We start from the raw sequence: 55,881 nt of genomic DNA, 5'->3' as shown, positions 1-55,881 counted from the left end.
CGCGCATCACCGTGGCGGCGGGCGGCCCGCCGGCGCCCTTCTTCCGGTCCGCGCCGGGCGTCGAGCGGATCATCGTCGTCAACAAGGGCAAATGGGCGTCGCACTGGGTCCGGCTGTGGGCCGAGGTGGTGAAACAGCCGTGGGACGTGGTCATCGACACGCGCGGCTCGATGCTGGGCTGGCTGGTGCGGGCGGGGACGCGGCGCATCTATAATCGCGGCTGGGAGACGGGCGTGCCCAAGGTCGAGGTGGTGTCGCGCCTGATGCGCGCCCCGCGGGCGCTGGAGCCTGAGCTGTACATCGACGACCGCGCCCGGGCCGAGGCGGCGGCCGTGATCGACCCGCAGCTGGCGGGCGGCGCGGGGCCTGGCCCGATCCTGGCGCTGGCGCCCATCGCCCACCAGAAGGGCAAGAGCTGGCCGCGCGACCGCTGGGCCGCCCTGGTCGAGCGATTGAAGGCCGAGCCGCGCTTTGACGGCTGGCGCTTCATGCTGGTCGGCGGGCCGGGCGATCAGCCGCCGGCGGCGCCCGCCCTGGCCGCCGCCGGACCGCGCGGGATCGATTTCGTGGGCAAGGGCGACATCCTGGCCTCTGCCGCCGCGATCTCGCGCGCGACCCTGTTCGTGGGCAACGATTCCGGCCTGATGCACACGGCCGCCGCCGCCGGCACGCCGACGCTGGGCCTGTTCGGTCCAACCGAATGGTGGCTGTACGGACCGCGCGGAATGAAGACCCGGACGGTGGCCAGCAACGAGACGCGCGGTCAGTTCGCCCCGATCGAGGATCTGACGGTGGACGCCGTTTTCGCCGCCACGCTGGCTCTGCACGACGCCTATGCCAAGGGCGCGGCATGAGCGACGCGCCACAGGTCCTGTTCATCAGCGCCGACCGCATCGGCGACGCGGTGATGTCCAGCGGCGCGATCCGCGAGATCGGCCGCCAGCTGCCGGGGGCCGAAATCACGGTCGCCGTCGGCCCGACCGCCGCCGCCCTGTTCCGCGCGGCGCCCGGCGTGGTGAAGGTCATTCCGTGGAAGAAGCAGAAACTGTCCGGCCACTGGCGCGCCCTGTGGCGTCAGGCGGTGGGCGTGCGCTGGGCCATGGTGGCGGACGTGCGCGGCTCGGCCATGTCGCTGTTCCTGCGCGCGGGGCAGCGGCGTCTCTACAGCCGGGCGCTGGAGAAGGGCGATCCCAAGGTCGTCACCTTCTCGCGCATGATGAAGGCCAACGGGACGATGGAGCCCGAAATCTTCCTGGACGACGCGGCCCGGACGCAGGCGTCTGCGCTGATCGGCGCGGACCCGGCGCCGATCCTGGCCATGGCGCCCATCTCGACAGCAGCAGATCGTAGCTGGCCGGCGGACCGCTGGGCCGCGCTGGTCGAGCGGCTGAAGGCCGAACCGCGCTTTGACGGGTGGCGTTTCATGATGGTGGGCGGGCCGGGTGATCACGAGGCGGCGGCCCCGGCGCTGGCGGCGGCAGGGCCGCGCGGCATCGACGCAGTGGGCACGGGCGACATCCTGGCCTCGGCGGCGGCGATCGGCCGGGCGACGCTGTTCGTCGGCAACGATTCCGGCCTGATGCACGTGGCTGCGGCGACGGGGGCGCCGACGCTGGGCCTGTTCGGTCCCAGCGAGTGGTGGCACAAGGCGCCATGGGGGCCGAAGGGGCGGGTGCTGGCCGCCGCGCCGGTGCGGGGCGACTTCGCGCCGATCACCGCCCTGTCGGTCGAGCGTGTGTTCGAGGAGACTCTGGCGCTGCAAGCGGCCTTCGCGCCGGCCCCTGATGCGGTCAAACCTTGAAGCGAAAGGCTTTCGCGGTCATATAGGCGTCCAGCAGGGGAACGCGACCGCGTGTCGCGCGTCTTCCCCTGCGAAGATTCAGACGCTTTCGACCACATAAGGAAACGACGCCCATTCGCCGTCCCATGCAAACGCCGCCCGTGAAGGACGGGCCGCGTATGAACCAGGAAATCCGCGCCCCCCGCGTTCTTCTGATCGATCAGAACGGCGAGAAGCAGGGCGTCATGCCGACTTCTGCTGCGCTGGAAGCCGCCGAGGAAGCCGGTCTGGATCTCGTCGAAATCGTCGCCACGTCCGATCCGCCCGTGGCCAAGATCCTCGACTACGGCAAATTCCGTTTCCAGGAGCAGAAGAAGAAGGCCGAGGCCCGCAAGCGCCAGAAGGTCGTCGAGCTCAAGGAAATCAAGCTGCGGCCGAACATCGACACCCACGACTATGACGTGAAGGCCAAGTCGATGCATCGCTTCTTCGAGGAGGGCGACAAGGTCAAGGTGACCCTGCGTTTCCGCGGTCGCGAAATGGCGCACCCGGAACTGGGCATGAAGCTGCTCAACAAGGTCCAGGCCGACTTCGACGAGGTCGCCAAGGTCGAATACGCCCCGCGTATGGAAGGCCGCCAGATGATCATGATCCTGGCTCCGCGCTGAGGCGCCGGCTCAGCAGAACTTCAGAACGCCCCGGCTTCGCGCCGGGGCGTTTTGCGTTTCAGGCCCGTCCCCCAGAATGACCACTTGAGATTGCGCGACGGCCGTATGATCATGGCTGTAAATTTCTCTGAGACGGGGGGTCTCTCTTAAATGTCACGTTCCACGATCCGCGCGGGCCTTGTGGCCGCCGCGCTGGCCTTGTCTGGCCTGGCCATCCTGCCTGCATCGGCAGCCCTGGCCCAGGCGAGCGCCGCACCGGCGCCGCTGTCGGTTTACGGCGCCCTGCCGTCGCTTGAGCTGGTGGAGCTGTCGCCGTCAGGAAAGCGCCTGGCCTTCATTACGGTGGCGGACGAGGATCGCACCCTGGTCTTGCTTGATGTCGAAAGCCGGGCCCAGATCGGGGGTGCGTCGGTCGGCCGCGCCAAGGTTAGGGACTTGGACTGGATCGGCGAAGATCGTGTGCTTGTCACGACGTCTTCGTCAGAAGCTCTGCCGGAGATCGGCTTGATCGAAACCGAATGGTTCGCGGCCCAGATCTACAACCCGGCCGAAAACAAGATCTATCAGGTGTTCGAAGGCACCCGTGGGGTGCTGCCGTATCTGTTCGACAACATCACCGTGCTGGACGTGGACGGGACGCCGCAGGTCTTCGTCCGAGGCTATGCCCGCGCCAATCCGGAGCGGATGGACCTGTTCCGGATCGAGCCCGAGACGGGGCGTGGCCGGCTGCATGAAGTCATGGGCCGACAGGTCACTGACTATGTGCTGGACGCGACCGGCCAGTCGGTCGCGCAGAGCGAATATGATCGAGCGTCCAAAGTCTGGAAGCTGATGGTGCGCCAGGGCGGTTCGTTCAAGGAGATCTGGCGGACCACCGCGCCGCTGGACAGGCCCTATCTGGTAGGGCTGGGGATGCAGGGGGATAGCGTCATCGTGGGCGCGCGTCGCCCCGACATGAGCCAGCCGGGGCGTGAGGACGCCGAGTATTTCGACGTGAATTTCGCCACCGGCGCCTGGCGTCCGGTCCGCTTCGAGTTCAGGCCGGAGGCGATGATGTTCCATCCGGTGACCCGGCGGTTCATCGGGGCGGCCCGCTCGACCGACAACGGTCGGCAGATCGTCCTGACCGACCCGAACGCGGGCAATCTGTGGGCGCGCGTGCAGCAGGCCTTCACCGGCAAGGCGCCGGACCTGGTGAACTGGAGCAACGACCTGCAGAAGGCGGTGGTCTACACCGCCAGTGCGTCGGATCCGGGAACCTATTATGTCCTGAACTTCGCCAATGGATCGGCGGCGCGGATCGGCAGCGCCTATGATCTGCGACCCGAACAGGTCGCCGCAGTGCGATCGGTGGAATATCCGGCAGCCGACGGGCTGAAGATCCATGGCTATCTGACCCTGCCGCCGGGCGTCGAAAATCCGCGCGGCCTGCCGTTGGTCGTCATGCCTCACGGCGGACCCGAAGCGCACGACACCATGACCTTCGACTTCCAGGCACAGGCGGTGGCGTCACGCGGCTATGCGGTGCTGCAGCCGAATTTCCGGGGCTCCACGGGATATGGCGACGCGTTCCGCGAGGCCGGCTACGGCGAATGGGGCCGCAAGATGCAGACGGACCTGTCCGACGGCGTGCGTTACCTGTCGGAGCAGGGGATCGTCGACCCGAAACGGGTCTGCATCGTCGGCGGAAGCTATGGCGGGTACGCCGCGCTGGCCGGCGTGACGCTGGACCCCGGGGTCTATCGTTGCGCCGTGTCCTGGGCTGGGGTCACAGACCTGCGCCGCATGCTTCGCGACGAGGCGCGCGACACCGGCTACAACGACAACCCCGCCCTACGCTATTGGAGCCGCTTCATGGGCGCCGACGGATTCGGCGACAACTCCCTGGACGACCGGTCGCCTGCCTTCCTGGCGGCGCGGGCCGACGCCCCAATTCTGCTGCTGCATGGCCGTGACGACCACGTCGTGCCCATCGTCCAGAGCCGGGTCATGGCCGACGCCCTGCGCAAGGCCGGAAAGCCGTACGAGTTCATCGAGATGAACGGCGAGGATCACTGGCTTTCGCGATCCGACACGCGCGAGCAGGTGTTGACCGAAATGCTGCGCTTCCTTCAGACGCACAACCCCCCGAACTGACCGACCTTGCGCCAGGCGCGGCTTTCGCTTAAAAGCCGCGCCTTCGCGTACCGAACCGCCGGGCGAACAGGCATGCCTGGGCGGTTCTTAATCAGGGAGACCACCCCTCGGGCTCAAGCAGCTTGAAGAGCGGTCGCCCACTCAAAGACAGAGAGTGAAAATGCCGAAACTGAAGACGAAGTCGGGCGCCAAGAAGCGCTTCAAATTCACGGCCACTGGCAAGGTTAAGGCCGGCGTTGCGGGCAAGCGTCACCGCTTGATCAGCCACAACTCGAAATACATCCGCCAGAACCGCGGCACCTCGGTCATGGCCGACGCCGACGCCAAGAAGATCAAATCCTACATGCCGTACGCCTGATCGGCGCACGCAGACAGATCTTCTCCACCGCATTGAATTTGAACTGAGCCTCTCAAGCAGTGAGCCGCCGCGCGGCGAACGCCAGAGGTCACCCGAAGGAAAAACATCATGGCTCGCGTGAAACGGGGCGTTACGTCCCACGCCAAGCACAAGAAGGTTCTGAAGCAGGCCAAGGGCTTCTACGGCCGCCGCAAGAACACCATCCGCACCGCCAAGGCCGCCGTCGATCGCGCCGGCCAGTACGCTTACCGCGACCGTCGCAACAAGAAGCGCAACTTCCGCGCCCTGTGGATCCAGCGCATCAACGCCGCGGCCCGCGCCGAAGGCTTCACCTATTCGCAGTTCATCCACGGCCTGGACAAGGCCGGCATCGAACTGGACCGCAAGGTCCTGGCCGACATCGCGGCCGACGAAGCCGGCTTCAAGGCCGTCGCCGACAAGGTTCGCGCGGCCCTGGCCTAAGTCTTTCCCGCACGGGATCGAGCAAAAGCCCTCCGGCCCGCGCCGGGGGGCTTTTTGCTTTGGACCGCAACCGCTAGACGGACCCTTATGACCGACCTTTCCCAACTGGAACTGGACCTCATCAACGCCATCGGCTCGGCCGAGACGGTGTCGGCGATCGAGGAGATCCGCGTCTCGGCGCTCGGCAAGACCGGCGTCATCTCCGGCCTGCTGAAGGGGATGGGCGCGATGAGCCCGGACGAGCGGCGCGAAAACGGGCCGGTCATCAATGGCCTGCGCGACCGCGTATCCGCCGCCGTCGCCGACCGCAAGGCGCTGCTGGAAGCCGCCGAGCTGGACGCGAAATTGCTGGCTGAACGGGTCGATCTGACCCTGCCGTCGCGTCCGCGTCGCAGGGGGGGCGTGCACCCGACCATGCAGGTGATGGACGAGGTCACCCACATCTTCGCCGAAATGGGTTTCGCCGTGGCCGAGGGCCCGGACATCGAGGACGACTTCCACAATTTCACCGCCCTGAACTTCCCGCCCAAACACCCGGCGCGGGAGATGCACGACACCTTCTTCCTGCAGCCCGACCCGGAGACGGGCGAGCGCAAGGTGCTGCGCACCCACACCAGCCCGGTGCAGGTGCGGACGATGCAGACGACAGGCGACAAGCCCGAGGCCCCGTGGATCGCCACGGGTCAGGAGCCGCCGATCCGCATCATCGCGCCGGGCCGCACCTTCCGTAAGGATTCCGACGCCACCCACACGCCGATGTTCCATCAGGTCGAGGGTCTGGTGATCGACCGCGACATCCACATGGGCCATCTGAAGTGGACGCTGGAGACCTTCCTGGCGCGCTTCTTCGAGATGGACAGCATCGACGCGCGCTTCCGTCCGCACCACTTCCCCTTCACCGAGCCGTCGGCGGAAATGGACATCCGCTGCGACCGATCGGGCGGCGAGCTGAAGCTGAACCAGGGCGACAGCTGGATGGAGATCCTGGGCTGCGGCATGGTGCATCCGAACGTGCTGCGCAGCTGCGGTCTGGACCCGGCCGAATGGCAGGGCTTCGCCTTCGGCATGGGCGTCGACCGCCTGGCCATGCTGAAATACGGCATCACCGACCTGCGCCCCATGTTCGAGGCGGACGTGCGGTGGATGAAGAACTACGGCTTCTCGGCCTTCACGGCGCCGAACGCCGCCAGCGGCCTGAGCTGAGGACACGACGATGAAATTCACCCTGTCCTGGCTCAAGAACCATCTCGAGACCGACGCTGACGTTCACGCCATCGCCGAGGCCATGACCATGGCCGGGCTGGAGGTCGAGCATGTCTCGGACCCGACCGCCAAGCTGGCGCCGTTCACGGTGGCCAAGATCGTCTCGGCCGAGCGCCATCCGAACGCCGACCGGCTGCAGGTCTGCCAGGTCGAGACGGTGGACGGCATGAAGGAGATCGTCTGCGGCGCGCCGAATGCGCGCCCGGGCCTGACCACCATCTACGCCCCCATCGGCGCTTACGTGCCCGGCCTGGGCGTGACCCTGGTCGAGAAGCCGGTGCGCGGCGTGGTGTCGAACGGCATGCTGTGTTCGGCCTCCGAGCTGGAGCTGGCCGACGACAGCGACGGCATTCAGGAACTGCCCGACACGCTGGCGGTCGGGACCCCCGCGGCGGCGGTGTTCGGGGCCGAGCCGGTGATCGATTTCGAGGTGACGCCGAACCGGCCCGACTGGCTGGGCGTGGCGGGCATCGCGCGCGACCTGGCGGCGGCGGGTGTCGGCACGCTGAAGACCTATGACATCGCGCCGGTGCGCGGCGGATTCCCGTCGCCGATAGCGGTGCGGATCGAGGCGCCCGAGATGTGCCCGGTCTTCGCCGGTCGCCTGATCCGGGGCGTGAAGAATGGGCCGTCGCCCGACTGGCTGCAGCGCCGCCTGACGGCCATCGGCCTGCGCTCGATCAACCGGCTGGTCGATGTGACCAACCTGATCGCCTATGATCAGGCGCGGCCGCTGCACGTCTATGACGCGGCCAAGCTGGTCGGGGCCGAGATCGTCGTGCGCGGCGGCCAGATCGCCAGCGATACCGGCGAGCACGAGCATCTGATCGCGCTGGACGGCAAGACCTATCAGGTCGATCCGGCCATGTGCGTGATCGCCGACGCGGCGGGCGAACGGCCCATCGGCCTGGGCGGCGTCATGGGCGGCGAGAGCACCGGCTGTTCGGATCAGACGGTCGACGTCTTCCTGGAATCCGCCTGGTTCGACCCCATCGTCACGGCCCAGACCGGGCGGACCCTGACCATCAGCTCCGACGCCCAGTACCGGTTCGCGCGTGGCGTGGACACGGCCTCGGTCGTGCCGGGGCTGGAGCTGGCGACGCGCCTGATCCTGGACCTGTGCGGCGGCGAACCGTCGGACATCGTGGCCGCCGGTCAGACGCCCGCCCTGCCGCAGCCGCTGGATTTCGATCCGGCCTATGTCGCGCGCCTGTCGGGCCTGACGCTGGGCGACGACCGCATCGCCGACATCCTGAAGGCGCTGGGCTTTGACATCGCTCCCGGTTCGCCGTGGCGGGTCACGCCGCCATCGTGGCGCCGTGATGTCGATGGCCCCGCCGATCTGGTGGAAGAGGTCGCGCGCATCGCCGGCTACGGCGCCCTGCCGTCGACGCCGTTGCCGCAGGTCGCCCGACCCGCGCGTGGCGTGCTGAGCCCGCGCCAGACCCGCATCCGCATCGCCCGCCGGGCGCTGGCGGCCATGGGCTATGGCGAGGCCGTCACCTGGTCCTTCACCAGCCGCAAGATCGCCGAGGCTTTCGGCGGCGGGTCGGAGCGACTGGTGCTGCAAAACCCGATCGCGTCGGAACTGGACTGCATGCGTCCGTCAGTGCTGCCGAACCTGATCCAGGCGGCGGCGCGCAACGCCGCGCGCGGCCACGCCGACGCGGCCCTGTTCGAGATCGGTCCGATCTATCTGGGCGACCGCCCCGGCGACCAGAAGACGGTCATCGCCGGTCTGATCGCGCCCCACGCCGCCCGCCACTGGAGCGGCCAGCCGGAACAGGCGCTGTATGCGCTCAAGGGCGACCTGATGGCCCTGCTGGAAGAGCTGGGCGCGCCGGTCGCGTCCCTGCAGCTGGTCGAGGGACAGAATCGCGACTGGTGGCGGCCGGGTCAATCGGCCCGCCTGCAGCTGGGCCCCAAGGTGGTGGTGGCCGAGTTCGGCGCCCTGCATCCGCGCACGCTGAAGGCGCTGGGCGCCGATGCGCCGATGGTCGCCTTCGAGGTCATGCTGGACGCAGTGCCCGAGCCGCGCGTCGCCCGGGGCAAGGCGCGCCCGGCGGCCGATCTGCCGCCGCTGCAACCCCTGACCCGCGACTTCGCCTTCCTGGTCGATGGCGACCGCCCGGCGGGCGATCTGGTCAAGGCCGTGGTTGGGGCGGACAAGGCGTTGATCGCCGACGTGCGCGTGTTCGACGTCTATCGCGGCCAGGGCGTGCCCGAGGGACAGAAGTCCGTCGCGCTGGAGGTCGTGATCCAGCCGCGCGAAGCCACCCTGACCGACACCGAGATCGAGGCCCTGACCGGCAAGATCACCGCTGCCGCCGCCAGGGCCGGCGCCGAACTGAGGGCCTGATCGATGACCAAGAAACCCTGGGCCGAGACGACGTTCGAGCGGAACCTGTTCCGCGCGCGCTGGCTGATGGCGCCCTTCTATCTGGGTCTGGTGGCGGCGCTGTTCATGCTGCTGACCGTCTTCGTGCGCGAACTGTTCTATTATGTGCCGCAGGCCTTCGTGATCGGCGAAGGGCACATGAATTCGGACGGCGCCATCCTGGCTATCCTCAGCCTGGTGGACCTGTCGCTGGCGGGCAATCTGCTGTTGATCGTCCTGTATTCCGGCTACGAGAATTTCGTCTCCAAACTGGATCTGGACGAGGACCATGTAGACCGGCCGCCGTGGATGGGCACGGTCGACTTCTCGGGCCTGAAGATGAAGCTGATCGCCTCCATCGTGGCGATCTCGGCCATCTATCTGCTGAAAAGCTTCATGAACATCGGCAAGCCGGGCCATCCGCTGGACGAGGCGGGGCTGATGTGGGCGGTGATCATCCACCTGACCTTCGTCGCCTCGGGCGTGCTGCTGGCCGTGATGGACTGGGTCGCCAGCAAGACCGACAAGCATTGATCTTAGGGGGCCTACCGCCCTTCGGGCTGCTTGAGGCCGGAGGCTTGGCCTACCGCCCTTCGGGCTGCTTGAGGCCGGTTCAGGGCCTACCGCGCTTTGCGCTACTTGAGGCGGGCGGCAGTGAGCGAGGCCCGGCTGTAAGCTCCGGTTAACCTTACAGCCCCAAGGCTGCCGCAAAGCGCGGCGACGGTGCGCGGCAGGGCCCGCGATGAGTCGGGCGCGTCGAAATCGACCGGAGCCATCGACATGCATCGCCGCCACCTTCTCGCCTCCGGCCTGGCCGTCGCCTCGACCTCGGCCCTGGGCGCCTGCGCCACGCGCCAGCCGGCCGACCCCAACTATCCGATCCGGTCCGACAACACGGCCCCCGCCTATACGTTCGACGAACTGGTCGCGGCCGGATCGCGCGAACTGGGCATCGCCTCGGAAGCCATCGGCGGCGCCATCGAACGCGTCTTCTCCGATCAGGGCGACCGCCCCACCGCCTATATCGCGGGCGAGGAAGCGTCCGGCGCGGCTGTCGCCGGCCTGCGCTATGGGCGCGGCGCGCTGCACATGAAGGACCTGTCCGCCTCGCAGGAGGTGTTCTGGCAGGGCGCCTCGATCGGCTGGGACTGGGGCGGCAACGCCAGCCGGGTCTTCACCCTGGTCTACGGCCTGTTCCACCCCGACATGATCTATCGCCGCTACCCCGGCGTGGAAGGCTCGGCCTATCTGATCGCCGGTCTGGGCGTGAACTATCAGCGCGCCGACGGCATCGTCCTGGCCCCCATCCGCACCGGCGTCGGCCTGCGCCTGGGCGCCAATGTCGGCACCATGAGCTACAGCCGCCAGCGCAACATCCTGCCTTTCTAGGCAGGAAGAGGCGCTAACGCGAGCGACGCGGTCGCTCGCTGCTTGAGCGCTTCACGGGCGCGCTGTGCGTTCAGGCCGGGTTTTGCACCAGCCGAAGCAAGGTCCCGTCGGGGTCGATCAGGCCGCCGATGCGCAGGCCGGACGGCGTCAGCGTTGGGCGGTGCAGGCGGGGCGGCTGGGCCGCGCCTTCCCTGATCCCGGCGGCCTCGCAGGCGGTGTAGAAGGCGTCCAGGTCATCCAGCCGCAGGCAGCAGCCGAACGAGCTGGTGGCCGGATCCAGGTCGGGAAAGGGAAAGAACTCCAGCGCCAGCCCGCCGCGCTTCAGGATCATCCAGCCGTGGTCACGCCAGGTCCGCTCGAACCCCAGCGCCGCATAGAAGGCCTCGGTCCGGTCGAAATCCCGGGACGGCAGGTTGGGCGTGGCGTGGTCGGTCATCGGCGGTCTCCGCTCAGGTCCGGGCGTCCATGATCGCCTCCAGCCCCTCGCGGTAGCCGGGATAGCGCGGGCGCCAGCCCAGTTCGGCCTTGGCGCGGGCGTTCGAGAGGCGTTTGGAGTCGCGATAGAAGCGGCGCATGGCGTCGGACACCGACGGCTCGTCCAGATCGATCTCTGCCGGGCGCGGCAGACCCAGGCGCGCGGCGGCCCATTCGATGACGGCGTCGGCCGGGGCGGGTTCGTCGTCGGCCAGGGTGTAGGCCCGGCCCGGATGCGGGCGCGCCATGGAGGCGAAGAAACCGGCCACGGCGTCGTCGACGTGGATGCGGTTGAACACCTGGCCCGGCTTGCGCACGATCCGCGCCGTGCCGTCCCACAGGCGCTCCAGCGCCGAGCGGCCGGGGCCATAGAGGGCGGGCAGGCGGAACAGCTGGACCGTCAGACCCATGCCGCGCCCGGCGTCCAGCCAGTCCTGCTCAGCCTTGACCCGGCGCGCGCCCTCCAACGTCGCGGCGTTCAGGGCGTCATCCTCGAAGGCCCAGCCGCCGTCGCGGTCGCCGTAGACGGCGGTGGACGAGACATAGCCGATCCAGTCGGGCCAGACGTCGCCGCCCAGCGCCGGCAGGAGGGCCCGCGCGCCGGGGCAGCCGTTGGCGTCCGGCGGGGCGGTGACCAGGATGGCCGTGGCGGCGGCGACGGCGGCCTTGAGCGCGGTCGTATCGGCGGGATCGACGGCGCCGAAGCCCTCGGCGATCAACGCCGCCCGGCGTTCGGCGTCGCGCGAGGTCAGCACGGCGCGTCCGCCCCGACGCACGGCATCGCGGGCCGCCGCCCGCCCCAACCAGCCGCCGCCGAACACCAGCAGGGCGGGGCGGCGCGCGAGGTCGGTCATCGTGTCTGCGGGAGCGGGGATGTCGGGCAAGACCTCAGGCGGCTCCGGCTTGTGGGGCGGCCTTCACCGCGGCCTGCGATTGCAGCGCCTCGGCCCGCTCGCCGTTCCAGCTGGAGACGCAGGGGATCTTGGACCGGTCGGCGCGGTCGGCGTAGCGACGGGCGATGTCGGTGACGTCGGCCATCAGGCCCTCGGCCAAGGTGATCGGCTTCAGACCCAGCTCGCGGAACTGGTCGTTGGCGACGACCAGGTCGTTCTCGTCCGCCTCCTGACGCGGATTGGCGACGTTGTGGACCTCGGCTCCCGTCATGGCGGCGACCATGGCGGCCAGGTCGCGGACGCGGCGGCTCTCGGTCATCTGGTTCAGGATCTTGACCCGGTCGCCCGATTTCGGCGGGTTGTTCAGCGCCAGCTCGACACAGCGCACCGTGTCCTGAATGTGGATGAAGGCCCGCGTCTGGCCGCCCGAGCCATGCACCGTCAGCGGATAGCCAAGCGCGCCCTGCATCAGGAAGCGGTTCAGGACGGTGCCGTAGTCGCCGTCATAGTCGAAGCGGTTGATCAGTCGCTCGTCCTGACGGGTCTCTTCGGTCTGGGCGCCCCAGACGATGCCCTGGTGCAGGTCGGTGATCCGCAGGCCGTCGTTCCTGGCGTAGAACTGGAACAGCAGGGCGTCCTGGGTCTTGGTCATGTGATAGATCGACCCCGGGTTCGGCGGGAACAGGATCTCCTGCTCGGTCGGACCGAAGTCGGTGTCCACCGTGACCTTCAGATAGCCCTCGGGGATGCGCAGGCCAGCGGTCGTATAGCCATAGACGCCCATGGTCCCCAGGTGCGCCAGATGCACGTCCCGCCCGCTCTCGACGATGGCGGCGAGCAGGTGGTTGGTGGCGTTCAGATTGTTGTCGACGGTGTACAGCTTGTGCCGCGCCGACTTCATCGAATAGGGAGCGGCCCGCTGTTCGGCGAAGTGGACGACGCTGTCCGGCGCCCAATCGCGGATCAGGGCGACCAGGCGGTCGAATTCCTTGCCGACCGTGATGTTCTGGAATTCGATAGTCTTGCCGCTGATCTCATTCCACGCGGCGATGCGCTCGCCCATGGTGCGGATGGGAGTCAGGGACTGGACCTCCAGCTCGTTGTCGATGTTGCGGCGGCTGAGGTTGTCGACGATCAGCACGTCCCAGCCGCGCGCCGACAGGTGCAGGGCCGTGGGCCAGCCGCAGAAGCCGTCGCCGCCCAGAATCATCACGCGCATGGTCGAACCTTCGTATTCGTCTGTGGCTTCTTGCTAACCGATGGCGAGAAGGGACGAAAGCGTGGTGGTGAGGCGTGTCGTTCCAGATCCCGACCAAAAAACAGGGTCTGAACCGTCTGAAAAGTCTGAAATTGGAGAACCATGACGCGCAGGTTAGCGGTCGGCTGCGTCGAACGCGGGCGCAGGCGTCAGGGCAGGGCCATCAGCACCAGCGGCCAGGGGCGTCCGGCGTCGTCGGTCTCGGCTCGGCCGACGGCGACGAAACCCATGCGTTCGTAGAAGGCGCGGGCGCCCGGGTTGCCCTCGTTGACCTTCAACCGCGCGGCGCCGTGGGCGAGGGCGTACAGGGTCAGGGCGCGGCCATAACCCCGGCGGTGCGCGTCCGGATCGACGAACAGGGCCGCCAGCTCGTCGCCGTCCAGCCCCAGGAAGCCGACTGGCCGCCCCTCGGCCTCCAGCGTCCACAGGCCCTGGCCGCTTGCCAGATAAGCCGCCACGTCCGGTTCGATGCCGTCGATCTCCGCGGGGGACAGGAAATGGTGCGTCGCCTCGACCGCGCGGCGCCAGACGCCCAGCAGGGCGGGCGCGTCGGCGGGTGCGATGGGCCGGATCATGACTAAAGCAGCGCCTCGATCGCCTTGCGGGCGGCGTCGCCCAGGTCGGGGCGCTTCAGCGCCAGGGCGACGTTGGCGCGCAGCAGGCCGATCTTGTCGCCGCAGTCGTGGGTCACGCCCTCGTATTCATAGGCGGTGAAGCTCTGGCTCTGCATCAGCCGGGCCATGGCGTCGGTCAGCTGGATCTCGCCGCCGGCGCCGCGTTCCTGCGTCTCCAGCAGATCGAAGATTTCCGGCTGCAGGATGTAGCGGCCCGAGATCGACATGTTCGACGGGGCCGTGCCCTGGGCGGGCTTTTCGACCATCCCCTTCATGGCGAAGCGGCGGCCGTCCTGCGACGAGGGGTCGATGATGCCGTATTTGTGGGTGTCGGCCTCGGGCACGGCCTCGACGCCGATGACGTTGCCGCCGACCTCGGCATAGATGTCGGCCAGCTGTTTCAGGGCGCCCGGCTGCGAATCCACGATCACGTCGGGCAGGATGACGGCGAACGGCTCGTGGCCGATGATGTCGCGGGCGCACCAGACGGCGTGGCCCAGCCCCTTGGGCTGCATCTGGCGGGTGAAGCTCATCTCGCCGGCCTGGGCCAGTTCGGCGTTCATGATCTGCAGGATCTCGGTCTTGCCCTTGGCCGCCAGCTGGGCCTCCAGCTCGATCTGGTGATCGAAATAGTCCTCGATCGCCTGTTTGGCGCGGCCGGTGACGAAGACGATGTGCTCGATCCCCGCCTCGCGCGCCTCTTCGACGATGTAGGACAGGATCGGCCGGTCGACGACGTTCAGCAGTTCCTTCGGCGTGGTCTTGGTGCCGGGCAGCACGCGCGTGCCCAGACCGGCGACAGGCAGGACCGCCTTGCGAAGGCGGGCGGGGGAATGAGACATCGGTCGTCCTGAACAGCCAAGGTTATGCGTCATAGCGCAAACGCAAGAGCCGACCAACGCGCTCACGCCGCAGGAGTTTCGCTCGATCTCTTCCTTCTCCCCTTGTGGGAGAAGGTGGGCGCCGAAGGCGCTCGGATGAGGGGTCTCGCCACCGCCAGACGGAAGCCCATCTCAAACGTCTCGCAACCCCTCATCCGTCTTGCTTCGCAAGCCACCTTCTCCCGCAAGGGGAGAAGGGTTCAGATCACTCCACCGTCACCGACTTGGCCAAGTTGCGGGGCTGGTCGACGTCGGTGCCTTTTTGCACGGCGGTGTAATAGGCCAGCAGCTGCACCGGCACGGCATAGACCAGCGGCGCGATCAGCGGGTGGCAGTCGGGGGCGTCGACGCGGCGGATGCCCGCGCCGTGCGGGGCCGGGGCCTTGGCCGGGGCGATCATGATCACCGGGCCGCCGCGCGCGGCGACCTCCTGCAGGTTCGAGGCGGTCTTTTCATAGACGTCGTCGAGGGGGGCGAGCGCGATGGTCGGCGTCTCCTCGTCGATCAGGGCGATGGGACCGTGCTTCAGTTCACCGGCGGCATAGCCCTCGGCGTGGATATAGCTGATCTCCTTCAGCTTCAGCGCGCCTTCCATGGCCAGGGGGAACATGGCGCCCCGGCCCAGGAACAGCACGTCGGTCGCCCTGGCCAGGTCATGGGCCACGGCCTTGATCTGGACGTCCATCTGCACCGCCTCGGCGATCAGGCGCGGGGCCTCGAACAGGGCCTTGACCAGTTCGGCTTCGCGCACCGCGTCGATCCGGCCGCGCGCGACGCCCGCCGCGACGGCCAGCGCCAGCAGGGCCGAGACCTGGGCGGTGAAGGCCTTGGTCGAGGCGACGCCGATTTCCGGGCCGGCATGGGTCGGCCACAGGATTTCGGCCTCGCGCGCCATGGAGGACGAGTGGACGTTGACCACGGCGGCGGTTTTCAGGCCCTGCGCCTTGCACCAGGTCAGGCTGGCCAGGGTGTCGGCGGTCTCGCCCGACTGGCTGACGGCCACGGCGATGGTGCCCGGCGTCAGGGCGGGGGAGCGATAGCGGAACTCGGACGCGATCTCGACGTCGCAGGGCAGGCCGGCCAGTTTTTCAAACGCGTATTTGCCGATCTGACCGGCGTAGAAGGCGGTGCCGCAGGCGACGATCTGCAACCGGTCCACGGCGGCGAAATCGACGGCCTGGACCTTGGCCTTGCCGGTCACCAGGTCGAGGTATTCGGACAGGGTGTGCTGGACGCTGTCGGGCTGTTCATGGATTTCCTTCTCCATGAAGTGGCGATAGGCGCCCTTTTCGACCATGGCCGACGAGGCCGAGACCTGGACGATCTCGCGCTCCACGGCGGCGCCCGAGGCGTCGAACATGCGCGCGCCCGAGCGCGTCATGGCGACATAGTCGCCTTCTTCCAGATAGCTGATCTTCTGCGTGAAGGGGCCGACCGCCAGGGCGTCAGAGCCCAGATACATCTCGCCCTCGCCCCAGCCGACGACCAGCGGGCTGCCGCGCCGGGCGCCCAGGATCAGCTCGTCCTCGCCCTCGATCAGCACCGCCAGGGCATAGGCGCCGGTCAGCCGGTCCAGCGTGGCCTTGAAAGCGGCCAGAGGCTCGGCGCCATTGGCCAGGTTGTGGTCCAGCAGATGGGCCACGACCTCGGTGTCGGTCTGGCTTTCGAATACGCGGCCCTCGGCCTGCAGTTCTGCCTTCAGTTCGGCGAAATTCTCGATGATGCCGTTGTGGACCAGGCAGACCCGGCCCGCCTTGTGCGGGTGGGCGTTGGGCACGGACGGCGCGCCGTGGGTGGCCCAGCGGGTGTGGCCGATGGCGATGGTCGACGACAGGGGTTCGGCCGCCAGCACGGCCTCCAGCTCGCGGATCTTGCCCTTGGCGCGGCGGCGTTCGATGGCGCCGCCGACGATGGCGGCGACCCCGGCGGAATCGTAGCCGCGGTATTCCAGCCGCTTCAGGCTGTCGATGACGCGGGGAACGGCCGGGCCCGTGCCGGTGACGCCGATGATGCCGCACATGATGGTCGCTCCACGCTTTCGATCGGGACGGCGTCGCTTTGCGCGACGACGCCGGACAGTTTAAGCCGGTCCGTTCCGCCCGGTTCGCATCTAGGGGATGATTGGACCGGCGCCATCCAAAAAAGGGTTTCGGAAGGTTTCTTTCGGCCCCGAAACGCAAGGGACGACGCCGTGGGCGAAAGAAAATACTTCGGCACCGACGGCATTCGCGGCCGCGCCAACACCCATCCGATGACGGCCGAGGTCGCCCTGCGCGTCGGCCTGGCGGCGGGCAAGCTGTTCCGCACCGACGACGACCGTCGCCATCTGGTCGTGATCGGCAAGGACACCCGGCTGTCGGGCTATACGATCGAGCCGGCGCTGGTCGCGGGCCTGGCCAGTGTGGGCATGGATGTGCGCACTTTCGGGCCGTTGCCGACGCCGGGCGTGGCGATGATGACCCGCTCGATGCGCGCGGATCTGGGGATCATGATCTCGGCCTCGCACAACGACTACGCCGACAACGGGATCAAGCTGTTCGGGCCGGACGGCTACAAGCTGTCGGACGAGATTGAGCTGAAGATCGAGGCGATGATGGACGAGGGGCTGGGCGACGGCCTGGCGCCGTCGGACCGTCTGGGCCGGGTCAAGCGCATCGACGACGCCCCGCCGCGTTATATCGAGATCGCCAAGTCCGCCTTCCCCAAGCGGCTCAGCCTCAAGGGCCTGCGCATCGCCGTCGACTGCGCCAACGGCGCCGGCTATCGCGTGGCCCCGACGACCCTGTACGAACTGGGGGCTGAGGTGTTCCCCGTAGGGGTCGAGCCGAACGGCCTGAACATCAACGCGGACTGCGGATCGACCCATCCGGGCACGGTGTCCGAGGCGGTGAAACGCTATCGCTGCGACATCGGCATCGCCCTGGACGGCGACGCCGACCGGGTCATCATCTGCGACGAGAAGGGCAATGTGGTCGATGGCGATCAGATCATGGCTCTGGTCGGGCTGGACTGGGCCAAGCGCGGGCGGCTGGCGGGCGGCGGCGTGGTCGCCACTGTCATGTCCAACCTGGGGCTGGAGCGGCGTCTGAAGGCCGAGGGCCTGACGCTGGAGCGGACCAAGGTCGGCGACCGCTATGTCATGGAGCGGATGCAGTCGGGCGGTTTCAACATCGGCGGCGAGCAGTCGGGCCACATCATCCTGAAGGACCACGCCACCACGGGCGATGGCCTTATGGCGGCGTTGCAGGTGCTGGCCGTCCTGGTCGAAAGCGGCCGCCCGATGAGCGAGCTGGCCCGCCAGTTCGAGCCCGTGCCGCAACTGCTCCAGAACGTCCGCTACTCCGCCGGAAAGCCGCTGGACGACGCCGGGGTCAAGGCCGCGATCGCCGAGGCCGAGGGTGCGCTGAACGGCGCCGGCCGCCTGCTGGTGCGGCCGTCCGGCACGGAAAAGCTGATCCGCGTCATGGCCGAGGGCGACGACGAGGCGCTGGTCAAGCGCGTCGTCGCCGATGTGGCCGCGGCGGTGAAGGCGGCGGGCTGATCGCCCGCCGCATCCGGCCTTAGATCGCGGCCAGGGCCTGTTGCAGGTCGGCCCACAGATCCTCGACATTCTCGATGCCGACCGACAGCCGCACCAGGTTGTCGCCGATGCCGCTGCGCTGCTTGGCCTCGGCCGTATAGTCCGAGTGGGTCATGCTGGACGGGTGCGAGGCCAGGCTCTCGGCGCCGCCCAGGCTGACGGCCAGCTTGAACAGGGTCAGGGCGTTCAGCATGCGGAAAGCCTCGGCCTCGCCGCCCGGCAGGCGCAGGGCGAAGGTCGAGCCCATGCCCCGGCACTGGCTGTCGAAGATGGCCTGCTGCTCGGGCGAGGCGTCCGGGCCGCCGGCGGTCAGCACCTCGTTCACGCGCGGATCGGCGCGCAGGCGCTCGGCCAGAACCATGGCGTTCTGCTGCGCCCGCTCCATGCGGATGTGCAGCGTCTCCAGACTGCGCAGCAGCAGCCAGGCGGTGTGCGGGTCGGTGGTCGTGCCGCAGATGGTCCGCATCTCGCCCACCCGCGCCATGATGTCGGCGCCGCCCATGCAGCCGCCCGCGATCAGGTCCGAATGGCCGCCGACGTATTTGGTCAGAGAATACAGCACCAGGTCCGCGCCCAGCTCCAGCGGGCTCTGCCACAGCGGTCCCAGGAAGGTGTTGTCGACGGCGACGATCGGGCGCTCGGCCTGGTCGATGGCTTTCGCCCCCGCCACGGCGCGGGCGATGTCGACCAGTTGATTGGTCGGATTGGCGGGGGTCTCCAGATAGACGGCGGCCAGACGCCCGCCGGTCGCCCTCGCCTGACGGGCCGCGTCGATCATGGCGGCGTCCAGCGCGTCGGCGCCCTCGGTCGCGGGGATGCTGATCGCCTTGACGCCATAGCGGGGCAGGATGCGGTCGAACAGATATTCGGTCCCGCCGTATGCGGGGGCCGTGTACAGGATCACGTCGCCCGGCCGCACCAGCGCCAGCATGGCGGTCGAGATGGCGGCCATGCCGCTGGAGAAGACCAGCGCCTTGTCCGCCTTGTCCCAGACGGCCAGACGATCTTCCAGAATCTCGAGGTTCGGGTTGTTGATCCGCGAATAGATCAGGCCCAGCGCCTCGTCCGGGTCGCGCTGGCGCAGGCCGTAGGCGACCTCGAAGAAGCGCTTGCCGTCCTCGGCCGACTTGAAGACGAAGGTGGACGCCTGGAACAGCGGGGCCTTGATCGCGCCTTCCGACAGGGCCGGGTCATAGCCATAGCCCATCATCAGGGTTTCGGGCGCGAGCGTGCGGTCGCCCAGCACGCGGGTGCGGTGACGGTTCATTGTTTTGTTTCCTCTCCGTCAGGCGTGATAGCCGACCCCGGAAGGACGCGCCAGCGAACGCCAGAATCGCGCATTGCCCGGCGTGGGAGAACTTTTCACCGTCGAGCGATCAGGGCGTCAGCGCCTGAACCACGTCCTCGATCCGCTTGCGGATGTCGGGGACGGCGATGGTCTCCCAGAAAGCGGCGCGCGCGGGCGGCCCCAGCACGAACAGGGCCGGATCGGGCGCGCCGTCGGCGTTCAGGACGCGGCCGGTCGCATCGAGATCAAGGCCGAGACGCAGGGGATCCAGCCGCGCGCGACCATCGGCGATCAGCGGCCCGGTCAGGGGATCGCGGGCGGCGTCGTGGCCGGGACCGGTGCAGTCCAGCAGCCAGGCGGCGCGCAGCGGCGGCTGGGCGGCGCCGGCGCGCGGGGTCCAGTCGACGATCACGCCCGCCGCGTCGGCCGTCACGCAGCGCACACGGCCCGCATGGACGATCAGGCGACCGTCCTGTTTCAGCTGATCCAGCGCCTGGGCGATACGGTCGGCGATGCGGTGGCGGTGCACGTCCCACCACGGGCGCAGATGACGCACCAGTCGGGCGCGCTGGCCGCTGTCGGTCTCGCGCCACAGGTCGGCGGTGATCGGGCGATAGGCGTCCATCACCTCGCGCCAGCCGGTTTCGGCGGCCAGACGGCGGGCGGCGGCCAGACGGCGGGACGCCGGGCCGGTGGTCGCCTCGGGCGGCAGGGTCGCGGGATGATCCGGGTGCTGACGATGGGCGCGGGGCAGCAGGCCACGACGCGACAGGGCCAATGCCCGGCCGCGCCAGCCGCGCGCGGTCAACGCCTGCGCCATGTCGACCATGGTCAGGCCCGTGCCGACGATCAGCACGTCGTCGTCCATGCCGATCCGTTCCAGCGCGCCGGGCGCCCAGGGATCGGGAATGATGCGCTCGCCGGCGCCCGGTTCGGCGGTCTTCGGCGCCGGATTGCCGGTGGCCAGGACGACGGCGCGGCCCGCGATGCGGCGGCCGTCGGCCAGACGCACGCCGTGCGCCTTGATGGTCGCGACCTGACCCACGACCCGTTCGATCAGGCCGGGATGGGCCGCCTCGGCGCCCGCCAGCCGGTCCTGCACATAGCGGCCATAGATCTGGCGCGGGGCGAAATCCTCGGGGTCGGCCAGGTCGGGGTGGTGGACCGTCAGCCAGTCGACGAAGTCATTGGGCCGCCCTTCGATAGCGCTCATCCGGTTCGAACGAACGTTCAGCAGATGGCCCGCGAACGGCGTGGAATAGGCGACGCCCAGACCGAAATCATCGGTGCGGCCGATCAGGACGGAGGGCAGGCCCGCCTCGGCCAGCCGCGCCGCCAGCATGGATCCGGAAAAACCGGCCCCGACAATGACGATGGGCTCTCGCGAAGACTCGACCATGGCCGTTCCTCGCCCGAAGACCGCGCCGGGTCAAATGCCGTCAGATCTCCTGGTTGAACGCGCCGACCTCGGGGTGGGCGGCGAGGCGGGGCTTCACCTCCTCGCGGAACAGGGCGCGCATGTCGTCTTCCGAACGCATGCTTTCGACCACCACCACCAGTTCGGGCTTGTTCGACGAGGCGCGGACCAGCACCCAGCTTCCGTCTTCCAGATGCACGCGCACGCCGTTGACAGTGATCGCCTCGACGATCCTGCGACCCAGAATCGAGCCGCCGGACGCGGCCAGGTCCTCGTATTCCTTCACGATCTTCGCCAGCACGTCGTATTTCAGCTCGTCGTCGCAGTGGGGCGACATGGTCAGGCTGGTCCAGGCGTCGGGCAGGGCGGCCTTCAGCTCGCTGAGGCTCTTGCCCGGATTGCGGTCCAGCATGGCCAGCACGGCGCCGGCCGCGACCAGTCCGTCGTCATAGCCATGGCCCAGGTCGCCGGCCATGAAGAAGTGGCCCGACTTCTCGAACCCGGCCAGGGCGCCGATCTCGGCGGTCTTGCGCTTGATATAGGAGTGGCCGGTCTTCCAGTAGACGGTGGTCGCGCCGTTCGCCTTCAGCACCTCGTCGGTCTTGTACAGGCCGGTCGACTTCACATCGACGACGAAGGTCGCGTTGGGATGGCTGGCCGACAGGTCGCGGGCCAGCATCAGGCCGATCTTGTCGGCGAAAATCTCCTCGCCCGTGTTGTCGACCACCCCGCAGCGGTCGCCGTCGCCGTCAAAGCCCAGGGCCAGGTCGGCGCCGGTCTCGCGCACCTTGGCCGCCATCTGCACCAGCATGGCGTGATCTTCCGGGTTCGGATTGTATTTGGGGAAGGTGAAGTCCAGCTCGGTGTCCATCTCGATCACCTCGGCGCCCATGGCCCGCAGCGCGGCGGGGGCGAAGGCGCCGGCGGTGCCGTTGCCGCAGGCGGCGACGACCCGTAGCGGACGGGACAGCTTCACCTTGGACGCCACATCGGCGATGTAGCGGTCGCGGAAGCCCTCGATCCGCTCCAGACGGCCGCCGGGGCGGCTCACGCCCTGGTCGCCCAGCACGATCTCCTTCAGGCGGCCGATCTCGTCGGGACCGAAAGTCAGGGGTGGGTTGGCGCCCATCTTGACCCCGGTCCAGCCGTTCTCGTTATGGCTGGCGGTGACCATGGCGACGCAGGGAGCGTCCAGCGCAAACTGGGCGTAATAGGCCATCGGCGACAGGGCCAGGCCGACGTCCAGAACCTCCATCCCGCCTTCCAGCAGGCCCAGGATCAGGGCGTGTTTCACGGTCATCGAATAGGACCGGTAGTCGTGGCCGACGACGATGCGCGGGGTCTGGCCGATCTCGTGGACATAGGTCGCCAGACCCAGGCCCAGCGCCTGAATGCCCAGCAGGTTGATTTCCTTCTCCAGGATCCAGCGCGCGTCATATTCGCGGAAGCCGGTCGGCTTCACGAGCGGGAGGGTCTCGTACTCCGCCGTATTGGGGCGGATGTCCGTGCGCGGCGTCGTCATGAGGCGTCCTGAACGTGCTTAGGGCCAGACCAGGGCCAGCGCCGTCATCGCCACAAAGGCGATCAGGGCCAGCGAAAAGAAGAGGCGGTCCGACATGAGAAGGGGAGTCTATCCGGGTGGGCCGGGACCGACAACCAACGCCTGAACGCCGTTATGGGTGCGGGTGTTGAACCGGGCGAATCTTGACCGACCCCGACGGCGCGGCCTACCCCGTAACTTACGTAACCGGAGACTTCGATGCCGCGCCTGATCCTGCTTCGCCATGGCCAGAGCCAGTGGAACCTCGAGAACCGCTTCACCGGCTGGGTCGATGTGGACCTGACGGCCGAGGGCGAGGCCCAGGCCCGGCGCGGCGGCGAACTGATCGCGGCGGCGGGTTTCCATCCGGCGGTGATGTTCACCTCGGTCCTGACGCGGGCGCAGCGCACGGGCGCGCTGGCGCTGGACGCTGCGGGCCTGAAAGATGTGCCGGTGGTCGAGGACTGGCGCCTGAACGAGCGGCACTATGGCGGCCTGACCGGGCTGGACAAGGCCGAGACGGCGGCGAAACACGGCGAGGATCAGGTCAAGGTCTGGCGCCGCAGCTATGACGTGCCGCCGCCGCCGCTGGCCGCCGGTGGCGAGTTCGATTTCCACGCCGACCCCCGCTACGCCGGCAAGGCGATCCCGGACACCGAAAGCCTGAAGACCACGCTGGACCGGGTGCTGCCCTATTGGGACGAGGCGATCGCGCCGCGCCTGAAGGCGGGGCAGGATGTGCTGATCGCGGCCCACGGCAATTCGCTGCGGGCCATCGTCAAACACCTGTTCGCCGTGCCGGACGACCAGATCGTCGGCGTCGAGATCCCGACCGGCAATCCGCTGGAGATCGATCTGGACGCCGCACTGAAGCCGGTCGCGGCGAAATATCTGGACGAGGGGCGGGCCCAGCCCCTGCCGGCGATCCGATGAGCAACTATTCCGACGACGACCGCCGCTTCATGGCCCGCGCGGTCGAACTGGCGCTGGCCCGGATGGGCGAGACCTGGCCCAATCCGGCGGTCGGCTGCGTGATCGCCAAGGACGGCGTGCTGCTGGCCGAGGCCGCGACCGCGCCGGGCGGGCGCCCCCACGCCGAAGAACAGGCCGTTCCGGCGGCCGGCGAAGCTGCGCGTGGCGCCACCGCCTATGTCACGCTGGAGCCGTGCGGCGCCCGGTCGTCGGGCCGCAAATCCTGCGCCCATTTCCTGGGCGAGGCAGGGATCAGCCGGGTGGTGATCGCAGCGCTGGACCCGTCGCCCTTCGCCTCGGGCCGGGGCACCGAGCGGTTGCGCCAGTCGGGACTGCAGGTCGAGACGGGCCTGCTGGGCGACGAGGCCGCCGTCCTGTGCGAGGGCTTCCTGCACAGGCTGGAGACCGGCCGTCCCATGGTGCGGATCAGCGAGGACGGCGCCGGGTTCGACGCCCGCTTCGTCGCCTCGCCCAAGGCCGATCTGGTGACCGAGCTGAAACGTCTGGGCGAGGCCGGCTACACCCGCGTCTGGACCCCGGCGGGCGATCTGGCGGATGCGCTGGCCGAGCAGGGGCTTTTGAGTCTTTAGGGCGCTAACGCTCGCGACGCGGTCGCTCGCTGCCTGAGCGCGCCTGCTCCTCCCTGTCTGTGGGGAGGGGGCCGTGGCCTCGCCTCCCGAAACGCCTGTTTTTTAAAACCATTCTTAATCCGGCATGGTTAAGGCTGGCCCGATGAGCGCCGAACCCGCAGCCGTCGAACGCAAGCGCCTGACGCAGGCCGAGCTGGACGCCATCTGCGCCCGGCACGACCGGCTGTGGCAGGCCAAGCCGGGGGGCGCGCGGGCGGTTTTCGCGTGGATGGACCTGACCGGCCTGGACCTGCGCGGCCGCAACCTGACCGACGCCGATTTTTCCGCCGCCTGCATGATCGGCTGCGACCTGAGCCGGGCCAAGCTGGACAACGCCGCCTTCTTCGGCGCGGACATGCAGGACATCATTCTGGTCGAGGCCAGCCTGCGCCGGGCGGACCTGCGCGGCGCCTGCCTGCGCGGCGCGGATCTGTCGGGCGCCGACCTGTTCGAGGCCGACCTGCGCGAGGGGGCCATCGCCGCCGCCGACCGCAAGATCGGCTTCCGTCTGGTCGAGGCCCAGAACCGCGACGCGACCGAGGCGCGCGGCGCCTCCCTCGTCGGGGCCAATCTGGAACGGTCGAAACTGACCGGCGTGATCGCCCAGGCCGCCGATTTCACCGATGCGGTGATGCGCGACTGCAAACTGGTGCGCGCCAACCTGAAACAGGCCAGTTTCCGCGGCGCGGACCTGGCCGGGGCCGACTTGTCCGGGGCTGATCTGTCCGGCGCCGACCTGCGCGACGCGGTGCTGGTGGGGGTCAAGGCCGCCATGTGGCGGACCGACGGGGCCAGGATGGAGGGCGCCCTGACCGACGACCGGCCCGCCGGCTCGCCCGTTGAACGGATGCCCGCTGCCGAGATGCTGCGTGAACACGCCCTGTGGTGCGAGACGGGCGGGGCCAAGGGCCAGCCCTCGGTGTTCGACAAGGTCGACCTGCGCCCGCTGAAATCGATCACCGGACTGAACCTGACGGCCCTGTCGGCCAAGGGCGCGGTCTTCTATGGCCTGGATATGCAGGGGGTGCAGTTGCAGGGCGCCCAGCTTCAGGGGGCGGACCTGCGCTCGGCCAATCTGCGGCGTGCCGACCTGCGCGGGGCGCGACTGACCGGGGCGCGACTGAACGGCGCCGATCTGCGCGAGGCGCAACTGGGGCCGCTGATGCTGGGGCCGGATCGTCTGTTGCCGGCGGATCTGTCGGACGCCTGCCTTCGTGCAGCGGACCTGTCGGGGGCGGATCTGCGTCGGGCGTCGTTCCGGGGCGCCGATCTGGCGCGCACCCTGCTGCACGGGGCCCAGACCAAGCTGACCGACCTGTCCGGCGCCAACCTGACCGCGATCAAGGGTCTGGACGCGCAGGGCGGCTGGGTCCGCGAGGCGACCCAGGGCTGACACGAAAAAGGGGCGGCGCGAACGCCGCCCCAGTCGATCGGGGATGGAGGACCTTGAAGGTCGGGGGAGGGCTTACGCCGCCTTTCTGGTCTTGGGGGCAGGCTTGCTGTCGACCTGGCCTTCGATCAGCGGCTGGCCGGCGCCGATCTCGATCCGGCGCGGCTTCAGCGCCTCGGGCAGTTCACGCTTCAGGTCGATGGTCAGCAGGCCGTTCGACAGGTCCGCCTTTTCGACCACGACATAGTCGGCCAGCTGGAACCGGCGCTCGAAATCGCGCTCGGCCAGGCCGCGGTGCAGGAAGGTGCGGGCTGCTGCGGCGTCGTCATTGGCGGTCTTGCGGCCGGTGACGGTGAGCAGGTTCTCCTTCGCCTCGATGTTCAGCTCGTCGGGCTTGAAGCCGGCGACGGCGATCTCGATGCGATAGGCGTTCTCGCCCGTGGTCTCGATATTGTAGGGGGGCCAGCCGTTTTCCTGGCTGGTGCGCGCAGCGCTCTCCAGCAGGTTCGCCATCCGGTCGAAACCGACGGCCGAGCGATAGAGCGGCGAGAAATCATAGGTACGCATGTCATCCTCCTGAGGATCAGCAAGGGGTCCGCCCGGCGGTTTCCCCGGACGGCGTGGGTGGTCAGGCCTTGCGGTCCCTGATGGGCCCCGCGGGTCTGAAAGAGCCCGGGATCGGCGCTCTCGGATGAACAGATGGGAGGCGGTTTTCGACCGTCAAGGGGTGGCCGTGACGCCGCGCGAAATCGTCGCCGACCGCCGGTTCCGCCTTGTCGGCGCCGCGAAGCGCCGTATGGGTGTGTGCACGGAACACACGGAGCCACGCCCAATGCGCACGACCGTCCTCGCCGCCGCCCTTCTCGCCCTCGCCACGCCGGCCCTTTCCGCGCCGGCTCTGGCCCAGTCGCCGGACGCCGCGACCAGCCTGCCCCACCGCCAGGGCCTGTCGATGGAGATGCCCGCCCTGCATGAGGACGAGGCGCTGAAAACCGCCATCGCCTCGACCGCCCGACCCGAGGCGGACCGCGCCCGCGACGTCTATCGCCACCCGTTCGAGACCCTGACCTTCTGGGGGCTGACGCCCGGCGCGACCATCGTCGAGATCGAACCCGGCGGCGCGGGCTGGTGGCGCAATATCCTGGAGCCTTACGCCGGAGCGACGGGCGGTCGCTATGTGCCCGTCAACCGTCCGCTGGAGGGGATGGGCGTCGAGCCGGGGACGGCGGACATGGTCGTGGTGGCCCGCGCCTTCCACAACTGGTCCCGCTCGGATCGGGTCGAGCCGTATCTGGCCGCCTTCTTCGCGGCGCTGAAGCCGGGCGGCGTGTTGGCCGTCGAACAACACCGCAGCGCCGAGGGCCTGAACGTCACCGAGACCGCGCCCACCGGCTATGTGCCCGAAAGCTATGTCATCCGCGCCGGCCAGGCCGCCGGCTTCGTGCTGGACGCCCGCAGTGAACTGAACGCCAACGCCCGGGACGACCGCGACCATCCGTTCGGTGTGTGGAGCCTGCCGCCGGTTCGCCGGTCGGAGCAGGACGGACGCACCCTGACGGCGGATGAACGCGCGGCGCTGGACGCCATCGGCGAGAGTGATCGCATGACCCTGCGCTTCCGCAAGCCGGAGGCGACCGCCGGAGGGAGCCAGTGAGGGTTTTGACGCCTGCGGGGAACATGGTTAAGCCAGCCTCGCTGGAGTCGTTCGGGCCGCTCGCCGAATGCTTCCCGGGGGCCGTGCATGCGTAGTTCTTCGTCGCTTCTCTCGTTCGCCTCGCGTCGGACTGTGCTGATGGGCGCGACGGCGGCCGCGATCACGGGTCTGGCCGCCTGCGGCCGCGACAAGAAGGCGGACGAGCCGGCCGCCCCGCCCGAACCCGAAGGCCCGCCCAAGGGCTCGCTGGACTGGGCCGTGGCGGGCGCCTGGCGCAGTGCGGCGGACAAGGCGCGTGACCCCTATCGCCACCCGGTCGAAACGCTGCGCTTCCTGGGCCTGCGTCCGGGTATGAAGGTGGCCGAGATCTGGCCGGGCAGCGGCTGGTACGCCGACATCCTGGCCCCCTATCTGAACGAGGGCGGCGGCGCTTATCTGGCCATCGGTTTCGAGAGCGGCCCGAACGCCAATCCCGCCCAGACGGCCCTGAACGAGGCCTTCCGCCGCCGCTTCGCCGAGAACCGCAAGCTGTACGGCGAGATGACGTTCGGCAATTTCGGCGCCACGACCGGGCCGATCGCCCCGCCGGGAACGCTGGATATGGTGCTGTTCATGCGCCAGATTCACGCGTGGATGGCCGCGGGCATCGCCGAAAAAGCCTTTGCCGACGCCTATGCCGCCCTGCGTCCCGGCGGCGTGCTGGGCGTCGAGCAGCACCGCCTGCAACCGGACGAGGATCAGGATCCCGCGGCGGCCAACGGCTATGTCCAGGAAGCCTTCGTCAAACAGTTGGCGGCCGAGGCCGGATTCGTTTTCGTCGCCGCGTCGGAAATCAACGCGAATGAAAGGGATAACCGCGATCATCCGTTCGGAGTCGAAACCCTGCCGCCGACCCGCCTGACGGCGCCGGCGGGTCAGGCGGCCGACCCGACCTTCGACCGCGCCAAATACGACGCGATCGGAGAGAGCGATCGCATGACGTTGAAATTCAGGAAGCCTGAGTGAACCGAGCCGCCGCCTACGCCGCCCAGGCGCCCCTGATGGGGGTTCCCGGGGCCTCTTCCCCGCCGGGCGGGCAGGGCGAGTGGTTCCGTGGAGCCGGCGGCCTGCGGCTGCGCGCGGCCTTCTGGACGCCCTCAGCCCTGGTGGCGACGCGGCCGCGCGGCACGGTGGTGCTGAGCCCCGGCCGGACCGAGCCGATCGAGAAATATTTCGAACTGGTCGGCAATCTGCTGGCGCGCGGCTGGTGCGTGCTGGCCCACGACTGGCGCGGACAGGGCCTGTCGGCCCGCCTGCTGCCCGACCGGCTGAAGGGGCACGCCCGTGCGGTCGAGGAATTCCTGGACGACTACGCCCGGCTGCTGGACGCGTTCGAGACACGCGCGCCCCGGCCCTGGGTCATGATCGGCCACTCCATGGGCGCGACCCTGAACCTGCTGTCGCTGGAAGCCGGCGAGGACCGGTTCTCGGGCGCCCTGCTGTCCAGCCCGATGCTGCGCATCCGCACCGGCAAGCGATCGATGTGGTCGGTCAAGCTGGCGGTCCGCTGGAACCTGCGCCACGGCAAGGCGGGCGACTATGTGCTGGACGACCCGGACGATCCCTTCGACCACACCTTCGACAAGGACGCCCTGACGTCCGACGCCAGCCGCTACGAGATGTGGCGGCAGCAGCTTTACGCCTGTCCGCACCTGGCCATCGGCGGCCCGACGTGGGGCTGGCTGGCCTTCGCGCTGGACGCGGGCGAGCGGGCGCTCAAGCCCAAGGCGCTGAAATCGGTCAGGATCCCCACCACGGTGATCCAGTCCGCCGACGACGACCGGGTCTGGAAACAGACCAGCAAATGGGCGGCCAAACGCCTGCCGCGCGGCCGCTATGTCGAGGTTTCGGGCGCGAAGCACGAGATCATCATGGAGACGGACGAATTGCGCGCCGACTTCCTGCGCGAGTTCGAGGCCTTGGCCGACTATGTCTCGCCGACCGAGGACCTGTCGCCGCTGGCGCCGGTCGAACCGCCCGCGCCGGTCGAGGTCGCGCCTGCGCCCACCCCCGCGCCCACCAACGCCTTTGACGCGGTTTTCGCCACGCCAGACGCGGCGGCGGTGTCGATGGAAGATGATCCCTTCGCCCTGCTGCCGCCGCCCGGAGAGACCAAGGCCTCCTGATCCTTCTCCCCTCGGGGGAGAAGGTGGGCGCTGTAAGGCGCTCGGATGAGGGGGCTGTGTCGGCAGGCAGACGGGTTCAGGGCGAGGGTGAGGCTGACCGCCCCCTCATCCGTCTTGCTCCGCAAGCCACCTTCTCCCCCAAGGGGAGAAGGGCTAGAGCGCCGCCCGCTTCAGGGCCACCAGCGCCTCGGGGCGCAGGCGGGCGTCGCCGACGGCCAGAATCTGGCCGGTGTCGTCCGGCGCCTCGCCGCGCCAGTTGGTGACTTCGCCGCCCGCCGCCTCGATCACCGGGACCAGCGCCGACCAGTCCCACGGCTTCAGGCTGGTTTCGGCCACCAGGTCGATCCGTCCGGCCGCCAGCATGGCGTAGGCATAGGCGTCGCAGCCCAGGCGGGCCAGGCGCGCGGCGGCCCGCACCTGGGTCCAGGCGCCCAGTTCGGCGCCGTTGAAGATGTCGGGATCGGTGGTCGAGATGATCGCCGCCGTCAGATCGGGACAGGCGCGGGTCTTCAGCGGCGTCTCGGCGCCGGCCTTCAGCAAGCGCGCGCCGGACGGGCCGCCCAGAAAGATCTCGTCCAGATACGGCTGCGCGATCACGCCGGTCTGCGGCCGCCCCGCGACGCGCAGGGCGATCAGCGTGGTCCACAGCGGCAGGCCGGCGATGAAGGCGCGGGTGCCGTCGATGGGGTCCAGCACCCAGACATGTTCGGCGTCGGGCCGGTCCTCGCCGTATTCCTCGCCCACCACGCCGTGATCGGGGAAGCGTTCGGCGATGCGTTTGCGGATCGCCGCCTCGGCCGCGCGGTCCGCCTCGGTCACCGGATCGAAGGCGCCGGGCCCGGCCTTGTTCTCTTCCGCATTGACGCCGCGGAAGAAGGGCAGGGTCACGCGCGCGGCTTCATGGGCCAGCTCGACGGCGAAGGCTTCATGCTCGGTCATGCGGGCGGCTTACAGCAAGCGCCGCCCCCAAGTCACCCTTGAGCGGTCAGGCCGCGACCTCGCCGTCCGTGTGCAGCGACTTGGCCAGGTCCAGCAGGCGCCGGCGCGGCCGCTCGCCCAGCTGGTAATAGGCCTGGATCAGGTCGAGGGTTTCCTTGCGGGAAAACATCTCGCCGCCGCTGTTGGCGCTCTCCTTGCGCTCGATCGCTTCGGCCAGACCGTCATAGAAATAGCTGACGGGCGTCTCCAGCGCCTCGGCCAGTTGCCACAGGCGGGCGGCCGAGATGCGGTTGGCGCCGCACTCGTACTTCTGGATCTGCTGGAAGCGGATGCCGACCTGAACGGCCAGCTGTTGCTGGGTCAGACCCAGCAGACGACGACGACGACGCAGGCGACGTCCCAGGTGAAGGTCGATGTCGGTGGCCATGGCCCCATTCCCCAAAAGGCGTCCCGAAGCGGGACGGCTCGCCCGTCACGCGGCAAGCGTCGTGCCGCGCTCGCCTGCCAGACGAAACGTCCAGCCTTGCAGCTACGCAACCGCAGCGCTGGTGGCGCATTGTTGGGAAGAGCTGAGCTTTCTGGAGGAGACAAACCATGGGCATTATCGCCTGGATCATCATCGGTATTCTGGCCGGCTGGATCGCCGAACAGATCATGGGCCGCAACCACGGCCTGATCACCAACCTGATCGTCGGCGTCATCGGCGCCCTGATCGGCGGCTTCCTGGCCAACGCCATGGGCATTACGTGGGGTGGCTGGATCGGATCGACCATCGTCGCCGTCATCGGCGCCGTGATCCTGCTGTTCCTGCTGGGTCTGGTGAAGCGTCGCTGAGGCGGCGCTTCAGCCACCGAAAAAGGGCGGCCCCCACGGGCCGCCCTTTCTTTTTGCCGGTCGGGTGATCAGTCAGCGGCAGGCGCAGCCTTGAACTGGGCCTCGCTCCACCCGGTGACCAGCACGTCGCCCTGGACCTGGGCGCCGGTGGCGGGAACCGTCTTCACCGCCCCGTCGGCCGAGCGGACGGCGAAGCCCTGGATACGTCCGGCCGTGTCGCGCGTGGTTCCCACCAGCGTGCCCAGCATCGCGCCGTCGGCGCCGTGGACCATGGCCCCGGCCGAGACGTCGAGGTCGGCGGACGCCTGCCCCGGCTCGGTCCGGACCGAAGCGTCGCCCGACGTCGTGACCTGGGCGTTCAGGGTCGCATCGACGGCGTCGCGTGTGGTCGCGCCGACGTCGGTGGTGGTGTCGCGCGCGGTCTGGCCGGCGTCGCCGATGGTCTGGCCGACGGCGCCGGTCAGCGGCTGGGTCGCCGGGACGCCGACCTGGGCGGCGGCGCCGACGCCGACATTGCCGCCCAGCACCTGGGCCGATGCGGGCAGGGCCGTCGCGCAGGCCACGGCGGCGATGACGAGGATGGATGATTTCATGTTTTCACTCCCTGATTTCGTTGGCAGTAAGAAAAAGGGCGCCCCGACGGGACGCCCTTTCCTGGACTTCATGGCCCTTACTGAGGCTCGGATTCAGTCTCTGTCTCGGTCGGCTCGGTGACCGGGTCCGCCGGTTCGGCGGGCGGAACGGCTTCGCTCGGGGCCGGCGGGGTCGCTGCTTCGGACGGCTCAGCCGGGGCCGCGGGGACCGAAGGATCCGCCGGCATGGTCGGGGCAGCGGGGGCAGCCGGCGCAGTCGGAGCCGCGGGCGTCGCGGGGGCGGCGGCTTCGCCGGTGATCGCCGGGGCCGCCTGATATTCGGCCGTGGTCCAGCCGACCACGACATCCGCGCCTTCCTGCTTCAGGCCGGCAAGAGGAACAGCGCGCAGCTGGCCATCGGCCCCGCGCACCGTCAGCTCCTGCTGACCCGCATCGTTGCGACGCGCGCCTTCCAGCTTGCCCAGTTCGCCGTCGGTCCCGCGCACGGTCGCGCCGGGTTGCAGTTCGAGGCGTTGCGGGGCGGCGGGGGTCGCCTGGGCTTCGGCCGGGGCGGTTTCGCTCGCCGGAGGCGTGTCCTGGGCGAAGGCGGGGGCGGTCATCAGCAGCGCGCCGGCGACGCCAGCCAGAAGAGTGGTCTTGCGGATCATCGAATTGCCTTAGCTATACGGGTCCCTGCGCCCGCAGTTGTGAAGAACACGCTGCGTAAGGCATTGTTTCACCCGCCCCGAAATGACCCCGTCAGAGCCGCATTTGACCGAAGCCCGCCCCAATCAAAGCAAGGCTGCCATTGATGGCGGACGGCGCGTGGCCCGGCGTCTGGGCGGCCTGGCCTATGAACTGACGCCGCAGGTGTTCGCCGTGGCCACCTTTGTCGCGGGCGCTCTGGTGCTGATCTCGGCCATGACGCCGGCCTTCGTGGGGCGGCTGACGGCGCTGGGCAGGTGGGCGCCGCCGCTGCTGATCGACCTGTCGCATTTCGCCGCCAGCGTGACGGGGTTTGTTCTGCTGGTGCTGGCGGCCGGACTGTGGCGCCGGCGGCGAGGGGCATATTGGGCGGCGCTGGCGGTGCTGATGGGCGGGGCGGTCTTCTCGTTGCTGAAGGGGCTGGACTGGGAAGAGGCGCTGGAGCTGACGGCCGTGGCCGTGCTGCTGGCGCCGTGCCGGGGCGCCTTCATCCGCCGTTCGCGTCTGCTGGAGCCGCTGCGGCCGGGCTGGCTGCTGGTGTTGCTGGCGGCCGTGGTCGCCCTGCTGTGGCTGGGGTTCTTCGCCTATCGCGACGTGGCCTATACCGACGACCTGTGGTGGCGGCTGGTCACGGACCGGCAGGTGTCGGGCTTCCTGCGCGCGGCAGGCGGGCTGGCGGTGCTGACCCTGCTGGCGGCGGGCTGGTCGCTGCTGACGGCGCCGGGGGCCAGAAGTCACGGCCCGGCCGGTCCGGTCGAGTTGGCGCGCGCCCGCGCCGCCTTGGTGTCCGCCGACAGGGCCTCTCCGGGGGCTTGGCTGGGGCTGCTGGGCGACAAGGCGCTGATGTTCAGCCCGTCCGGGCGCAGCTTCATCGCCTATCGCGTGCGAGGCCGACGCTGGATCGCCCTCGGCGAGCCTGTCGGCTTGAAGAGCGAGCGTCGCGAACTGCTCTGGAGCTTCGCCGAAACGGCCGACAGCTACGGCGCCGCCGCCGTCTTCTACAGCGTGGGCGAGGGGCTGCTGGGCGATCTGGCCACCATGGGTCTGGCGGTCCGCAAGGTGGGCGAATCCGCCGTGGTTCCTCTGGGCGCCTTCACCCTGTCCGGCCGTTCCCGCCAGAATTTGCGCACCGCCGTCAGCCGCGCCGAACGCGAAGGCGCGACGTTCGAAGTCATGCCGCCCGGGTCCGCTGCCGCAAACATCGACGCGCTGAAGACGGTCTCCGACCTATGGCTGCGGGCCCATCAAGGGGCGGAGAAGACCTTTTCCATGGGCTGGTTCGATCCGGACCATCTGGATCAGGGTCCGCTGGCGGTCGTGCGAGTCGAGGGGCGGATCGTCGCCTTCGCCAATCTTCTGGTCGCCGGGGATGAACTGGAGGTCGACCTCATGCGGCATCGCCTCGACGCGCCGCCGGGGGTGATGGACTATCTGTTCGTCAGGGTCATGGAATGGGCGCGCGATCAGGGCTTCCGCGTGCTCGGCCTTGGCGCCGCCCCGCTGGCGGGGTTGGAGAACCGGCGAATGGCCCCCATCTTCGCGCGGGTGGGCGCCCTGGTGTTTGACGAAGGCGGCGCGCTGTACGGCTTTTCGGGCCTGCGCGCCTACAAGGCCAAGTTCAGCCCCGACTGGCGCCCGACCTTCATCGCCGCGCCCGCCACCACGCCGCTGGCCCTCGCCCTGCTGGATGTCGCCCTGCTGACCAGCGGCGGTTGGGCAGGGCTGCTGGGACTGAGAAGGTAAGGGCGAAGCCAGGTCAAATGTGAAAGCAGCCAAAAAGAAAGGCGACCCTCGCGGATCGCCTTCTTCATTTCGTCAGGTTGAAACCCTTACTCCGGACGGACGCGCTTCTTGCGGAACGAGGGGTTCAGCGTCTGCTTGCGCAGGCGGATGGACTTGGGCGTGACCTCGACCAGTTCGTCGTCGTCGATATAGGCGATGGCCTGTTCCAGCGACATCTGGCGCGGCGGGGTCAGGCGCACGGCCTCGTCCTTGCCCGAGGCGCGGACGTTGGTCAGTTGCTTGCCCTTGATCGGGTTGACGTCCAGGTCGTCCCAGCGCGCGTTCTCGCCGATGATCATGCCCTGGTAGGTCTTTTCGCCGGCGCCGACGAACATGACGCCGCGATCTTCCAGGTTCCACAGGGCGAAGGCCGCCGTGTCGCCATCCGAGTTCGAGATCAGCACGCCTTTCAGACGGCCCGCAATGGCGCCCTTGTAGCCTTCGTAGTGGCTGAACACGCGGTTCAGCACGCCCGAGCCGCGCGTGTCGGTCAGGAACTCGCCCTGATAGCCGATCAGCGAGCGCGACGGCGCCTTCAGGCTGATGCGGGTCTTGCCGGCGCCCGACGGGCCCATGTCGGTCATTTCGGCCTTACGGGCCGACAGCTTCTCGATGACGATGCCCGAGAACTCGTCGTCGACGTCGATCATGACGTCTTCGATGGGCTCCATCTTCTCGCCGTTCTCGCCTTCCTGGAACACCACGCGCGGACGCGAGATCGAAACCTCGAAGCCTTCGCGGCGCATGTTCTCGATCAGCACGCCCAGTTGCAGTTCGCCCCGACCCGCGACCTCATAGGCGTCGCCGCCTTCGGTCGTGGTCACGCGGATGGCGACGTTGGCCTCGGCTTCCTTGAGCAGGCGGTCACGGATTACGCGCGACTGGACCTTGTCGCCTTCACGTCCGGCCAGCGGGCTGTCGTTGACCGAAACGGTCATCGAGATGGTCGGCGGATCGATCGGCTGGGCGTCCAGCGGCTCGGTGACTTCCATGGCGCAAAGGGTGTCGGCCACGGTCGCCTTGGACATGCCGGCGATGGCGACGATGTCGCCCGCTTCCGAACCCTCGTCCAGGGCCTGACGCTTCAGGCCGCGGAAGGCCAGGACCTTGGTGATGCGGCCGCGTTCGATTTCCTTGCCGTCGCGGTCAAGGGCGTGGATGGCCATGCCGGGGATGGCCTTGCCGCTCTCGATCCGGCCGGTCAGCAGGCGGCCCAGGAACGGATCGCTTTCGATGAGCACGTCCAGCATGCGGAACGGCTTGTCCTTGTTGGCCTGGACGGCGGGCGGCGGCACGTGGCGCACGATCAGGTCGAACAGCGGCGCCAGGTTGTCGTTGGGCTGGTTCAGGTCCAGCGTCGCCCAGCCGTTGCGGCCCGAGGCGTAGATGTGCGGGAAGTCCAGCTGCTCGTCGGTCGCGCCGATGGCGGCGAACAGGTCGAAGGTCTCGTTGTGGACGCGGTCCGGGTCGGCGTGGGCGCGGTCCACCTTGTTGATGCACAGGATGGGGCGCAGGCCCATCTTCAGCGCCTTTGTCAGCACGAATTTGGTCTGGGGCATGACGCCCTCTTCGGCGTCGACCAGGATGACGCAGCCGTCCACCATGCCCAGGATCCGCTCGACCTCGCCGCCGAAGTCGGCGTGGCCGGGGGTGTCGATGATGTTGATCCGGGTCTCGCCGGCTTCACCGTTCCAGAGCACCGAGGTGCATTTGGCCAGGATGGTGATGCCCCGTTCCTTCTCCTGGTCGTTGGAGTCCATGGCGCGCTCGGTCGTCGCCTCATTGGCTCGGAAGACGCCGGACTGGGCCAGGAGTTGGTCGACCAGGGTGGTTTTCCCGTGGTCAACGTGGGCGATGATGGCGACGTTACGGAGGTTCATTTCGGGCTCGGGCGGACTGTGTTCGGCCACGGAAGTCCGGGCCGCTGCAAAGATGCGGAAAGGCGGGAGAAGCGGCGCCTCTTACAGGCAGATGCGCCGAAAGGCCATAGCCGGTCCGCGCGCGCGGCCGAAAGCGCCGCCCTTGTGGCGGTGGAACCTCGACAGGGACGGGCAGCGCTGGTGGACCAGAGGTCAGGCGGCAGCCGCCCTTGCTGCGCGTAGTCGCCTCCACTGGCTCCAGAGATAAAGGAACAGGAACAGAGCGATAAAAACCTCGATCCCCTCCCTCAACGGCCGGAAGTGCAGTCCCCAGCTGGACACGTCCATCGTCGCCGCAATGCCCCGCTCGACGATGCGAAGGCCGACATAAACCGCCGTGGTGGGCCACAGGGCCGCCGACGGCCAGATCGCCATCAACCACATCGGCAGGTGCAGCCCCGAGCCCGTAAAGGCGATGAACAGGGGCGCCAGACCGCCGGCCAGCATCATGGTGACGATGACCAGCGTCTTGGGTGCGTCCTCGATCCAGTCGATGGGCAGATTGTGCAGATTGGTTTCCCCCTGCTCGTTCAGGGCGGCGAAGCTTTCGGGTGTGGCCCAGCCGAACCAGTGCTGGCCCCAACTGGTCTCTTCGCCCGCCAGGAACACCAGCATCAGGAAGAACAGCCCGTACCACAGGCGCAGCAGGGCCGGTTGCCCACTCGCGCCCACCAATCGTAAGGCCATAACCGCTCCGGTCAGGGCCAGGATGACGACGAGGTTTTCAACCACCCCGCCCTCGCTGTGCATCACCAGCCGAAACAGCTCGGGGAAGGGCTGCAAGACCAGGCCGAGGGTCAGCAGAACGCCCAGGCAAACGACCGGCGCCACCCATAACACCCGCAGGCTGAAGTCCGAGCCGGGAGCCAGCGAGGTCGCCTCGTCCAGCCGGCGTTGCAGTGCGCCAATCCCCATTTTTCGACCCCCCAGTCGATCCCCCGACCGCCCGTCGCGCATCGCGGTCCGGGCCAACGGACAGGATATCGATCCCGAGGGCTGTAGTCGATCAGACCTTTGCCGATTTACTCCGTACCCAGCGGTAAAGGGCAATGGTCGCGACGGTGAAGACAGCCAACCCGGCCAGCATGTCGGGCCAGCCGCTGTCGGCCGGGATCAGGGCGAAGGGCGCCTCGTTCTCGGTCGCGCCGATGACGCCCGCGTTGAACACCCCGAACAGGCTTTCGCCCACGATCAGGCCCGAGGCCATCAGCACGCCCATGCGGCGGCCGACGTCGGCGAACGACGTCTTGGCCATGCCCTTTTCGTAGATCCAGCCCGCCACGGCGCCGATGACCAGCATGGTGGTCACGGCGGCCGGCAGGTAGAAGCCGATGCCCACGGCCAGCGGCGGCAGCTTCATCCGGCCATTGGTCGCGCGGTTCAACGCCATGTCCAGCAGGATGACGCCGACGCCGATCAGGGCGCCGATGCCGATCAGATCCCACCTCAGATCGCCACCGATGACGCCGCGCGCCAGAGCCGAGATCAGGGTGGCCTGGGGCGCAGCCAATGGCTCGGCCGCGATGCCCGCCGGGCCGCCCTCGAAACCGAAGGCGCGGTTCAGGGCGTTCAGCACGAACGGGATCACCAGAGCGCCGGCGCCGACGCCGACGATCAGGGCCGCCTGCTGACGCCACGGCGTCGCGCCGACCAACTGACCGGTCTTCAGGTCCTGCAGGTTGTCATTGGCGATGACCGCGACGGCGAAGACCACGGCGGTGACGATCAGGGCATAGGCGATAAAGGCCGGATCCGCCGGCACGCCCGTCAGCGCCATGACCCCCAGCATCAGCAGCGAGGCGATGACGATGGCCAGGATGCCCACCCCCGACACCGGGCTGTTGGACGACCCGATCAGCCCGGCCATGTAGCCGCAGATGGCGGCCACGGCGAAACCGATCAGGATCACATAGACCAGACCGCCCAGCACCAGGACGGCGGTCGATCCGGCCAGGGCCGGCGCGCCCTGGGCGAAGATGGTCAGGACGCCGGCGATGCCCACCAGGGCCGCCGCCGACAGCAGGCCGATCAGGCCCAACGGAATATCCTGCTCGGTGCGGTCCAGCACTTCGCCGCTGTTGCGTTTGGCCTGGGCCACCAGGGCCGAGGTCAGGCCGCCCACCAGCGGACCGGCCAGCTTGATCAGGGTCCAGATCGCGGCCACCCCGATGACGCCCGCGCCCATGAAGCGGACCTCGTTACGCCACACGCCGACGGCCAGTTCCTCGGGCGAGGCGGCGGCCAGACCGGCGGCGACGGACTCCACGCCCATCCCCTGCAGCCAGGTGACATAGTCGGGCGAAGTCATGATCGGCACGATGATCAGCCAGGCGATCAGCAGGCCGAACAGCTGGGCCAGACCCACCGCCAGACCGATCAGGTGACCGGCGCCCAGCAGGGCGAACTGCATGCCGAAGCCCAGACCTGTGGCCCCGCCGCCCAGCGCGACCGGCAGCTTGAAGAAGCGCGCGGTTTCGGCGGCGAAGATGCGTCCGGCCGACAGCCAGGCGAACCCGGCCGAGGCGACCGCGCTCCAGACCACGACCCACAGGCCGGACTTGTTTTCACGAACGGCGCTCTCGCTCTGGTCGTCGCCGCGCGAGCCGACCTTCAGCACCTCGGCGGCGGCGACCCCCTCGGGATAGGGCAGGCCGCCGTTGACCACCAGGGCCCGACGCAGCGGGATCGAGAAGGTGACCCCCAGCACGCCGCCCAGCACACAGATGGCCACCGACTCCCAGATCGGGAACTCCATCCACCAGCCGATCATCACCAGACCGGGCAGGACGAAGATGATCGAGCTCATGGCCCCGCCGACCGAGGCGACGGTCTGGACCGTCATATTCTCCCAGATGGTCGAGGTCCTGAACGCCCGCAGCAGGGCCATGGAAATGACCGCCGCCGGAATGGCCGAGGCGAAGGTCAGGCCGACCTTGAGGCCCAGATAGGTGTTGGCGGCGGTGAAGACCACGGCCAGCAGCGCGCCCAGCACAAGGGCGCGCAGGGTCAGCTCAAGCCGCTTTGCGGGCGTGGCGGTGGTGTTGTCGGTCATTGGAATTCCCCGATTTTCGCCAGAGGTAAGCCCGGAAACGGGTCGCGGTCCAGCGATCCCGGCGCCCGAATCTGATCAGGGCGCGGCGCGCACCGGCGCCGGTGCGGTCAGGAACCGGTCGACCGCCGCCATGAAGCGGCCGGGCTGGTCGATCATCACCATATGCTCCGCCCCCTGGATCGGCTCATAGCGTGCGGGGCGGGGCAGGGAGGCATAGGCCGCCCGCAGCAGGTTTTCGACATGGCTGCGCGGCGAGCGGTCATCGGGATCCCAGCCATAGACCACGGTCACCGGCGCGCTGATGTCCGGCAGGCGGTGGCGCAGATCGACGGTCATCACCTCGTACAGGCCCTGCGCCAGGGTGCGCCGGTCGCCGCCCTGCCAGCCGACGCTGTCGAACAGCCCATCGGCCGCTCCGCCCAGTTCGGCCCCCCAGGCGCCCTGCGCCTTCAGCGCGTCATCACCCAGGAACATCAGCGCCTGATAGGCGATCTGCGCCACCGGTTCGACGTCGCCTGCCGTGGCGCCGGCGTTGATCAGGGCCGGAAAGAAGGGCGAGGAATCCACCGTCATCACCCGGCCGATGCGCGGCCCGCCGTCGGCCGCGACCCGCAGCGCCACCAGACCGCCCATCGAATGGCCGATCAGCGCCGGCCGCTCCAGCTCTTGGCTGGCGATGTAGCGCCGCACCTCGGCCGCCACCGGTCCGATCAGCGGGCCCGTGCCGTTGTCGGCGGCGGGCAGCAGCCCGAACCCCTTCACCGACACCAGATGCACCCGATAGCGCCCGTCCAGACGCTGGGCCGTCCGGGTCCATACCTCGGCCGTCGAGGCCAGACCGGGGATCAGGATCACATCAGGGCCCTGGCCGCGGCTTTCGACCGTGATCCGACTGGACTGAAAGGGCGCCGCAGCCGCAACCGGGGCGGGGGCCGCGGGTGGACGCGACTGCGCCAGGGCCGGTCCACCGCCCATCAGAGCCACCGTCAGCAGGGTAAGAAACAGCTTCATCCGTCCAGCCTTGCTGAGGAAGACGGCGAATCGTCGGCGCCTCGCCTCACGAGGATCTGAACTTACGGTGATGAGGGGGCGACCTCGACGACGTCACGCGCGCGGTTGATGGCGGGTCTCACTGTCCAGGGCTTCGGTCGCGCCGGCCGCCACGCGAAAGGCTGCGGAAACCGCCTCAGCGGCGATCCCGGACCTCCTCGCGATAGCGCCTCGCGAAGTCCTGCACGTCTTCGATCCGTTGCATGGGTCGGTTGGCGTTGTTCCAGCGCTCGTATTCATAGGCCGCGACTTCATCGGGCGCATGCTGACGCAGATGGCTGACCATGGCGTCCTCCGCCTGCGAAACCCGTTGCTGGGCCGCCTCGATGTCGTTTTCCAACGCCTGATAGGAGCCGTTGTCATCCCTGGACTGGGTCAACTCACCCAGGCGACGACGCTCTTCATTGATGCGTTGTTCCAGTTCCTTGCGCGCCTGGGCGATCGCCCGCTCCTCGGCCGAGGGTCCTTCGTCACCGGGGGCCTCGCCGTCCGGCTGGCTCAAGTCCGGCAAGGGCCGCCCTTCGCGGAAGGCTTCGTCCAGTTCCATCCACTCCGCCAGATGCTTGCCCTGCAACATGTCGCGCGCCGCCTCGCACTGGGTGCGGAAGCCGGATCGGACGATATCCGCATTACCCGACGCTGCGGCGGCGCGGATGCGGTCGCCTCGGCTGGGCTCAAGCGCGGCGCGGCATCGCCGATCCTCCGCCCGCGTCTCGCGCGCCTGGCGCGCCGTCAGCGCGCTCTGCGCCCGCTGATACTCGGCCTGATAGGCGCGGCTGGGCGACCGGCTTTGGGCCGCCGCCTCCGAACATAGCAAGACACTGAACAAGATGACCAAGCTGGAGCGATGCACGAAGACCTCCCTGAGATGTCTTCTCAGGGTTGCATCTGACGCCTTCGTCCTGTGGATTCTTCGACCAAACCGGCTCGTCGCGCGACGAACCTTGGACGTTCAGCAGCAGCAGCCGTCCACCTTTACGCGTCCACCTCGGCGTCCAGGGCGTTTTCCTGGATGAATTCGCGGCGGGGTTCGACGACGTCGCCCATCAGCTTGGCGAACAGGTCGTCGGCGTCTTCCTGGTGGTCGACGTTGACCTGCAGCAGGGTGCGGGCGTTGATATCCAGGGTGGTTTCCCACAGCTGTTCGGGGTTCATCTCGCCCAGGCCTTTATAGCGCTGGATCTTGATGCCCTTCTTGCCGGCGTCGAGCACGGCGTTCAGCAGGTCGACCGGGCCGCGGATGGTGGTCGACTTGTCCTTGCGGCGATAGACGGCCGGTCGATCGAACAGGCCCTCGAAGGCGGCGGCGCGCTCGGCCAGACGGCGGGCGTCCAGCGAGCGGCCCATCACCTCGTCCAGCACGATGGTCTCGCTGACGGCGCGGCGGACGCGCTGGAAGACGACGCCGCCCTGGGCGCCCCGCTCGCCGGTCCAGGCGCTGTCGCCCTCTTCGGCGTACAGGTCCAGGCGTTCGGCTGCGCGGGCAGCGCGGTCGCTCAATTCCCCGGCGCTGTCGGTGAACAGACCCGCCAGGGCGGCCTGTTCGATGGCGAAGGCGGGCGCGCGTTGCGACAGGCGGTCGACCCCGGCCTTGAAGGCCTTGGCCTCGCGCACCAGCGCCTGCAGGTCCAGCCCGGTGCGACGCTCGCCACCGGCGAAGTCCAGCTCGGCCTCGGCGCAGCCTTCCTCAATCAGGTAGGCGTCCATTTCCGCCTGATCCTTGATGTAGCGGTGCTGCTTGCCCTTCTCGACCTTATAGAGCGGCGGCTGGGCGATATAGACGTGACCGCGTTCGATCAGCTCCGGCATCTGACGATAGAAGAAGGTCAGCAGCAGGGTGCGGATGTGGGCGCCGTCGACGTCGGCGTCGGCCATCAGGATGATCTTGTGATAGCGCAGCTTGTCGGCGTTGAAGTCGTCACGCCCGATGCCGGTCCCCAGCGCCAGGATCATGGTGCCGATGGTGTCCGACGACAGCATCCGGTCAAACCGCGCCCGCTCGACGTTCAGGATCTTGCCCCGTAGCGGCAGGACCGCCTGGTTCTCGCGGTTGCGCGCCTGTTTGGCCGAACCGCCGGCGCTGTCGCCCTCGACGATGAACAGTTCGGACTTGGCGGGATCGCGCTCCTGGCAGTCGGCCAGCTTGCCCGGCAGGCTGCTGATTTCCAGCGCCGATTTGCGGCGGGTCAGGTCGCGCGCCTTGCGGGCCGCCTCGCGCGCAGAGGCCGCCTCGATGATCTTGGAGACGATCATCTTGGCCTCGACCGGATGCTCCTCGAACCACTGGGACAGGCCCTCGGAACACAGGCTTTCGACCGCCGGACGCACCTCTGACGAAACCAGTTTGTCCTTGGTCTGGCTGGAGAATTTCGGATCCGGCACCTTGACCGACAGGACGCAGGTCAGGCCTTCGCGGGCGTCCTCGCCGGTCGGGGCGACCTTCTCTTTTTTCGCGGCGCCCGAGCTTTCGATATAGGCGCCCATGACCCGCGTCAGCGACGCGCGGAAGGCCGACAGGTGGGTGCCCCCATCCCGCTGCGGGATGTTGTTGGTGAAGCACAGCATGGTCTCGTGGTAGCTGTCGTTCCACCACAGGGCCAGGTCCAGCTCGATCCCTTCCTTCTTGCCGCGAATGACGATGACGTCCTTCAGCAGCGGGGTCTTGGACTTGTCCAGGTGGCGCACGAAGGCTTCGACGCCGCCCTCATAGTGCAGCATGATCTCGACCGGCTCGGCGCCGCGATGATCCGACAGCTTGATGACCACGCCCGAGTTCAGGAAGGCCAACTCGCGTAGCCGGTGCTCCAGCGTCTTCAGGTCGAAATCGATGTGCGAGAACGTCGTGACGGACGGATAGAAGGTCACTTCGGTGCCGCTCAGCGGCTGTCCGGCCTTGTCGCCCTCGGTGCGGATCGGCGCGTCGCCCACGACTTCCAGCGACTTGACCGTGTCGCCGCGCTCGAAGCGCATGTGGTGCTTCTTGCCCTCGCGATAGATGACCAGTTCCAGATAGTCCGACAGGGCGTTGACCACCGACACGCCCACGCCGTGCAGACCGCCGGACACCTTGTACGAGTTCTGGTCGAACTTACCGCCGGCGTGCAGCTGGGTCATGATGACCTCGGCCGCCGAGACGCCTTCGCCCTCGTGGATACCGGTCGGAATGCCGCGGCCGTTGTCGGTCACGGTGACGCTGCCGTCCTCGTTCAGGATCACCTGCACCAGGTCGGCGTGACCGGCCAGCGCCTCGTCGATGGCGTTGTCGACCACCTCATAGACCATGTGGTGCAGGCCCGAGCCGTCGTCCGTGTCGCCGATATACATGCCGGGGCGTTTCCGCACGGCGTCCAGGCCTTTGAGAACCTTGATGGAATCGGCGCCGTATTCCGGCGAGGCGTCAGTCTGTTCGGTCATGAAAACGTCGGCTCAGGGTCCCGGTCGGGACAGGGAAGGAACGGCCGCACGGACCGCCCGAATCGACGCCGGCCAAGGCCCGCGACGAAGCCTGCAACATATAGGAAATTCGGCGGAAAAAGCGAGTGAAACCCTGCGTCCCGCTCCCCTCGTCGCTTCTTCGTAGCACGCAGGCGCATCTGCGACCCGCACGGGCTAGGGAGCGGCCCATGGAACTCATTTGCTGGCTCGACGACGACGAGGATCTTTCGTTCGCCCACCTGCTGCCCGACCGCATCCCGGCGCTGGACCGACGGGGCTACAAACTGGGCGAGGGCGGGTCCTGCGCCGACTGGTTTCCGCGCGATCTGGTGATCCCGACCTGGGACCCCCAGCCGCGGCCGAAGGGCTATCGCACCCCCCTGCTGATGGACCCCTACGCCGGGCGCGGCGAGCGCATGGTCGACATCCTGCCGAACGCCTTTGGCTGGCGGGTCGTGTCGCCCAGGCTGAAGACCCTGCTGGAGGGCGCGCTGCGGCCTGACGAGATCGAGTTCCTGCCCATCCACGTCAGACGGGCGGAACAGGTCCTGCCCTATTTCATCGCCCATCCGCTAATCGCCGCCGATTGCATCGACATGGAAAAGAGCGAGGGGATGATGAGCTCCATCCTGAAGGGCTCCTACTTTGCTCTGAAGACCCTGGTGCTCGACCCGAAGAGAATCCCCGCCGGGGTCCGCTTCTTCCGCGCGGCGCGGCATCCCGATCTGGTGCTGATCGACCGCGATCTGGCTCAGGCCATCGTCGACGACGATCACGAGGGCGGCCTGTTCTGCTTTCCCGAAGACTTCGGCGATCCGTGGTGCCCGACCGAGGCCGAACTGGCCGAACAGGCGAAATACAGAACCGATGACTGACTTCGTATGCTGGCTGGACGAGGACGACGACGACACCATCGCCCGTCTGCTGCCCGATCGCATTCCCGCGCTGGACGGACAGGGCTACAGGCTGCGCGAGGCAGGCTCCTGCGCCGACTGGTTTCCGCGCGATCTGGTGATCCCGACCTGGGACCCCACGCCGCCGCCCAAGAATTATCGACCCAGCCCCTTCAACCCGTACGTCGGCTACGGCGGCCGGATGACGGACCTGCTGCCGAACGTCTTCGGCTGGATCGTGGTCTCGCCCCGCCTCAAGGCGTTTCTGGAGCGCGAACTCAGCGCGGACGAGGTCGAATTCCTGCCCATCCATGTAAAGCGGGCCGAGCAGATCCTTCCCTATTTCATCGCCCATCCCCTGCTGGCGACGGAATGTATCGACATCGACAAGACAGAGGGGCGCCGCAGCGCGATCTGTCCTGAAAACTATATGCGGATCAGACACCTGGTTCTGGACCCTGCGGGCTTTCCGCCCAGTGCGCGCTTCTTCCGCGCCGCCCGTCATCCCGACCTCATCCTGATCGACACGGTTTTGGCCCAGGCCATCATCGACGACGACCACGAGGGCGGGATGTTCTGCTTCGCCAAGGATTTCGGCGACGAGTGGCTTTCCCCTATTCCCAAGGACGATTGGGTCAAGCGATAGGCGGCGTCACCGAATCCGGCCGCCAGCGATCTCGACGAACTGCGCCCGTCCCTCCAGCGCCGCGAACAGACCACGTTCGGTGCCGGTCATGAAGGCCTGCAGACCCGTCGCCTCGATCTCGTCGAACAGGGCGGCGCGGCGGGTTTCGTCCAGGTGGGCCGGCGCCTCGTCCAGCAGCAGCACGGGCTGGGTGGGCTGATCCGCCAGCCGCCCGATCTGGGCCAGGATCAGGTTCAGCACCAACGCCTTCTGCTCGCCCGACGATCCCTCGGCGGCGGGCCGGTTCTTTTCCCGGTGCAGGGCGGTCAGGTCGGAGCGATGGGGCCCGAACAGGCTGCGTCCCGCCGCCGCGTCGCGCGCCCGCGCCCGCACGAACCCTTCGCCCAGCAGGCTGACGATGTCTGTCTCGTCCGCGCCCGCCGCCGCCATGGCCTCGGCCTCGCCGGTCAGGCCCAGATCGGCCTGGGGGAAGGGGCGGTCGCCCCGCGCGTCGATGCCTGCCTGCAAGGCCCCCAGGGCCGCGGTACGCGCCACGGCCGCGCGGGCGCCCGCCTCGGACAGCCGCGCCTCCAGCGCATCCAGCCACAGGGGGTCGGCCGGCCGCGTCTGGTCCGTCAGCAGCCGCAGCCGTTCCCGCAGCGCCTTCTCATAGGTCGAGACCGTCGCCGCATGGTCCGGGTTCGCCGCGAACACCAGCCGGTCGAAGAAGCGCAATCGTTCGGCTCGCGCGTCGGAAAACAGCCGGTCCTGTTCGGGCGTCGCCCACACTGGCCGCAAATGGTCCAGCAGCCGCCCCGGCGGCGCCGTCTCGCCGTCGATGCGCACGATGCGCCGCGCCGCGCCCGCCGTCTGTACACCGGTGCCCAGTCGGGTCTCGCCGTCTGGCCCGTCCAGCGTCACCGCCACGGCCCAGGCGCGGCCCACGGCCTCGCCCGGCTCGCGCCGTCCCATCTCCTGAGCCGTCGCCCCGCGCAGCCCCTTGCCGGGGGTCAGCAGGCTGATCGCCTCCAGCAGGTTCGTCTTCCCCGCCCCGTTCGGCCCATGCAGCACCACCGCCCCACCCGACACGGTCAGGGATGCGGCGGCGTAGGAGCGGAAGTCGGTAAGGGTGAGGGTGGTGATCAACGCACGTCGGCTACCCGGCCGCGAGAACGATTTTGGCCGCCGTCTCGGGAGGAGATAGAAGCGCGCCCTTCATCAGGAGGATGCGAACCTGACATAGTTCGTCAGCCGAGGCGCGCGCAGCGGCCGCCGGATCACGAAGCAGTTCCGCCGTCCGTCGCGTAGCGCCGGCGTTCCCGATTTCCACAAACCATTTGTGCTGCTCTTCCGCCGTTAAGGTGGGGTCCGGGCGGGCCACGGGCGATGCTTCCGCTCCATGAGCCGCTTTCAGAAGCTGCGCGGTCGCCTCTGACGTCTTGGTCCACGCCGTTTGGCTAAGTTGCGTCGAAGGATCCAGCTTGCCCTGGGCAATCTCCACGCACGCCTGCGGGTTCTCGGTCTTCAGATGTTCAAGCGCGGCAAGGTTGAGCCGCAAATAATCCACCAGGAGTTCGTCGGCTGCCGATCGTAACGAACGCTTTCGCTTCGCCATGAACGGGAGAAACGCCTCCATCAGCGTCGTGCGGGCCGCGACCACGTCTGAACCGCTGCCGACCTCGTGATCAACCACGGCGCCCAATCTGCTGTACTCGTCCGGGTACAAGTCATTCAGCGTGGTCAGCCAGCCGAGGCTTTCGACACCGGCCATCTGATCCAGAGGGTTGGTATCGGCTCCGCCTCCCGTCGAGGCCGGACCGGATTGCGCATCGACGTCGGATGAAGGTCCGCATGCCGCGCAGGCAAGCATGACGGCCAATGCCGACGCCCGTATCAAAGCTGCGGCAGGCCGTGTCGAGGGCTTGATCATGTCTGGTTCGAACCGCCTACACCCGCAGCGGCATCAGCACATACTGCACGCCCGGATCGCCCGGATCGAGCACCAGGGTCGGGCTGGCGGGGTCGGCGAATTTGAAATGCGCCGTCTCGCCGGTGATCTGGCCGGCGACGTCCAGCAGATAGCGGGCGTTGAAGCCGATCTCGAACGGCTCTTCGGAATAGCCGATCTCGACCTCTTCCTCGGCCTGACCGGCTTCCATGTTGCGGACGGTCAGCTTCACCCGGTCGTTGTCGAAGGCCAGCTTCACCGAGCGGCTCTTTTCGGCCGAGATGGTGGCCACCCGGTCGACGGCCGAGGCGAAGACGGCGTTGTCGATGTCGGCCTGTTTGTCATTGCCGCGCGGAATGACGCGCAGATAGTCGGGGAAGGCGCCGTCGATGACCTTGGACGTCAGGCTGGCGTGGCCGAATTCGAAACGGATCTTCTGGGCGCTGACCTGCACCTGGACCTCGCCCGAGCCGTCGTCCAGCAGGCGGCGAACCTGATCCACTGTCTTGCGCGGCACGATGACGCCGGGGCCGCCCGCCGCGCCTTCCGGCGCCGGGGTCTCGGCCAGGGCCAGGCGGTGACCGTCGGTCGCCACGGCGCGCAGCAGCGGAACGCCGCCCTCGGCCACCGTGTGCAGATACAGGCCGTTCAGATAGTAGCGCGTCTCTTCGGTCGAGACGGCGAAGCGGGTTTTGTCGATCAGCCGCGCCAGATCTTCCTTTGATACCGAGAAGCGGGCGCCCGTGGTGTCCGTCGACATGACCGGGAAGTCGCCTGACGGCAGGACCGGCAGGTTGAACTTCGACCGGCCCGCCGAGACCACCAGCCGGGGATCGTCGCCGTTATAGGCCAGGCTGACCTCGGCGCCGTCCGGCAGCTTGCGGACGATCTCATACAGGGTGTGGGCGGGGGCGGTGATCTGGCCCTCGACCTGCACGGTCGCCTCGGCCTCGTCGACCATCTCCATGTCCAGGTCGGTCGCGGCGAAGGCCAGCTTGTCGCGGCCGGCGCTCAACAGCACGTTGGACAAGATCGGAATGGTGTTGCGACGCTCGACCACGCTCTGAACATGGCCCAGGGCCTTCAGGAGCGCGGAACGTTCGATGGTCAGCTGCATATGTCTCGCCCGGGCGTCGGCGACTCAGGGCGTCACCGCGAATAGAGGGCCTTGGACACTAGCGGATTGCGCGCCGGGAGCAAGGAAGGGGCAGGGGGATAGTCGCCAGTGGCGCGGGGATAAGTCGGGCCAACCTGAGCACAAATTTCTCCCTCCCCGTCCCGGGGAGGGTGGTCGCAGCGAAGCGAAGACCGGGTGGGGCGGGCCAGGCGATGCCGGGCGCGGCTGATGCTCAGCCTTGCCGCCCCCACCCGGCTTCGCCCTGCGGGCTCAGCCACCCTCCCCGGGGCGGGGAGGGAGAGACGCTGCGCCTCGGTCCGACCCTAGCCGCGCAGTTTGCGCGTCAGGGCCTCCACGTCGCGGGCGATCTGTTCTTCCTTGGGCATCAGCTCCTCGATCTTGCGGACGCCGTGCAGGACGGTGGTGTGGTCGCGGCCGCCGAAGCGACGGCCGATGTCGGGATAGGAGCGGGTCGTGTGCTGCTTGCACAGATACATGGCGATCTGGCGCGGGCGGGCGACCGACCGGGTGCGGCGCTCGCTCAGCAGGTCGGCCTGTTTCAGGCTGAAGTGGTCGGCCACCGTCTTCTGGATCTCGTCCACGGTGATGCGGCGTTCGGGGCCCGAGCGCAGGGCGGCGCCCAGCAGGGTCTGGATCTCCTCGACCGAAATCGAGGCCAGGCGCGGCCCGGCCACGGCGGCCAGGGTGTTCACGGCGCCTTCCAATTCGCGCACCGAACCGGGGGTGCGGTCCACCAGATGCTCGATCACCTCGGTCCGCGCCTCGCCGGTGACGACGCCCAGGCCGGCCAGGGTCTCAAGCCGGTTGCGGGCCACGGCGGTCTTCAGCGCGCGGTCGGCGGGCTCGACCGGGCAGGTCAGGCCGGCGGCCAGGTGGCTGCGCAGGCGCGGCTCGACCTCGGTCAGGGCCATCGGCGCGCGGTCGGCCGACAGGATGATGCGCTTGCCCTCGCCCATCAGGGCGGTCAGCGTCGACAGCAGTTCTTCCTGCGTGCTGGCCTTGCCGCCCACGAACTGGACGTCGTCCAGCAGCAGCATGTCGGCCGAGCGCAGGCTTTCCTTGAAGGCGGCGGTCTGGCGGTCCTGCATCGCCTTGACGAAGGTCGACAGGAAACGTTCGGCGGTCAGGTAGATCACCTTGGCGTCGGGGCGCAGGCGCTGCGCCTCCCAGGCGATGGCGTTCAGCAGGTGCGTCTTTCCATAGCCATAGGGGCCGCAGAAGAAGACCGGGTTGAAATGGCCGTCGGCCCAGGTCGCGACCTGTCTGGCGATGGCCAGCGCAAAGGCGTTGCCCTGGCCCTCGACGAAGGTGTCGAACGTCAGCCGGTCCTGCAGGCCGGCGGCGCGCACGGCGCGGTCGCCGTCGGTCACCGGGGCGAAGGTCGGCGTAGCGGCTGCGGACGGACTGGCCATCGACGGGGCGTTGAAACGGGGCGCGGATTGCAGGCCGGGATTGGCGGCCATGGCCGAGGCCGGCGGGATCGATCCCACCTCGGCGCGGCAGCGCACGTCCAGACGGCGCGACAGGCCGTCCAGGCCCAGCCACAGCTCGTTCATGCGGCGCAGGGCGTTCTTGCGCACCCAGTCGCGGGCATAGGCGGTCGGCGTCACCAGGATCAGGTTGCCGGCGCTGTCGATCCGCACCGCCGAGGGGGCGATATAGCTGCTGAACGGACCTTCCCCGATCTCTGCGCGCAGCCGACCGGCCGCCTCGCTCCAGATGTGATCAGGATCCGTCATACCCGCCATCGCCAAGCCCCCAGCCATCGTTAAGCCACCCGCTTTTGTCATCCACCGAACCTGACGCCCTTCAAAGCCGCCGGACCGTTGGGACGACTTCTCCTGCCCCGAAAAGCGGTGCTTTCCAGGTGGGGTCGACCTCGAGATCAGACGTCTCCCGCCGACGCGAAACAGCCTTCGCGCCGTCTTCATCCGTGTGGGGATGGAAGTGCGTTAGAGCCCGAAACTTACGCTTGGGACGGGCCGGGTCAACGCTGATTCGTTGACGATTCGGCAGTTAAATTTGTTGACTCCGCTAAAGCTCAACCCGGCTTGGGAAAATGTGAAATTCGCCGTTCGGGAGAGCCCGGAATCCCGCTTGGGGACTTGCAAGCGGACGTGCGAACGGCGAGGGAGCTTGCGCGCCCTCGCCGTTGAAATCACTCGTATTTCGCGTGACGGCCCGGTAACGGGCCATCCGTAACCGTCGCGATTACGCGGCCGACAGCTTCTTCAGCTGGGCGGCCAGACGGCTCACCTTGCGCGAGCCGGTGTTCTTGTGAACCACGCCCTTGGACACGGCGCGCATCAGTTCCGACTGGGCCGTCACGAAGGCGGCCTTGGCGGTCTCGGCGTCGCCGCCGGTGATCGCTTCCTGGAACTTGCGCAGATAGGTGCGCACGCGGGTGCGACGGGCCTTGTTCACTTCGGTCCGCGCTTCGATCTTGCGGATCGCCTTGCGGGCGCCGGCATTGTTAGCCATCAGTCAAACCTTCGAACGAAAACGCCGCAGACCACACGTCCACGGCGCGGAAATCTCAAGAGCGCGCGGCTATAGCCGAAAGCTCAGGAGGGGTCAACGCGAGTCCACGTCAGAGTCGTCTCCAAACGCTCGAAGCACTCGGCGCACACCCACTCATACGCTTCGCCATGCTCATAGGCGGCGGAAATCGCCCAACCTTCATGCAAGGCGTCGGGCACGGTTTCCACCTCAGCCAACTCGATCATGCAGGCCGCGCAGTGATCGTGGGTCCACTCCGGGCTATAGGCGCGATAGGCCTTGAACGCGAAGGCCTGCCCACGCAGATCCTTCGCGTTCTGATAGCGCCAATCGTCCTCGATCCCGCTCATTTGCCCGTGAAGTTCGGCTTCCGCTTTTCGACGAAGGCCGCCATCCCTTCCTTCTGGTCCTCGAAAGCGAACAGGCTGTGGAACAGGCGGCGTTCGAACTGGACGCCCTGGGTCAGGGTCGTCTCCAGGGCGGCGTTGACCATCTCCTTGTTGGCCATGACGGCCAGCGGGCTTTGCGCAGCGATCTTCGCGGCGATCTTGCGGACCTCGTCCAGCAGGGTCTCGTGCGGCACGACGCGCGACGCCAGACCGGCGCGCTCAGCCTCCGCCGCGTCCATCATCCGCGCAGTCAGCACCATGTCCATGGCCTTGGCCTTGCCCACCAGCCGCGTCAGCCGCTGCGAGCCGCCGATGCCGGGCGCCACGCCCAGATTGATCTCGGGCTGGCCGAACTTGGCCTTGTCCGAGGCGACGATGAAGTCGCACAGCATGGCCAGTTCGCACCCGCCGCCCAGCGCAAAGCCGTTGACCGCCGCGATGATCGGCTTCCTGAAGCGCGTGATCCGGTCATGGCCCAGGGCGAAGAAATTGCCGGCATACATCTGGGCGTATGTCTGGTCCGCCATCTCCTTGATGTCGGCGCCGGCCGCGAACGCCTTGTCCCCCGACCCGGTCAGGATCAGGCAGCGCACGTTGTCGTCATGCTCGACCGCATCCAGAAACGCCGCCAGATCCGCGAACAGCGCCGAATTCAGCGCATTCAGGGCCTCCGGCCGGTTCAGCGTCACCACCGCATAGCAGTCGGCGTGGCGTTCGATCAGCAGGGTGTCATAGGCGTCGGCCATGGGGAGCGCTCCTTACGTATGCGATCTGCATACCCACCCGCGCATCCCCGCGAAAGGTGGCTATCGCCGCGGCAGTAGCGCCAGCGTCAGCCCCGCGCGCGTCAGTTCCGCGATCACCACCATGGCCAGCAGGGCGTTGGCCGCGATCACCTGACCCCGCGCGCCGCCCAGGTCCAGGCTCCAGCCAAGGGCGGCCGCCAGCGCCAGGGCGCCCGCCGCCGCCAGCACCAGCGCCACCAGCAGCATCAGCGCCACATGGCTGGCCTTCAGCGCCGCCTGCAACGTCGGCCCGTCGTCCAGCGTCCGCGACCGGCGCCGGAACAGCCAGGCGACCGCCCCGGTGGCCAGCGTCTCGGCCACGACCGTCACCACCAGCGCCCCCAGAAACCACCACAGCAGCCCGCCGGTCTCGCCCGCTCGCAAGCCCTGAACGAAGTGCGCGAAATAGGCGCCCCAGACGGCGATCCCGACGATCAGGCTGATCCACAGATGAACCTTGCGCATGCGAGTCAGACCTCCGCACCGGCCATTTCGGCCAGCTTCAGCACCGTATTCCAGTTGCGGCCCGTGCCCATGCCCAGCATCCGCGGCGTCGCCTTCTTGAAGATGCCCGACTGGCCCTGTCCGTTCGGGAACCAGAAATACAATACCCCGTCCCCCGCCTCGACCGCCTCGCCGCCCTCGGCCAGCGCGCGACAGGCCTCCAGCGCGCCGGGTTTGATCCCGTCTTTCATGACCATGGCCAGCGCCCTGGCCGGGTGCGCCTCGGCTTCCGCCCGGAAAGGATTGCTCGCGATCAGCGCCGCCCATTGCCGGGGCGTCCGCACCATGGCGGCGATCTTCAGGCCAAAGGTCTTGTCCATCGCCGCCTCGATGTCCGCCTCCAGCATCGCCGGATCGGCGTCGCTCTCGACCACCATATTGCCGCTGGCCAGCAGGGTGCGCGGGTTCTTCAACCCCATCGCCTCGGCCATGGCCCGTTGCTCGCCAACCGGCGCCCGCACCCCGCCGGTGTTCATGCCGCGAAACAGGATGATGCGCTGGGTCATGGCTAAGTGGCGAGTGATGAGTGGCGAGGAGGTCAGGAGGCGGGCGTCGTGGCTTCAGGTCAAGTGCGACGCGGATCGCGGGCCGCTTCTCGCCACTCGCCACTCGTCTCTCGCCACTGAATCTCATCGCTTCTGGCAACTGGGGCAGTAAAACGTCGACCGTCCGCCCTGGACGATCCGCTTGACCACGCCGGAGCAGTCGTCGCCCCGGCACGGCTGGCCCTCGCGGCCATAGACGTCGAAGCGGTGCTGGAAATAGCCCTGACCGCCCTCGGCGTTGGCGAAATCCTTCAGGGTCGAGCCGCCCGCCTGTATGGCGTCGCGCAGCACCGCCACCACCTCGGTCGCCAGCCGCTCCAGCCGGGGCCGCGACACCTTTCCGGCGGCGACCAGCGGCGAGATGCGCGCCCGATACAGCGCCTCGCACACATAGATGTTGCCCAGCCCCGCCACGATCCGCTGATCGAGCAAGGACACCTTGATGTTCTGCTTCCGCCCGGCCAGCGCCTCACCCAGATGCGCGCCGGAAAAACCGTTACCCAGCGGCTCGGGCCCCAGTCCCGCGAACCACGGATGATCGTCCACCGCCTCGGTGGGGATCAAGCCCATGAAGCCGAAGCGCCGCGCATCGGCGAACCCCACCCGCGTGGCCGCGCCGTCCTTCACCGCGCACAGGCTCATATGCTCGTGCTTGCCCGCGATCGGCGCCGGCTCTTCGAACTCGCCCAGCTGCGCGCCGTCCAGGGTGAAGCGCCCGGTCATGCCCAGATGGCTGACCCAGGTCTCGCCGGTCGACAGGGGGAACAGCAGATATTTGGCCCGCCGGTCCAGCCGCAGCACCGTCGCGCCTTCCAGCCGCTCCACGAACCGCTCGGGGAAAGGAAAGCGCAGGTCCGGCCGGTTCTGGCGCACCCGCGTCAGCCGCGCCCCCTGCAGCACGGGTTCAAGGCCGCGCCGGACCGTCTCGACCTCGGGAAGCTCAGGCATAGGTCAAGCGATAGCGGCCTCAGCCCGCCGACGCCAGCGCCTCCAGCACGCTCTTGCCATAGCGGTCCAGCTTGCCCGCCCCGACGCCCGAGACGTGGGACAGGGTGTCCAGATCGCGCGGCTCGCGCATGGCGATCTCGACCAGCGTCTTGTCCTGGAAGATGACATAGGGCGGCACATGCTGTTCGGCCGCGCGGTCGCGGCGCCAGGCGCGCAGCACCTCGAACCGGGCGCGCACATCGGTATCCAGCGCCTCGGCCGCCAGGTTGCGACCGGCGTTGCGGCGCGGCTTGTCCAGCTCGACGCGCACCGGCGCCTGCCGCACCTCGACCACCCGCTCGCGGCGATAGACGGATCGCACCGGCTCGGGATCGCCCAGGCGGATGATCGGCTTGCCCTCGTTCGGGTCCTCGACCAGCAGCCCCTCGAACAGCAGATGGTCGATCACGTCGCGCCATCCGGTCAGCGACAGGTCCGCCCCGACGCCCCAGGTCGACAGCGCCGTCTCCCAGTGCTGCACATCCTTGGTCCGCCCGGTCAGGTGGTCGATCACCCGCCCACGTCCGAACCGCTCGCCCAGCCGCTGCACCGCCGCCAGCGCCTTCTGGGCCGGGACGGTGGCGTCATAGGTGACGGGCGGATCGCCGCAGATGTCGCAGACGCCGCACGGGCCGGCGTCGGTCTCGCCGAAATAGCGGCGCACCGCCCGCGGGCGGCACACGGCGCCGTCCAGCATGGCGAACAGCTGGCGCACCTTGCGCGTCTGGACCGCCTTGACCTCTTCGGCCATCGGCCGCCCTTCCAGACGGCGCAGGCTCCAGGCGATGTCGGACGGGCCGTACAGGGTGATGCCCTCGGCCGGTTCGCCGTCGCGCCCGGCGCGGCCGATCTCCTGCCAATAGGCTTCCAGCGACCCCGGCGGATCGGCGTGGATGACGAAGCGCACGTCCGGCTTGTCCACCCCCATGCCAAAGGCGATGGTCGCCACCATCACCGCCCCGTCCTCGGCCAGGAACCGTTCCAGCCGCTTGTCGCGGTCCCGCGCGTCCATGCCCGCGTGATAGGCGATGGCGTTGGTCCCGGCGTCGCGCAGGGCCTGGGCCACGCGCTCGCAGCCGTCGCGGCTGCCGCAATAGACGACGCCCGACTTGCCCCGCCGCTCGCGCACCAGTTCGATCACGGCGGCGTCGGTGCGGGCGCGCGAACCGTTGATCTTGCGCTCGGCCGACAGCTGCAGGTTCGGGCGCGCGAAACTGTCGACGAACACCCGCGCCTCGCCCAGCCGCAGCGAGGCGACGATGTCGTCGCGCGTCCGGGCGTCGGCCGTCGCCGTCACCGCGATCCGGGGCACGCCGGGGAACAGTTCGGCCAGTCGGCCCAAGGTGCGATAGTCCGGCCGGAAGTCATGGCCCCATTGGCTGACGCAGTGCGCCTCGTCGATGGCGATCAGGCTGAGCTGCAACTCGCCCAGCCGGTCCAGCATGGCGCCGGACGCCAGCCCCTCGGGCGAGACATATAACAGGTCCAGCTCGCCCGCCCGCGCCTGACGCCAGATGGCCGAGCGGTCGTCCATCGACACCCCGGAATCCAGCCGTGCGGCCGCCACGCCCTGCTGTTTCAGCGCCTCGACCTGATCGGTCATCAGCGCGATCAGCGGCGACACCACCAGCCCGACACCGGGCCGCAGGATGGCGGGCGCCTGATAACAGACGCTCTTGCCCCCGCCGGTCGGCAGCACGGCCATGACGTCCCGCCCGGCCAGAACCTCGTCGATCACCGCCGCCTGCAGGCCCCGGAAATCCGCATGGCCCCACACCCGCTCCAGCAGCGCACGCGCCTCGTCCATGCGCGCGGAAGCGGGCAGGGCGGCAGGGCTTGAGTCGGAGGGCATGCGCGGCTTGTGCCGTATTCGTTCCGGGGTGTCGATAAGCAGAAGGCGCAACCTCTCCCTCCCCGTCCCGGGGAGGGTGGCTGAGCCCGCAGGGCGACGCCGGGTGGGGGCGGCAAGGCTGAACATCCGCCGCGCCCAGCATCGCCTGGCCCTCCCCACCCGGTCTCCGCTTCGCTCCGACCACCCTCCCCGGGACGGGGAGAGAGAGGCGCGGCGCCATGTCAGAACCCGCCCCAAACC

General features: G+C 68.5%; 52 protein-coding genes (1 of these 52 only partly in view). 21 read left to right on the top strand and 31 right to left on the bottom strand.

The window, feature by feature from the left end; translation table 11 throughout:
• The 10 genes from EON91_RS02295 to EON91_RS02250 form a co-directional block, all read left to right on the top strand.
• On the top strand, window positions 1-854 hold the 3' portion of the coding sequence (locus EON91_RS02295) for a glycosyltransferase family 9 protein (RefSeq protein ID WP_292091323.1). The gene continues 124 nt to the left of window position 1, outside the view; the window shows 854 of its 978 coding nt (coding positions 125-978); its start codon lies beyond the left edge, outside the window; it ends in the stop codon at window positions 852-854.
• Complete coding sequence (locus tag EON91_RS02290; RefSeq protein ID WP_292091322.1) at window positions 851-1,801, top strand: glycosyltransferase family 9 protein; 951 nt, start codon at window positions 851-853, stop codon at window positions 1,799-1,801. Before EON91_RS02295 ends, EON91_RS02290 begins: the two co-directional genes overlap by 4 nt.
• 125 nt (window positions 1,802-1,926) lie before the next feature.
• Window positions 1,927-2,448, top strand: a complete 522-nt coding sequence (gene infC, locus EON91_RS02285; protein WP_292091321.1) for a translation initiation factor IF-3 — start codon at window positions 1,927-1,929, stop codon at window positions 2,446-2,448.
• 150 nt (window positions 2,449-2,598) lie between these two features.
• Complete coding sequence (locus EON91_RS02280; protein ID WP_292091320.1) at window positions 2,599-4,584, top strand: S9 family peptidase; 1,986 nt, start codon at window positions 2,599-2,601, stop codon at window positions 4,582-4,584.
• A gap of 160 nt (window positions 4,585-4,744) precedes the next feature.
• The gene (gene rpmI, locus EON91_RS02275; protein ID WP_003166435.1) at window positions 4,745-4,942 is read left to right on the top strand and encodes a 50S ribosomal protein L35; all 198 of its coding nucleotides are present in this window, start codon (window positions 4,745-4,747) and stop codon (window positions 4,940-4,942) included.
• 108 nt (window positions 4,943-5,050) lie between these two features.
• Window positions 5,051-5,404 carry a 50S ribosomal protein L20 gene (rplT, locus tag EON91_RS02270; RefSeq protein WP_292091318.1) on the top strand — a complete coding sequence of 118 codons (354 nt, stop codon included), beginning with the start codon at window positions 5,051-5,053 and terminating at the stop codon, window positions 5,402-5,404.
• Between the two features lie 87 nt (window positions 5,405-5,491).
• Complete coding sequence (pheS, locus tag EON91_RS02265) at window positions 5,492-6,607, top strand: phenylalanine--tRNA ligase subunit alpha (protein ID WP_292091317.1); 1,116 nt, start codon at window positions 5,492-5,494, stop codon at window positions 6,605-6,607.
• A gap of 10 nt (window positions 6,608-6,617) precedes the next feature.
• A complete protein-coding gene (pheT, locus tag EON91_RS02260; protein WP_292091316.1) occupies window positions 6,618-9,026 on the top strand; it encodes a phenylalanine--tRNA ligase subunit beta in 2,409 nt (802 codons plus the stop codon).
• Between the two features lie 3 nt (window positions 9,027-9,029).
• Window positions 9,030-9,578, top strand: a complete 549-nt coding sequence (locus tag EON91_RS02255) for a TIGR00645 family protein (protein ID WP_292091315.1) — start codon at window positions 9,030-9,032, stop codon at window positions 9,576-9,578.
• 246 nt (window positions 9,579-9,824) lie between these two features.
• Window positions 9,825-10,433, top strand: coding sequence for a DUF1134 domain-containing protein (locus tag EON91_RS02250; protein WP_292091314.1), 609 nt, complete (start codon window positions 9,825-9,827; stop codon window positions 10,431-10,433).
• Window positions 10,434-10,503: 70 nt separating this feature from the next.
• On the opposite strand, the gene EON91_RS02245 is transcribed toward EON91_RS02250, so the two are convergent.
• The 6 genes from EON91_RS02245 to glmS form a co-directional block, all read right to left on the bottom strand.
• Window positions 10,504-10,869 carry a bleomycin resistance protein gene (locus EON91_RS02245; RefSeq protein ID WP_292091313.1) on the bottom strand — a complete coding sequence of 122 codons (366 nt, stop codon included), beginning with the start codon at window positions 10,867-10,869 and terminating at the stop codon, window positions 10,504-10,506.
• A gap of 13 nt (window positions 10,870-10,882) precedes the next feature.
• A complete protein-coding gene (locus EON91_RS02240; protein ID WP_292091312.1) occupies window positions 10,883-11,761 on the bottom strand; it encodes an SDR family NAD(P)-dependent oxidoreductase in 879 nt (292 codons plus the stop codon).
• Window positions 11,762-11,795: 34 nt separating this feature from the next.
• A complete protein-coding gene (locus tag EON91_RS02235) occupies window positions 11,796-13,019 on the bottom strand; it encodes an NAD-dependent epimerase/dehydratase family protein (RefSeq protein WP_292091311.1) in 1,224 nt (407 codons plus the stop codon).
• Window positions 13,020-13,207: 188 nt separating this feature from the next.
• A complete protein-coding gene (locus tag EON91_RS02230) occupies window positions 13,208-13,633 on the bottom strand; it encodes a GNAT family N-acetyltransferase (RefSeq protein ID WP_292091309.1) in 426 nt (141 codons plus the stop codon).
• A gap of 2 nt (window positions 13,634-13,635) precedes the next feature.
• A complete protein-coding gene (gene galU, locus EON91_RS02225; protein ID WP_292091307.1) occupies window positions 13,636-14,514 on the bottom strand; it encodes a UTP--glucose-1-phosphate uridylyltransferase GalU in 879 nt (292 codons plus the stop codon).
• A gap of 244 nt (window positions 14,515-14,758) precedes the next feature.
• Complete coding sequence (gene glmS, locus EON91_RS02220) at window positions 14,759-16,573, bottom strand: glutamine--fructose-6-phosphate transaminase (isomerizing) (protein ID WP_292091305.1); 1,815 nt, start codon at window positions 16,571-16,573, stop codon at window positions 14,759-14,761.
• 171 nt (window positions 16,574-16,744) lie between these two features.
• Here glmS and glmM point away from each other — a divergent pair, with 171 nt between their 5' ends.
• Entirely contained in the window at window positions 16,745-18,094 is a 1,350-nt protein-coding gene (gene glmM / locus EON91_RS02215) for a phosphoglucosamine mutase (RefSeq protein ID WP_292091304.1), read from the top strand.
• A gap of 19 nt (window positions 18,095-18,113) precedes the next feature.
• On the opposite strand, the gene EON91_RS02210 is transcribed toward glmM, so the two are convergent.
• The 3 genes from EON91_RS02210 to EON91_RS02200 form a co-directional block, all read right to left on the bottom strand.
• Window positions 18,114-19,400: a cystathionine gamma-synthase family protein gene (locus EON91_RS02210; RefSeq protein ID WP_292091303.1), complete on the bottom strand. Its 1,287-nt coding sequence runs from the start codon at window positions 19,398-19,400 to the stop codon at window positions 18,114-18,116.
• Between the two features lie 109 nt (window positions 19,401-19,509).
• Window positions 19,510-20,820, bottom strand: a complete 1,311-nt coding sequence (locus EON91_RS02205) for an FAD/NAD(P)-binding protein (RefSeq protein ID WP_292091302.1) — start codon at window positions 20,818-20,820, stop codon at window positions 19,510-19,512.
• A 40-nt stretch (window positions 20,821-20,860) separates the two neighbouring features.
• The gene (locus tag EON91_RS02200) at window positions 20,861-22,360 is read right to left on the bottom strand and encodes a phosphomannomutase/phosphoglucomutase (protein WP_292091300.1); all 1,500 of its coding nucleotides are present in this window, start codon (window positions 22,358-22,360) and stop codon (window positions 20,861-20,863) included.
• A gap of 237 nt (window positions 22,361-22,597) precedes the next feature.
• On the opposite strand from EON91_RS02200, the gene gpmA reads away from it, so the two are divergent.
• From gpmA to EON91_RS02185, 3 genes are all read left to right on the top strand, one after another.
• Window positions 22,598-23,311, top strand: a complete 714-nt coding sequence (gene gpmA, locus EON91_RS02195) for a 2,3-diphosphoglycerate-dependent phosphoglycerate mutase (RefSeq protein ID WP_292091298.1) — start codon at window positions 22,598-22,600, stop codon at window positions 23,309-23,311.
• A complete protein-coding gene (locus EON91_RS02190; RefSeq protein WP_292091297.1) occupies window positions 23,308-23,940 on the top strand; it encodes a bifunctional diaminohydroxyphosphoribosylaminopyrimidine deaminase/5-amino-6-(5-phosphoribosylamino)uracil reductase RibD in 633 nt (210 codons plus the stop codon). Before gpmA ends, EON91_RS02190 begins: the two co-directional genes overlap by 4 nt.
• A 142-nt stretch (window positions 23,941-24,082) precedes the next feature.
• Entirely contained in the window at window positions 24,083-25,372 is a 1,290-nt protein-coding gene (locus tag EON91_RS02185; protein ID WP_292091296.1) for a pentapeptide repeat-containing protein, read from the top strand.
• A gap of 72 nt (window positions 25,373-25,444) precedes the next feature.
• Here the strand turns inward: EON91_RS02185 and EON91_RS02180 are convergent, their stop codons facing one another.
• Window positions 25,445-25,936 (bottom strand): Hsp20 family protein, encoded by a 492-nt coding sequence (locus EON91_RS02180; RefSeq protein ID WP_292091294.1) that lies wholly within the window; start codon window positions 25,934-25,936, stop codon window positions 25,445-25,447.
• A gap of 265 nt (window positions 25,937-26,201) precedes the next feature.
• On the opposite strand from EON91_RS02180, the gene EON91_RS02175 reads away from it, so the two are divergent.
• The 3 genes from EON91_RS02175 (at window position 26,202) to EON91_RS02165 (ending at window position 29,188) form a co-directional block, all read left to right on the top strand.
• A complete protein-coding gene (locus EON91_RS02175; protein ID WP_292091293.1) occupies window positions 26,202-27,023 on the top strand; it encodes a methyltransferase in 822 nt (273 codons plus the stop codon).
• Between the two features lie 87 nt (window positions 27,024-27,110).
• Window positions 27,111-28,028, top strand: coding sequence for a methyltransferase (locus EON91_RS02170; RefSeq protein WP_292091292.1), 918 nt, complete (start codon window positions 27,111-27,113; stop codon window positions 28,026-28,028).
• Window positions 28,025-29,188 carry an alpha/beta fold hydrolase gene (locus EON91_RS02165; protein ID WP_292091291.1) on the top strand — a complete coding sequence of 388 codons (1,164 nt, stop codon included), beginning with the start codon at window positions 28,025-28,027 and terminating at the stop codon, window positions 29,186-29,188. The genes EON91_RS02170 and EON91_RS02165 overlap by 4 nt, the downstream gene beginning before the upstream one ends.
• Before the next feature lie 153 nt (window positions 29,189-29,341).
• Here the strand turns inward: EON91_RS02165 and hisN are convergent, their stop codons facing one another.
• Window positions 29,342-30,127 (bottom strand): histidinol-phosphatase, encoded by a 786-nt coding sequence (gene hisN / locus EON91_RS02160; RefSeq protein WP_292091290.1) that lies wholly within the window; start codon window positions 30,125-30,127, stop codon window positions 29,342-29,344.
• A gap of 46 nt (window positions 30,128-30,173) precedes the next feature.
• The gene (locus tag EON91_RS02155) at window positions 30,174-30,554 is read right to left on the bottom strand and encodes a helix-turn-helix transcriptional regulator (protein ID WP_292091288.1); all 381 of its coding nucleotides are present in this window, start codon (window positions 30,552-30,554) and stop codon (window positions 30,174-30,176) included.
• Window positions 30,555-30,721: 167 nt separating this feature from the next.
• Here EON91_RS02155 and EON91_RS02150 point away from each other — a divergent pair, with 167 nt between their 5' ends.
• Window positions 30,722-30,961, top strand: coding sequence for a GlsB/YeaQ/YmgE family stress response membrane protein (locus EON91_RS02150; RefSeq protein ID WP_292091287.1), 240 nt, complete (start codon window positions 30,722-30,724; stop codon window positions 30,959-30,961).
• Between the two features lie 68 nt (window positions 30,962-31,029).
• On the opposite strand, the gene EON91_RS02145 is transcribed toward EON91_RS02150, so the two are convergent.
• Both EON91_RS02145 and EON91_RS02140 read right to left on the bottom strand, forming a co-directional pair.
• Window positions 31,030-31,554 carry a hypothetical protein gene (locus tag EON91_RS02145; RefSeq protein ID WP_292091285.1) on the bottom strand — a complete coding sequence of 175 codons (525 nt, stop codon included), beginning with the start codon at window positions 31,552-31,554 and terminating at the stop codon, window positions 31,030-31,032.
• A 77-nt stretch (window positions 31,555-31,631) separates the two neighbouring features.
• The gene (locus EON91_RS02140; protein WP_292091284.1) at window positions 31,632-32,201 is read right to left on the bottom strand and encodes a hypothetical protein; all 570 of its coding nucleotides are present in this window, start codon (window positions 32,199-32,201) and stop codon (window positions 31,632-31,634) included.
• A gap of 157 nt (window positions 32,202-32,358) precedes the next feature.
• On the opposite strand from EON91_RS02140, the gene EON91_RS02135 reads away from it, so the two are divergent.
• The gene (locus EON91_RS02135) at window positions 32,359-33,981 is read left to right on the top strand and encodes a GNAT family N-acetyltransferase (protein WP_292091283.1); all 1,623 of its coding nucleotides are present in this window, start codon (window positions 32,359-32,361) and stop codon (window positions 33,979-33,981) included.
• An 86-nt stretch (window positions 33,982-34,067) separates the two neighbouring features.
• Here the strand turns inward: EON91_RS02135 and typA are convergent, their stop codons facing one another.
• The 6 genes from typA to gyrB form a co-directional block, all read right to left on the bottom strand.
• Window positions 34,068-35,900, bottom strand: a complete 1,833-nt coding sequence (gene typA / locus EON91_RS02130) for a translational GTPase TypA (RefSeq protein WP_292091282.1) — start codon at window positions 35,898-35,900, stop codon at window positions 34,068-34,070.
• 192 nt (window positions 35,901-36,092) lie between these two features.
• Complete coding sequence (locus tag EON91_RS02125) at window positions 36,093-36,854, bottom strand: hypothetical protein (RefSeq protein ID WP_292091281.1); 762 nt, start codon at window positions 36,852-36,854, stop codon at window positions 36,093-36,095.
• A gap of 91 nt (window positions 36,855-36,945) precedes the next feature.
• A complete protein-coding gene (locus EON91_RS02120; protein ID WP_292091280.1) occupies window positions 36,946-38,991 on the bottom strand; it encodes an oligopeptide transporter, OPT family in 2,046 nt (681 codons plus the stop codon).
• A 75-nt stretch (window positions 38,992-39,066) separates the two neighbouring features.
• Window positions 39,067-40,002, bottom strand: coding sequence for an alpha/beta hydrolase (locus EON91_RS02115; RefSeq protein WP_292091278.1), 936 nt, complete (start codon window positions 40,000-40,002; stop codon window positions 39,067-39,069).
• 175 nt (window positions 40,003-40,177) lie between these two features.
• Window positions 40,178-40,894 carry a hypothetical protein gene (locus EON91_RS02110; protein WP_292091277.1) on the bottom strand — a complete coding sequence of 239 codons (717 nt, stop codon included), beginning with the start codon at window positions 40,892-40,894 and terminating at the stop codon, window positions 40,178-40,180.
• A 122-nt stretch (window positions 40,895-41,016) separates the two neighbouring features.
• The gene (gene gyrB / locus EON91_RS02105) at window positions 41,017-43,455 is read right to left on the bottom strand and encodes a DNA topoisomerase (ATP-hydrolyzing) subunit B (RefSeq protein WP_292091275.1); all 2,439 of its coding nucleotides are present in this window, start codon (window positions 43,453-43,455) and stop codon (window positions 41,017-41,019) included.
• Window positions 43,456-43,664: 209 nt separating this feature from the next.
• On the opposite strand from gyrB, the gene EON91_RS02100 reads away from it, so the two are divergent.
• Together EON91_RS02100 and EON91_RS02095 are read left to right on the top strand one after the other, a co-directional pair.
• Complete coding sequence (locus EON91_RS02100; RefSeq protein ID WP_292091273.1) at window positions 43,665-44,351, top strand: DUF1629 domain-containing protein; 687 nt, start codon at window positions 43,665-43,667, stop codon at window positions 44,349-44,351.
• A complete protein-coding gene (locus tag EON91_RS02095) occupies window positions 44,344-45,015 on the top strand; it encodes a DUF1629 domain-containing protein (RefSeq protein WP_292091272.1) in 672 nt (223 codons plus the stop codon). Before EON91_RS02100 ends, EON91_RS02095 begins: the two co-directional genes overlap by 8 nt.
• Before the next feature lie 6 nt (window positions 45,016-45,021).
• Here EON91_RS02095 and recF read toward each other — a convergent pair whose 3' ends face one another.
• The 11 genes from recF to recQ form a co-directional block, all read right to left on the bottom strand.
• Window positions 45,022-46,140, bottom strand: coding sequence for a DNA replication/repair protein RecF (recF, locus tag EON91_RS02090; RefSeq protein WP_292091270.1), 1,119 nt, complete (start codon window positions 46,138-46,140; stop codon window positions 45,022-45,024).
• 10 nt (window positions 46,141-46,150) lie between these two features.
• The gene (locus EON91_RS02085) at window positions 46,151-46,924 is read right to left on the bottom strand and encodes a hypothetical protein (protein ID WP_292091269.1); all 774 of its coding nucleotides are present in this window, start codon (window positions 46,922-46,924) and stop codon (window positions 46,151-46,153) included.
• 16 nt (window positions 46,925-46,940) lie between these two features.
• Window positions 46,941-48,059, bottom strand: coding sequence for a DNA polymerase III subunit beta (dnaN, locus tag EON91_RS02080; protein ID WP_292091268.1), 1,119 nt, complete (start codon window positions 48,057-48,059; stop codon window positions 46,941-46,943).
• 323 nt (window positions 48,060-48,382) lie between these two features.
• Window positions 48,383-49,846 (bottom strand): chromosomal replication initiator protein DnaA, encoded by a 1,464-nt coding sequence (gene dnaA / locus EON91_RS02075; protein ID WP_292091267.1) that lies wholly within the window; start codon window positions 49,844-49,846, stop codon window positions 48,383-48,385.
• Window positions 49,847-50,291: 445 nt separating this feature from the next.
• Window positions 50,292-50,561, bottom strand: a complete 270-nt coding sequence (gene rpsT / locus EON91_RS02070; RefSeq protein WP_292091266.1) for a 30S ribosomal protein S20 — start codon at window positions 50,559-50,561, stop codon at window positions 50,292-50,294.
• Window positions 50,562-50,644: 83 nt separating this feature from the next.
• Window positions 50,645-50,929 carry a hypothetical protein gene (locus EON91_RS02065; protein WP_292091265.1) on the bottom strand — a complete coding sequence of 95 codons (285 nt, stop codon included), beginning with the start codon at window positions 50,927-50,929 and terminating at the stop codon, window positions 50,645-50,647.
• Window positions 50,926-51,714, bottom strand: coding sequence for an enoyl-CoA hydratase-related protein (locus EON91_RS02060; protein ID WP_292091264.1), 789 nt, complete (start codon window positions 51,712-51,714; stop codon window positions 50,926-50,928). Before EON91_RS02060 ends, EON91_RS02065 begins: the two co-directional genes overlap by 4 nt.
• 60 nt (window positions 51,715-51,774) lie before the next feature.
• Entirely contained in the window at window positions 51,775-52,218 is a 444-nt protein-coding gene (locus tag EON91_RS02055; protein WP_292091263.1) for a hypothetical protein, read from the bottom strand.
• 5 nt (window positions 52,219-52,223) lie between these two features.
• Window positions 52,224-52,763, bottom strand: coding sequence for a DUF1697 domain-containing protein (locus EON91_RS02050; protein WP_292091261.1), 540 nt, complete (start codon window positions 52,761-52,763; stop codon window positions 52,224-52,226).
• A 123-nt stretch (window positions 52,764-52,886) separates the two neighbouring features.
• Window positions 52,887-53,750, bottom strand: coding sequence for a bifunctional DNA-formamidopyrimidine glycosylase/DNA-(apurinic or apyrimidinic site) lyase (mutM, locus tag EON91_RS02045; RefSeq protein ID WP_292091259.1), 864 nt, complete (start codon window positions 53,748-53,750; stop codon window positions 52,887-52,889).
• Between the two features lie 19 nt (window positions 53,751-53,769).
• Window positions 53,770-55,641, bottom strand: a complete 1,872-nt coding sequence (gene recQ / locus EON91_RS02040; RefSeq protein WP_292091258.1) for a DNA helicase RecQ — start codon at window positions 55,639-55,641, stop codon at window positions 53,770-53,772.
• Window positions 55,642-55,881: the final 240 nt, after the last annotated feature.

This window comes from Brevundimonas sp., assembly GCF_004210735.1.
Classification (GTDB): Bacteria; Pseudomonadota; Alphaproteobacteria; order Caulobacterales; family Caulobacteraceae; genus Brevundimonas.
The sequence above is the reverse complement of the archived record's forward strand: the minus strand, read 5'-3'. Positions and strand labels throughout refer to the sequence as shown.

Excerpts from the sequence above, each read along its gene's own strand:
- EON91_RS02190 (WP_292091297.1), top strand. The coding sequence starts at position 23,308 with ATGAGCAACTATTCCGACGACGACCGCCGCTTCATGGCCCGCGCGGTC.
- rpsT (WP_292091266.1), bottom strand. The coding sequence starts at position 50,561 with ATGGCTAACAATGCCGGCGCCCGCAAGGCGATCCGCAAGATCGAAGCG.
- EON91_RS02060 (WP_292091264.1), bottom strand. The coding sequence starts at position 51,714 with ATGGCCGACGCCTATGACACCCTGCTGATCGAACGCCACGCCGACTGC.
- gpmA (WP_292091298.1), top strand. The coding sequence starts at position 22,598 with ATGCCGCGCCTGATCCTGCTTCGCCATGGCCAGAGCCAGTGGAACCTC.
- galU (WP_292091307.1), bottom strand. The coding sequence starts at position 14,514 with ATGTCTCATTCCCCCGCCCGCCTTCGCAAGGCGGTCCTGCCTGTCGCC.
- EON91_RS02210 (WP_292091303.1), bottom strand. The coding sequence starts at position 19,400 with ATGAACCGTCACCGCACCCGCGTGCTGGGCGACCGCACGCTCGCGCCC.
- EON91_RS02140 (WP_292091284.1), bottom strand. The coding sequence starts at position 32,201 with ATGATCCGCAAGACCACTCTTCTGGCTGGCGTCGCCGGCGCGCTGCTG.
- recQ (WP_292091258.1), bottom strand. The coding sequence starts at position 55,641 with ATGCCCTCCGACTCAAGCCCTGCCGCCCTGCCCGCTTCCGCGCGCATG.
- EON91_RS02065 (WP_292091265.1), bottom strand. The coding sequence starts at position 50,929 with ATGAGCGGGATCGAGGACGATTGGCGCTATCAGAACGCGAAGGATCTG.
- EON91_RS02280 (WP_292091320.1), top strand. The coding sequence starts at position 2,599 with ATGTCACGTTCCACGATCCGCGCGGGCCTTGTGGCCGCCGCGCTGGCC.
- EON91_RS02250 (WP_292091314.1), top strand. The coding sequence starts at position 9,825 with ATGCATCGCCGCCACCTTCTCGCCTCCGGCCTGGCCGTCGCCTCGACC.
- mutM (WP_292091259.1), bottom strand. The coding sequence starts at position 53,750 with ATGCCTGAGCTTCCCGAGGTCGAGACGGTCCGGCGCGGCCTTGAACCC.
- EON91_RS02205 (WP_292091302.1), bottom strand. The coding sequence starts at position 20,820 with ATGGTCGAGTCTTCGCGAGAGCCCATCGTCATTGTCGGGGCCGGTTTT.
- EON91_RS02125 (WP_292091281.1), bottom strand. The coding sequence starts at position 36,854 with ATGGGGATTGGCGCACTGCAACGCCGGCTGGACGAGGCGACCTCGCTG.
- EON91_RS02120 (WP_292091280.1), bottom strand. The coding sequence starts at position 38,991 with ATGACCGACAACACCACCGCCACGCCCGCAAAGCGGCTTGAGCTGACC.
- hisN (WP_292091290.1), bottom strand. The coding sequence starts at position 30,127 with ATGACCGAGCATGAAGCCTTCGCCGTCGAGCTGGCCCATGAAGCCGCG.
- EON91_RS02055 (WP_292091263.1), bottom strand. The coding sequence starts at position 52,218 with ATGCGCAAGGTTCATCTGTGGATCAGCCTGATCGTCGGGATCGCCGTC.
- EON91_RS02240 (WP_292091312.1), bottom strand. The coding sequence starts at position 11,761 with ATGACCGACCTCGCGCGCCGCCCCGCCCTGCTGGTGTTCGGCGGCGGC.
- EON91_RS02150 (WP_292091287.1), top strand. The coding sequence starts at position 30,722 with ATGGGCATTATCGCCTGGATCATCATCGGTATTCTGGCCGGCTGGATC.
- EON91_RS02185 (WP_292091296.1), top strand. The coding sequence starts at position 24,083 with ATGAGCGCCGAACCCGCAGCCGTCGAACGCAAGCGCCTGACGCAGGCC.
- EON91_RS02180 (WP_292091294.1), bottom strand. The coding sequence starts at position 25,936 with ATGCGTACCTATGATTTCTCGCCGCTCTATCGCTCGGCCGTCGGTTTC.
- dnaA (WP_292091267.1), bottom strand. The coding sequence starts at position 49,846 with ATGGCTGGGGGCTTGGCGATGGCGGGTATGACGGATCCTGATCACATC.
- EON91_RS02050 (WP_292091261.1), bottom strand. The coding sequence starts at position 52,763 with ATGACCCAGCGCATCATCCTGTTTCGCGGCATGAACACCGGCGGGGTG.
- glmS (WP_292091305.1), bottom strand. The coding sequence starts at position 16,573 with ATGTGCGGCATCATCGGCGTCACCGGCACGGGCCCGGCCGTTCCCCGC.
- EON91_RS02145 (WP_292091285.1), bottom strand. The coding sequence starts at position 31,554 with ATGAAATCATCCATCCTCGTCATCGCCGCCGTGGCCTGCGCGACGGCC.
- EON91_RS02095 (WP_292091272.1), top strand. The coding sequence starts at position 44,344 with ATGACTGACTTCGTATGCTGGCTGGACGAGGACGACGACGACACCATC.
- EON91_RS02200 (WP_292091300.1), bottom strand. The coding sequence starts at position 22,360 with ATGACGACGCCGCGCACGGACATCCGCCCCAATACGGCGGAGTACGAG.
- EON91_RS02230 (WP_292091309.1), bottom strand. The coding sequence starts at position 13,633 with ATGATCCGGCCCATCGCACCCGCCGACGCGCCCGCCCTGCTGGGCGTC.
- EON91_RS02170 (WP_292091292.1), top strand. The coding sequence starts at position 27,111 with ATGCGTAGTTCTTCGTCGCTTCTCTCGTTCGCCTCGCGTCGGACTGTG.
- EON91_RS02245 (WP_292091313.1), bottom strand. The coding sequence starts at position 10,869 with ATGACCGACCACGCCACGCCCAACCTGCCGTCCCGGGATTTCGACCGG.
- EON91_RS02235 (WP_292091311.1), bottom strand. The coding sequence starts at position 13,019 with ATGCGCGTGATGATTCTGGGCGGCGACGGCTTCTGCGGCTGGCCCACG.
- pheT (WP_292091316.1), top strand. The coding sequence starts at position 6,618 with ATGAAATTCACCCTGTCCTGGCTCAAGAACCATCTCGAGACCGACGCT.
- EON91_RS02255 (WP_292091315.1), top strand. The coding sequence starts at position 9,030 with ATGACCAAGAAACCCTGGGCCGAGACGACGTTCGAGCGGAACCTGTTC.
- EON91_RS02085 (WP_292091269.1), bottom strand. The coding sequence starts at position 46,924 with ATGATCAAGCCCTCGACACGGCCTGCCGCAGCTTTGATACGGGCGTCG.
- EON91_RS02290 (WP_292091322.1), top strand. The coding sequence starts at position 851 with ATGAGCGACGCGCCACAGGTCCTGTTCATCAGCGCCGACCGCATCGGC.
- rpmI (WP_003166435.1), top strand. The coding sequence starts at position 4,745 with ATGCCGAAACTGAAGACGAAGTCGGGCGCCAAGAAGCGCTTCAAATTC.
- EON91_RS02115 (WP_292091278.1), bottom strand. The coding sequence starts at position 40,002 with ATGAAGCTGTTTCTTACCCTGCTGACGGTGGCTCTGATGGGCGGTGGA.
- rplT (WP_292091318.1), top strand. The coding sequence starts at position 5,051 with ATGGCTCGCGTGAAACGGGGCGTTACGTCCCACGCCAAGCACAAGAAG.
- typA (WP_292091282.1), bottom strand. The coding sequence starts at position 35,900 with ATGAACCTCCGTAACGTCGCCATCATCGCCCACGTTGACCACGGGAAA.
- dnaN (WP_292091268.1), bottom strand. The coding sequence starts at position 48,059 with ATGCAGCTGACCATCGAACGTTCCGCGCTCCTGAAGGCCCTGGGCCAT.
- infC (WP_292091321.1), top strand. The coding sequence starts at position 1,927 with ATGCAAACGCCGCCCGTGAAGGACGGGCCGCGTATGAACCAGGAAATC.
- pheS (WP_292091317.1), top strand. The coding sequence starts at position 5,492 with ATGACCGACCTTTCCCAACTGGAACTGGACCTCATCAACGCCATCGGC.
- EON91_RS02100 (WP_292091273.1), top strand. The coding sequence starts at position 43,665 with ATGGAACTCATTTGCTGGCTCGACGACGACGAGGATCTTTCGTTCGCC.
- EON91_RS02175 (WP_292091293.1), top strand. The coding sequence starts at position 26,202 with ATGCGCACGACCGTCCTCGCCGCCGCCCTTCTCGCCCTCGCCACGCCG.
- EON91_RS02155 (WP_292091288.1), bottom strand. The coding sequence starts at position 30,554 with ATGGCCACCGACATCGACCTTCACCTGGGACGTCGCCTGCGTCGTCGT.
- gyrB (WP_292091275.1), bottom strand. The coding sequence starts at position 43,455 with ATGACCGAACAGACTGACGCCTCGCCGGAATACGGCGCCGATTCCATC.